Below are 55,940 nucleotides of genomic sequence, written 5' to 3' on the forward strand. Positions count from 1 at the left end.
GTGCAATGGGTTCTCGATGTGCCGATGTATTTTGTCTATCGCGACGGCAAATACATCAACGCTCTGGGCATGTCGTTCCGTGATTTCCTGAAAGGTGAATTGCCTGCCTTGCCCGGTGAAAAGCCGCGCATGTCCGATTGGGCCGATCACCTGACGACCGTTTTCCCCGAAGCACGCATGAAGCAGTATATCGAAATGCGCGGTGCGGATGGCGGCCCGTGGCGGCGGTTGTGCGCGCTGCCTGCATTCTGGACGGGGCTGATGTATGACCAGACCGCGCTCGATGCCGCATGGGACCTGTGCAAGGACTGGACCGCCGAACAGCGCGATGCCTTGCGGGTCGCAGCATCGGTGGACGGCTTGCAGGCAAAGGTCGAAGGGATCGACATGCATGCGCTTGCGCGCGAGGTCGTGGCGATTTCCGAATCTGGCCTGAAAGCCCGCGCCTTGCCCGGCGCCGGTGGTCTGGTCCCCGACGAGACGCATTTCCTGAATGCGGTCAAGGAAACCGTCGAGACCGGCAAGACACCGGCGGATGAATTGCTGGATCATTACCACGGCGACTGGGCCGGAGATCTGGACCGGATTTACGCCGAATACAGCTATTGATTGCGGTGACCGAGAGATTTCACGCAAGGGAGTAGACAGCACCGATTCATGTTGTTAACCAACTGCGATCAAACAACTTTAATGGTGCTAAAATGCGTGATTTCTTTATTCGTTCGCTGGACAGGCTGATTGGTGTGTTCGTCGTCATCAGCATGATCGTCGTGGTGGTTGTCAGCCTCGTGTCCATGGCAGGCGGCATGGCGGGCGGCGGCTTCGGCGCAGGGCTGGTGATGCTGGTCTTGGGGTTGCTTTACGTCGTTTTCGTCGCAGGCTTCATGTATCTGGGCGTGGGCATTTACCATAATACGCGCCGCTCCGCCGAGGCGATGGAACGTATGGCCAACAAGTAAGTCGGGTCATTTCGCCCCGATCTTGCCTTCGGTCTTGTTGCGCAGCCGCTGGATGTTTGTCCAGTGGCGCGCATAGATCAGCAGGCCAAGGCAAGCCGCAAGCGCGGCAGCTGTGCCGTAGCCGGCAAAAGCCATCACAATCGGCATCCAGCCTGCCGCGACCAAGGCGGCCAGCGACGAATAGCGCGTGACCACTGCTACGGCGAGCCAGATACCGCAGGCCGCAAGGCCCATCGGCCATGCCAGCGCCAGCAGGATACCCAGATAGGTCGCAACCCCTTTGCCGCCCTTGAAGCCCAGCCAGACCGGAAAGCAATGGCCGATGAAAGCCATAAGCGCGGTCAATTGCACCGCATCTTCCGGCGCTGCGGCGCGCGCGGCCAGCACAGCGATAGCCCCTTTGCCTGCGTCAAAAACCAGCGTCAGGGCGGCGGCTTTCTTGTTGCCGGTACGCAGGACATTCGTCGCCCCGATATTGCCCGACCCGATCTCGCGCAGATTGCCTAAGCCCATCAGCCGCGCCATGATGACCCCGCCCGGGATCGACCCCAGCAGATAGCCGACAGCACCCCAGAGTGCGAGGACGGCAAGGCCGCTTTCCATGATGGGCATTTATACCTCTCCCCAGATGCGGGTGCCGTCCACCCAGGTGCCGATCACCTTGCCTTGCAGGCGCGCGCCGTCAAAGGGGGTGTTTTTCGATTTGGAATGGAGCGTCGTGCGATCCAGCTGGAACGGTGCGTCGGGATCGAACAGCACCAGATCGGCGGGCGCACCCGCCAGCATGCGACCTGCCGCCAGCCCAAGGATGCGCGCAGGGTTCAGCGAGAGCGCGCGGAACAGGCGCGGCAGGTCGATCTGGCCTGCATGATAAAGCCGCATCGCCGCGGGCAGCAGGGTCTCCAAGCCAACAGCGCCGCTTGCGGCCTCTTCAAACGGTAGGCGCTTGCTTTCCTCGTCCTGCGGCGTGTGCATTGAACAGATCACGTCGATCAGCCCTTCGGCCACGGCCTGCACCACGGCTGTGCGGTCATCCTCGGACCGGAGCGGTGGCGTCAGTTTGAAAAACGTCCGGTAATCCGCGACGTCCATGTCGTTCAGCGTCAGGTGGTGGATGCTGACGCCCGCCGTGATCCGCAACCCGTTGCGCTTGGCGCGTTCCAGCGCTGGCAGGGCGCGGGCGGTGGTGATCTGGTCGATGTGATAGCGCGCGCCGGTCATTTCCAGCAGGCTGATATCGCGGTCGAGCGCCATGCGTTCCGCCATCGGCGACACCCCCGGCAGGCCGCGCAAGGACGCGAATTTGCCGGTCGTGACCACGGCCCCTTCGGACAGGCCGGGGTCCTGCACATGGCCGATCACCAGCGCATCGAGCGAGCGCGCATAGCTGAGCGCGCGGGCCAGCACCTTGGTCTTGCTGACCACATGGTCGCAATCGGTGAAGGCCACGGCGCCTGCATCGGACAAAAGCCCGATCTCGGTCATTTCCTGACCGTCGCGGTTTTTCGTCAGCGCTGCCATCGGCAGCACATGCACGGGCGCATCCAGCTGCGCACGGCGCGCGACGAATTCGAGCTTTTCGGGCGTGTCGATGGCGGGGTTGGTGTCGGGGCGGGTGACGATCGTCGTGACACCCCCCGCCGCCGCCGCACGGCCGGCAGAGCGGAAAGATTCCTTGTGCCGCTCGCCCGGTTCGGAGACTTTCACGCCGATGTCGATGATGCCGGGGGCCAGACACATGCCGCCGCAATCGACGATCTTGGCGCCGACAGGCGGCGTCGCCTCTGCGCCGCTGACCTCATGGATCAGACCGTCCACGACCAGCAGGCAGCCGGGTGCATCGGTCAGTGCGACCGGGTCGATGATGCGCGCATTGGCAAAGAAGGTGGCGGTCATAGGGTGGTTTCCTTGCAAGGGGTCATCCGCCGACCCAGACCATCAGCCCGACCAGCGCGAACATCACCAGCAAGGCGGCGGTGGCGATCATCCCGCTCATCCGTGCGTCGGATTTGCGGGGTTTGACGGGTGGTCCGGGCAGCTCTCCTGCGCCAGAGGCCGAGGTCAGTTTTTCGGGGGCCGCCATGACAGGTGTTTCGCGCAGCACCGTGACCAGCGTGGTGCCAGCAGGCAGGTCGATCTGCTGCGCCTGCCCGCCAAAGGCCCGCGACATGACCAGCAGGACGGTGCCTTGCACATGCCGCAGCATGGCATCCTGCGCAGGCGTAAGCGGCATGTCATAGCCTTGCCGGATCAGGTCAGGCAGCGGCACGGTGGCGCGCCGGTCAGGGGTGATCAGATCGACGAAATCCATGTTGAGCGCGACAGGCCCGATGATCGTCGCTGCCGTCAGCGCGTCAGAGGCGGGGCCGGTATAGGCAAGCACATAAAGGGCACCGTGGTCATTGGCGGGGATGGTCAGGGTCATGCGCTTCTTTCTTGTATGGCGCGGATCAGCGCGAACACCTCTTGCCCGTCGGCAAGGCGCGCGAAGCCCACGTCCTGTGCGATCAGGCCACCCTCGCCATCGCGGATGGCGGTTTTCTTGAACAGCACGCGGTCCAGCGGTCCTTTTTCAAGCGTTACCGCGTCATCTTGTGCGATCACAAAGCTGTCCACACGGGTCGTCCAGAGATGGCGCGCGATATAGGCGCGTTTGTCGCTGATGGCATAGCTGGTGACGCGCGGCCCGATATAAGCGTTGATCCAAGCGCCGATGGTCAAGGCCAGCCCTGACAGGAACGCGACCACCGCCCCCAGACCGTTCAGCAGGTTGCCCATAAAGCCGCTCGCCGCGTCGGGCTGGCGCGCGTCGTCGAACAGGCCCTGAACAAGCGCATAGCCGACAAAAAGCAGCATCGCGCCCACTGCGGAGGGGACGATCAGGCGCGAGGGCGTCTCGAACCCCGACACGGGTGCGCCGTGCCAAAGCAACGTCTCGTCAGAGGCCAGATGGCGCTGCCAGTCGATCCGGGGGGCGGGGTTTGCTTGAGCGTTCATCAGACCATCACGCTTTTGTCGCGACGCGCCTCGCGCAGGTTGCGGGCCAGCAGGTCCATCGCGGCCATGCGCACGGCCACACCCATTTCCACCTGTTTCTGGATGACGGATCGGTTGATGTCATCGGCGATGGTCCCGTCAATCTCGACCCCGCGGTTCATCGGGCCGGGGTGCATGACGATGGCGTCGGGTTTCGCGTGGGACAGCTTGGCCGCGTCCAGACCGTAGCGGTGGAAATATTCCCGCTCGGACGGGATGAAACCGCCGTCCATCCGTTCCTTTTGCAGGCGCAGCATCATCACGACATCGACGTCCTGCAAACCTTTGACCATGTCGTCGTAAACCTCGACCCCGAAATCACCGATGCCTGCAGGCATCAGCGTCGGCGGCCCGATCAGGCGGATGCGGTTTTCCATCTTGCCCAAGAGCATGATGTTGGACCGCGCGACGCGACTATGCGCAATGTCGCCGCAGATCGCGATGTTCAGACGGTGCAACCGGCCTTTGGCGCGGCGGATGGTCAGCGCATCGAGCAGCGCCTGTGTGGGATGTTCGTGCCGCCCGTCGCCTGCGTTCAACACGGCGCAATTCACCTTTTGCGCCAAAAGGTCCACAGCACCCGATTGCGGGTGGCGCACGACCAGCAGGTCAGGGCGCATCGCGTTCAGCGTCAGCGCCGTGTCGATCAGCGTTTCGCCTTTTTTGATGGAGGACGCCTGCATCCCCATGTTCATCACATCCGCCCCGAGCCGTTTGCCCGCCAGCTCGAAACTCGCCTGCGTGCGGGTGGAGTTCTCGAAGAACATGTTGATCTGGGTGAGGCCCGCCAGCACTTCGCGGTGGGCAAGGCCACGGGTGTTGTGGTCGGCATAGGTATCGGCAAGGTCCAGAAGCGTCGTGATCTCTGTCGGATGCAGATGTTCGATCCCCAGAAGATGCCGTGCGCGGAATGTCATGCGGTGATCCTTTGCCGTCGTCCGGTGGGTTATAGGCTGCCCACCCGCAGGCTTCAATGCCGCAGGCCCTGCCCAAATGCCGCGATTGCGCCTAATGTCGGGTCATGGATTCGCAATACACATATTGGCAGGACCGCGCCGCGCTGGAATGGCAGGTCGAACTTGGCGTGACCGATGCGATCCTTGATGCGCCGGTGGACCGCTATGCGCTTGATCCGGTGCCAGTAAAAACAGCGCCTGTGGCCGAGGTGGTGGCCCCCGCGATTGCCCGCGAACTGGACCCTGTCACCGTCGCGCGCGCTGCTGCCGCCGCCGCCACCGATCTGCCCGCGCTGGCCGCCGCGATAGCCGCGTTTGAGCATTGCGAGATCAAGCGCGGCGCGCGAAACGCTGTCTTTGCCGATGGCCAGCCCGGCGCGCGGGTGATGATCGTGGGCGAGGCACCGGGCCGCGAGGAGGATTTTGCAGGCAAGCCATTCGTCGGGCAGGCGGGTCAGATGCTCGACCGGATGCTGGCCGCGATCGACCTTGGGCGCGCGCATGAAAACAAGGACCGTGCGGTCTATATCACCAATGTCATGCCGTGGCGGCCACCGGCGAACCGCACGCCGGACGCGGCCGAAATCGCGATGATGCTGCCGTTTCTGGAACGCCATATCGCGCTTGCCGATCCGCAGATCGTTGTGGTGATGGGCAACACGCCCTGTCAGGCGCTCTTGGGGCAGAAAGGCATCACCACCTTGCGTGGCACGTGGACCACGGCGCTGGGCAAGCCCTGCCTGCCGATGTTCCACCCTGCCTATCTTTTGCGCAACACCGCCGCCAAGCGCGAGGCTTGGGCCGACCTTCTGGCCCTGAATGCAAGGTTGGAGACATGAGCCGGATCGACGAGACAAAAGACTTCATCCCCGTGCGCATCGCCGTGCTGACAGTCAGCGATACGCGGACCTTTGCGGATGACAAATCCGGCCAGACCCTTGTCGACCGGATCGAGGCGGCGGGCCATCATGTCGCCGAACGCATGATCCTGCCCGATGAGCGCGACCAGATCGCGCATCAGTTGCGGGTCTGGTGCATGAACGCGCATGTGGATGTGGTTATCTCGACGGGGGGCACCGGCCTGACAGGGCGCGATGTGACGGTCGAGGCGCACCGCGATGTCTATGAGAAAGAGATCGACGCATTCGGGACGATCTTTACCATCGTCAGCATGCAAAAGATCGGCACCAGCGCCGTGCAAAGCCGTGCCACGGCGGGTGTGGCGCATGGCACCTATCTGTTCGCCTTGCCCGGCAGTCCGGGGGCCTGTCGTGATGCCTGGGATGAAATATTGGGCCGCCAGCTCGATTTCCGGCACCGCCCCTGTAACTTTGTCGAGATCATGCCGCGATTGGACGAACATTTGCGCCGGAAATAGGCCGTTCGGCCGTAAGACTGGACAGAACGCCGCGCGGCACCATTTCTTGTTGCGGTCTGATGGGATTTTGAATGCGATTTTTGCGACGAAGCCTGACGGGTATCTTCCTGCTGTCGATCACGCTGGTGCTTTTGGCGTGGGCGGCAAATACCGTGCGCGGCGCGGTCGAGGCACGGCTGGGTCAAGACCCCCGCAGCTTTCCACAGCGGGAACGGGAATTCAGTGTCAATGTCGTGACGCTGGCGCCCCAGACTATCGTTCCGGAACTTGTCGTCTTTGGGGAATTGCGCAGCCAGCGCACGCTCGACCTGCGGTCGGCGACCGGCGGTACTGTGCTGGAAGCCTCCGATGCGCTGGTCGAAGGCGGCACCGTGACCGCGGGCCAGCTTTTGCTGCGGATCGATCCGGTCGAGGCGCAAGAGGCGCTTTCGCGCATCCGCGCTGACGTGCAGGATGCGCAGGCCGAACTGCGCGACGCCGAACGTGCGCTGGAACTGGGACAGGACGAACTGGCAGCCGCGCGCGCGCAGGCGGCCCTGCGCGATCAGGCGCTCGCGCGGGCACTTGACCTGCAGACGCGCGGTGTCGGGACGACGGCAGCGGTCGAGGATGCCGAACTTGCGGCTTCCAGCGCTGCGGCGGCGGTGCTGACGCGACGGCAGTCGATCGCGACCGCCGAGGCGCGGATTGATCAGGCCACGACCCGTCTTGCCCGCGTGCAGATCGACTTGGCCCAAGCCGAGCGGAACCTTGCAGAGACCGAGATCAGCGCGGCCTTTGACGGGACCCTGACCGATGTAACCGTCAGCCCGGGTGGACGGGTGACCGCGAACGAGCTTTTCGCGCGGCTGGTGGACCCCACCACGCTCGAGGTCGCATTCCGTGTCTCGACCTCGCAATATGCGCGGCTTTTGGACGTGACTGGCGCTCTTACACGCGCGCCCGTGACCGTGGCGCTGGATGCGTCTGGTGTGAACCTCACGGCCACGGGCCAGATCACGCGCGAGGGGGCCAGTGTCGGTGCAGGCCAGACCGGACGGCAACTTTTTGCGCAGCTCGACAGCGCACCGGGCTTTCGCCCCGGCGATTTCGTCACGGTGCGGATCAATGAACCTGCGCTGGATGACGTGGCCTTGTTGCCCGCCACCGCTGTTGGATCTGACGGGATGATCTTGACCGTCGATGCCGACGACCGTCTGCAACCTCAGCCTGTCGATGTGCTGCGTCGGCAAGGGGATGATGTTATCATCGCCGCTGCGGGCCTTGCGGGGCTGACCGTGGTGATGGAACGCTCGCCCTTGCTGGGGGCGGGGATCAAGGTGCGCCCGATCCGCCCCGGCGTGGTGGAGGAAGAAACCGCGCAGATGATCGTGCTAGACCCTGACCGTCGCGCGCGGCTGATCGCCTATGTGGCCGAAGGGCCGATGCCCGACGATGTCAAGGCGCGGATCATCGCGCAACTGGAACAGGACGAGGTATCATCCGAAACCGTGGAACGGCTGGAAAGCCGGATGGGTAGTTGATGGCGACGGGCGGTGACAGGCTGACGGCGGGGGCAGGCGGTATCCTGTCCTATTTCACACGGCACAAGACGGCGGCAAACCTGTTTCTGGTGCTGATGCTGGCGGCGGGTCTGCTGGCGATCCCCAACATGCGTGCGCAGTTCTTTCCCGACGTGGTTGTGGACAACATCACCGTCAATGTCGGCTGGTCCGGCGCAGGGGCCGAGGATGTGGACGCCGCCATCGTGCAGGTGCTGGAACCTGTGCTTCTGGCAGTCGAAGGGGTGGCGTCGTCGTCATCCCGTTCGACCGAGGGCAGCGCGCGTATCACGCTGGAATTCGAGCCGGGCTATGACATCGACCGCGCGGCCGAGGATGTGCAGCTTGCCGTGGATAGCGCCAGCAACCTGCCCGATGACGCCGATGACCCCAGCGTGCGACGTGGCGGCTGGTCGGACCGTGTGACCGATGTGGTCATTTCGGGGCCCGTTGGCGTGGACCAACTTGGGCGTTTTGCCGATGAATTCGCAGCACGGCTGTTTGCCGAAGGCGTGACGCAGGCCGCGGTGCAGGGGGTTGCGGCACCATCGATCTTGGTCGAGGTGCCGTCGCTGTCGCTGATCGAACATGACATCGGCATGGCCGATATCGCCCAGCGCATCGCCGAGGAAACCGCCGCTTCTCCTGCTGGTGACGTATCTGCCAACGCACGCCTGCGCACTGGCGTCGAACGCCGCAGCGCCGAAGAGATCGGCGCCATCGCCCTGCGCGCCAATCCTGACGGGTCGTTTCTGACGATCGCCGATGTGGCCACCTTGCGCGTGGAAGGCATCGACCGCGACCGCGCCTATTTTGTCGGTGCCGATCCCGCAATCACCGTGGTTGTGCAAAGGTCCGCCAGCGGCGACGCCATCGGGTTGCAGCGCACCGTCGAAGAGGTTGCCGCCGAGATGGAGGCCTCATTGCCCCAAGGCGTCACGATGCGGTTGACCAATGCGCGGGCTGAACAGATCACGGGGCGTCTGAATATCCTTTTGACCAACGGTGCGACGGGCTTGGCTCTGGTCGTTGCGCTGTTGTTTTTGTTCCTGAACGCGCGCACCGCCTTCTGGGTGGCGGCCGGTATTCCAGTGGCGATGCTGGCGGCGGTAGCGTTGATGTGGGCGGCGGGGATCACGTTCAACATGATCTCTTTGTTCGCGCTGATCATCACGCTGGGGATCGTCGTGGATGACGCGATTGTCGTGGGTGAACATGCCGATTTCCGCGTCAGGCAGTTGAAAGAACCGCCCGTGGTGGCCGCCGAGAATGCCGCGCGGCGCATGTTCAGCCCGGTGTTTTCCGCCAGCGTGACCACGATCATCGCGTTTTTCGGGCTGGTCGCCATCGGCGGACGGTTCGGCGATCTGATCGCGGATATTCCCTATACCGTGATCGTGGTTCTGATCGCGAGCCTTGTTGAATGCTTCCTGATCCTGCCCAATCACCTGTCACATGCCATCGCCCATTCGGCCAAGGATCACTGGTATGACAGGCCGTCGAAGGCCGTCAATCGCGGCTTTGACTGGTTCCGGTTCACCTTGTTCCGGCCGTTCATGGCGCTGGTGATCCGCGCGCGCTATCCCGTTGTGGCGCTGGCGCTGGTGGCGCTTGCGTCTTCGGCCGCGCTGGTCATTCGCGGCGATGTCGCATGGCGGTTCTTCAATGCGCCCGAACAAAGCCAGGTCACCGGCAATTTTGCGATGCTGCCCGGTGCGACCCGCGCCGATACCCTCGAGATGATGCGCGAGATGCAGCGCGCCACCGAGGCGCTGGGTGCCGAATACGAGGCCGAATACGGCATCAACCCCGTACTGATCGCCATTGCCGAAATCGGCGGTAATTCCGGGCGCGCGATTGCAGGGGCCGAAACCAAGGACGCCGACCAGCTGGGCGCGATCACCATCGAACTGATCGACGCCGACAGCCGCCCCTATGGCAGCAATGCTTTTGTCAGCGCCTTGCAGGAAGCAATCGTGCAGCATCCGATGGCCGAAACCGTCAGTTTCCGCAGTTGGGGGTCGGGGCCAAGTGCGGACGGGCTGGATATCCAGTTGTTCGGCGCGAATAGCGACACGCTCAAGGCGGCGGCCGAGGCGCTGAAAACCGAACTGGCACAATTCGGTGAGGTATCCGCGCTTGAGGATTCGCTGTCCTACGACAAGGAAGAGCTGTTGCTGCAACTGACCCCGCAAGGTCAGGCGCTGGGGCTGAGCATCGAGGCTTTGGGTCGCGTGCTGCGCAACACCCTTGGAGGGATTGAGGCTGCGACCTTCCCCGATGGCAGCCGGTCCGCCGCGATCCGCGTGCAATTGCCCGACGCCGAACTGACGGCCGATTTTCTGGACCGCACGCAGGTGCGCACCGGGGATGGTGTCTATGTGGCGCTTGCCGATGTGGTCACCACACAGACCCGCACAGGATTTTCCACCGTCCGCCGCGAAAATGGCATCCAGCTGATTTCGGTAACAGGCGAACTTGACGGCGACGATGCCGCCCGCGCGACCGAGATCCAGCAGATCATCACCGGCGACATCCTGCCCCGCCTGCAAAGCGATTTCGGGATCGAAACCCAACTGTCCGGTCAAAGCGAACAGGAAAACAGGTTTCTTGCGGATGCGCAGGTTGGGCTGACGCTGGTGCTGCTGGGCATCTATCTTACGCTGGCATGGATTTTCAGCAGCTGGACACGGCCTTTGGTCGTGATGTCGATTATCCCCTTCGCGCTGGTCGGCACGATTTACGGGCATTACATCTGGGGCATCCCGATGAGCCTGTTCACCGTGGTGGGCCTGATCGGGATGGTGGGCATCATCATCAACGACAGTATCGTTCTGGTCACGACGGTCGATGAATACGCGCAGGAGCGCGGTCTGGTGCCGGCCATCATCGACGGCGCGGTGGACCGGTTGCGCGCCGTGCTGCTGACCACGCTGACCACGGTGCTGGGCCTTGCGCCGCTGCTCTACGAAGGATCGACGCAGGCCGAATTCCTCAAACCCACGGTGGTGACGCTGGTGTTCGGGCTGGCCTTCGGGATGCTGCTGGTGCTGTTGGTAGTGCCGTCGATCATGGCGATGCAGGCCGATATCGCGCGGCAGGTGCAATCGGCCAAGCGTGCGCTGCGCGGCAGACGGTGGGCGATGCTGTTGCCTGCGGCTGTGGGGGCTGCCACGGCGAGCGCGCTCTTTGCGGTGCTGGTGCTGCCCTTGCTGCTGACCGGCGCGCCTTGGGTGCCCGTGGTGGCCGTGTTGCCGTTTTTGGCAGGCGGGTTCGGACCTGCATTCGGGGTGTTTGTGCTGGCGCTTTTTGCGGTGCTGCTGGCGGTCTACGCGATCACCTCGGTCGGGTTTGTCGCGCGCCGGATGCGGGCCTAACCCGCAACGCAGCCTTGAATATCGACGGCCTGTCCATCACCCAGCACGGTGATCCGCACTGCCGAGCGATCAAGCGCGAAAGGCTGGCCCGACACATGCACCATATCGACGACCGCGTTCAACGTGGTGCCAACGCGGCTGACGCTGGGTTCGGACACCCAGACCTGCGGATCACCCGCCTCGATCACCACGACCTCTTGCACCGCCTTGCGGGGCATCGTGATCTGCGCTGTCAACTGCAACCCGTCGCTGATCGGTTCCAGCGTGCAGGTCACGGTGCCGACCTGTGCCTCGGCCTTTGTCAGAGGGCGGTCGCGCAGTGCCGCCACGATCGCGGGGTCTGACGATCCACCGGGCGGCAACAGGGCCGAAAAGTCGAGCGTGACCGGAATACAGATTTCATCGCAGACACCGATTTCGATCTGGCCAGCCATGCTGACCACGCTGCCGTCCTCCGGCAAGGTCAGGCGCAGCGGAAAGACCACCGAGTTTTCATAGCCGATAGAGCGGATGCCGAAATCCTCATAGACCTCGGGTACGGGGAAATGCGGCTGCACAGCCGTGATATCCGTGCCGGTAAAGGAAAACGACGGAGGAATGCCGCTATCGCCCGGTGCGCGCCAATAGGTTTTCCAACCCTCGGCCAGATCGATCCGCAAGGCCGTGACATGGGTGCCGTCCGCGTCGCGCCATCCGGGCAGGACGGTCACGGTCGCAAGGTCTTCGACCGATTGGCCAAAGCCGGTCGCAGGCAGGCCACACAGGGCGAGAGGGATCAGCAAGGACTTGCGCATGGCCTTTATCTGGGCGATTCCCCCTGACATGAAAAGTCACGTTTGGGCGAGTGTTTGACATGATGTGACTTGCACGAAACACCGCCCAACCGCATTCTGCGCGCATGGACCAAGCCGTCACCCATCTTGCCGGAAAGCTGCTGATCGCTATGCCCGACATGGCCGACCCGCGCTTTGCCAAAAGCGTGATCTATATCTGCGCGCATTCGGATGAGGGCGGCATGGGCCTGATCGTCAACAAACCCCAGACGCAGATCAGGTTCACCGATTTGCTGGACCAGATGCAGCTGGCCCATGGCGCTGATACGCCTGACATTGGCGTGCATCAGGGTGGCCCGGTCGAAACCGCGCGGGGCTTTGTGCTGCATTCGACCGATTACACATCCGGGCTGGGCACCTTGGTGGTCAGTGACGAAATCGGCATGACCGCGACGATGGACGTGCTGGAAGACATCGCCGCAGGCCGCGGCCCCGCGCAGGCGATGCTGGCTTTGGGCTATGCAGGCTGGGGGCCGGGGCAGCTGGAACGCGAGATCCGCCAGAACGGCTGGCTGACCTGCGATCCGCGCGACGATATCGTCTTTGGCCGCGCGAACGAGCATAAATGGTCCGGCGCGCTGAAACTGCTTGGCATTGACCCGCTGCTGTTGTCGGCGACGGCGGGCCACGCCTAGCTGGGATCATCCAGCAGCGCGGTGATGATCGCGACCGCGCTGTCGCTGGACCAGTCCGCCTCGCCCTGCATACGGGCAATTTCCATGCCTTCGGGGTCAAGGATCAGGGTCACGGGCAGGCCCAGCACCCCCATGCTGCGGGCAAACCGCTGGCGGGCATCGGTGTGCAGCGGCAGGTTGTCGACGCCGATTTCATCGAAAAAGCGTTGCATCGCGGGCAGGGGGTTGGGACCGACGGCGATGGTCACGACCTCGAAGTCATCGCCGCCAAGGTCGCTTTGCAATGCGGACAGATGCGGCATCTCGATCCGGCAGGGCGCGCACCATGTCGCCCAGAAGTTCAGCACGACATAGCGCCCCTGCAGATCGGCCAGCACCATCTCGCTGCCGTCCTCGTGGGTGAAGGCCTCGTCTGTCGTCGCGATGGGGGCTGCATGAAATACCAGCTTGCGCATGTCGCCTTCGCGCAGGTCGGCGATATCGGCGGGTTGGGCCGCGCCAAGGTTTGCAACGCCCAGCAGGGCCGTATAAAGCAGGGCTGACAGTAACTGACGCATGGGCGCATTCCTTCATGACCAAGACCGCTAACACGATGTGGGGTGGCCGTTTCGCCGCCGGACCGGACGCGATCATGGAGGCGATCAACGCCTCGATCGGGTTCGACCGCCGTCTGGCACCGCAAGACATCGCCGGGTCGCGAGCCCATGCCGCCATGTTGGCCGCCTGTGACATCATCTCAGATACAGATGCGGAGGCGATCCGGAAAGGCCTTCTCACTGTATTGTCAGAGATTGAAACGGGCGATTTCCCGTTCTCGACCGCGTTGGAAGATATCCACATGAACGTGGAGTCCCGCCTGCGCGAATTGATCGGCGAACCGGCAGGGCGGTTGCACACCGCAAGGTCGCGCAACGATCAGGTGGCGGTGGATTTCCGGCTTTGGGTTCGCGATCAATGCGATCAGGCGGATGCGGCGCTTGCGGCTTTACAGCAATCCTTGCTCGGTCAGGCAGAGGCGGGGGCGGATTGGGTGATGCCCGGCTTCACCCATTTGCAGACCGCCCAACCGGTGACATGGGGCCATCACATGCTGGCCTATGTTGAAATGCTGGCGCGGGACCGTGGCCGTTTCGCCGATGCGCGCAAACGTATGAACCTGTCGCCTTTGGGCGCGGCGGCGCTGGCGGGCACGTCCTTCCCGATCGACCGGCACATGACAGCCGAAGCCTTGGGCTTTGACGGCCCGATGGCCAATTCGCTCGACGCTGTCAGCGACCGCGATTTCGCGCTGGAGTTTCTGGCGGCTGCCAGCATCTGTGCGATGCATCTCAGCCGTCTGGCCGAAGAACTGGTGATCTGGTCGTCGGCGCAATTCCGGTTCGTGAAGATGTCGGACAAATGGTCCACCGGATCATCCATCATGCCGCAGAAACGCAATCCTGACGCGGCTGAACTGATCCGCGCCAAGATCGGGCGGATTTTCGGGGCCAATGTCGCGCTGATGACGGTGATGAAAGGTCTGCCGCTGACCTACTCCAAGGACATGCAGGAAGACAAGGAACAGACCTTCGACGCCGCCGACAGCCTGATGCTGGCGCTGGCCGCGATGACGGGCATGGTGGCCGACATGACCGCCAACCGCGATGTGCTGAAATCGGCCGCCAGCAGCGGGTTTTCCACCGCCACCGATCTGGCTGACTGGCTGGTGCGCGAACTGGGCCTGCCGTTCCGCGAGGCGCATCACGTCACCGGATCGCTGGTGGCACTGGCCGAATCCAAAGGCTGCGACCTGCCGGACCTGACCCTTGCGGATATGCAGGGCGTGCATGCGGGCATCAGGCAGGACGTGTTCGACGTCTTGGGGGTTGAAAATTCGGTCGCTTCGCGCACAAGCTACGGTGGCACGGCGCCTGCACAGGTCCGCGCACGGATCGCAGCCTGGAAAGAGGTTCTGACATGAAACGCCTTGCCCTGATCGCGGTGATGACCGCACTTGCCGCCTGTGGCGCTGACGCGCCGCCGATGACCCCCAATGCCAATGTCGGCCTTAGCGTCGGGACAGGCGGCGTTTCCACGAACGCCAGTGTCGGGGCCAGCAACGGTACGTTCTCGGTCGGGTTGGGGCTGTAAGATGCGCAATGTCTGGCTGGCGCTCGCGGTCTGGGGCACGATCCACCCGATGTATTATTTCATCTCGTGGTTCCAGGCGAACACATGGGACATCATGGCGATGGTCGATGCATGGCACGCCAATGCCGCGACCAGCGGTCTGGTCTGGGATCTGACTGTCGCGGCGGTGACGCTGACCGTCTGGGTGATCTACGAATCCCTGTCGACCCGCAACTTCCTGAGCCTGTTGGCCATCCCCGCGACCTTCATGATCGGGGTCAGCTGCGGGTTGCCGCTTTACCTCTATCTGCGCAGCCGCGTCGTCTATACGCGCGACAAACACAAGGTGCGCAACTACTGATACTTTTTGCGGGCTTGGTCTTTGGCGCGGCTCTGCTATGTCCCCGACATGACGCTGGATAAGGGCCGCAAGGCATGGATCATTTTCTTTACCGCAACGGCGCGCTTTATGCCGAGGATGTCGCCATCGCCGACATCGCCGCCGCTGTTGGCACGCCGTTTTATGTCTATTCTACCGCGACCCTGACGCGGCATTTCCAGCTGTTCGACGATGCTTTGGGCTTTGCCGACCATCTGGTCTGTTTTGCGATGAAATCGCTGTCCAACATCGCCGTCCTGCGGGTGCTGGCGCAGGCGGGCGCGGGCATGGATGTGGTATCGGGCGGCGAATATCTGCGCGCCAAGGCCGCAGGGGTGCCGGGTGAAAAAATCGTGTTTTCGGGCGTGGGCAAGACGGCGGATGAAATGCGCCTCGCGCTCGAAGGCGGCATCCGCCAGTTCAACGTCGAGAGCGAGCCAGAAATGATCGCACTTGACGCCGTGGCGCGGTCGCTAGGCAAGATTGCCCCCATCACCCTGCGCATCAACCCCGATGTCGATGCCAAGACGCATGCGAAAATCGCCACCGGCAAATCGGAAAACAAATTCGGCATCCCCATTTCGCGTGCGCGCGAGGTTTACGCGCTGGCCGCCACCCTGCCGGGGCTGAAGGTCGTGGGCATCGACGTGCATATCGGGTCACAACTGACCGAGCTTGCCCCGTTCGAGGCCGCCTATGCCAAGGTTGCGGAATTGACCGAAGCCCTGCGCGCCGACGGGCACGAGATCACCCGCCTTGATCTGGGCGGTGGCCTTGGCATCCCTTACACCCGCTCGAATGAGGCGCCGCCGCTGCCGTCCGATTATGGCGCGATGATCGAACGGACCTTGGGCCATCTGGGGTGCGAGATCGAGATCGAACCGGGCCGCCTGATTTCTGGCAATGCGGGGCTGATGGTGTCGCAGGTCATCTATGTCAAATCCGGCGAGGATCGTGATTTCCTGATCCTTGATGGCGCGATGAACGATCTGATCCGCCCTGCGATGTACGATGCATGGCACGATATTGTCCCCGTGGTCGAACCCGCCCCCGGCACGGACCCTGCGCGCTATGATATCGTCGGACCTGTCTGTGAAAGCGGCGACACCTTTGCCAAAGGGCGCGATCTTCCGCCGATGCAGGCGGGCGATCTTGTCGCATTCCGGTCTGCGGGCGCTTATGGTGCGGTCATGGCTTCGGAATACAATTCCCGCCCCTTGATCCCCGAAGTGCTGGTTCATGGCGATCAATTTGCAGTTATCCGCAAGCGTCCTAGCTATGAAGAAATGATCGCACGCGATAGCCTGCCGGAATGGCTGGACTGACCCAACCAAGCGGAGAGTGACGCTGACACAAATTTCCGACCAGATGCGCCACCTGCGCTTGCCTGTCCGCCTCACGCGGGTAGGGATGGCGGCTGAAAACGCGGTACGCTGTTTCTGGCCGGTCTGGACCATCGGGTTTCTCTGCCTCGCGCCGCTGATGATGGGCTGGCAGGATATCCTGCCGCTCGAGGTGGTCGGGGCTTTCGCTGGCGTCGGCGGCGTGGCCTTCGTTGCTGCGCTGGTCTGGGGCGCTCGGCGGTTCCATATGCCCACCACGACCGAGGCGCTGGCCCGCGTCGATGCCGCCATGCCGGGTCGCCCGATTGCGGCTGTGGCGGATGTGCAGGCCATCGGCGCATCAGATCCGGCCTCTGTCGCGGTCTGGCAGGCGCATGTCGCGCGCATGGCCGAGCGTACGAAATCTGCCCGCGCTGTCGAACCCGATCTGCGCATCGCGGACCGCGACCCGTACGGCCTGCGGTTCATCGCGGTCCTGTTCTTTGTCACGGCCCTGTTGTTCGGATCGTTCTTGCGGGTCGCATCGGTCGGTGACATCGTGACGGGACCATCGGCTGCGATGGCTTCGGGCCCGATCTGGGAAGGCTGGGTCGAACCGCCCGCCTATACGGGCCGCCCGTCGCTGTATCTCAACGACATTCCCGAAGGACCGCTGCGGGTGCCTGAGGGCAGCAGGGTCACACTGCGGGTCTATGGCGACAACGGCAGGATCAGCCTGATCGAGGACGTCTCTGGCCGCGGGGAAGAGGTCACGCCACTTTCCGATGGTCAGCAGCAGTTCGACATCGTCTATTCCGGCACGTTCGCGCTGGACGGCGAAAACGGGCGGCGTTGGACCGTGACAGCCGTAGCGGACGAGCCGCCGTTCGTTACGCTGACCGACCCGATTACCTCTGACGCGATGGGCGAGATGTCGCAGCCGTTCCGCGCGACGGATGACTATGGCATCGAAAGCGGGACCGCGACGATCGCGCTGGATTTGGCGGCGGTAGAGCGGGTGCATGGTTTGACCACCGACCCTGATCCGATCGCCCCGCTTGTGCTGGACCTACCGATGCCGTTCACAGGCGACAGGACAGAGTTCGACGCATTTCTTGTCGAAAACCTCAGCGAGCATCCTCTGGCGAACCTGCCGGTGACGCTGCAACTGTCAGTGACTGATGCGGCCGGCCAGACCGCGACGACAGCGCCGGAACCCCTGATCTTGCCGGGGCGCCGGTTTTTCCAACCCTTCGCCCGCGCGGTGATCGAACAGCGTCGTGACCTGATGTGGTCGCGCGACAACGCCCGCCGTGTCGGGCAGATCTTGCGCGCCGTGTCGCACAGGCCCGAGGATATTTTTACCTCTGAAACCATGTATCTGCGCCTGCGCACGATCATCCGGCGGATCGACAACACGATGCTGGTCGGTATGGATGACGAGGCACAGGCCGAGATTGTAACCGCCCTTTGGGACCTTGCCATCCAGCTGGAAGATGGCCGCCTTGCCGATGCCCGCGAGCGTCTGCGCCGCGCGCAGGAACGGCTGGCCGAGGCGATGCGCAACGGGGCGTCCGATGCCGAAATTGCAGAACTGATGCAGGAGTTGCGCGAAGCGACCAACGATTACATGCGCATGCTGGCCGAACAGGCCGAACCTGGCGACGGCACCGATCAGGCCGACAACAGCGAAAACAGCATGGAAATGTCGATGAGCGATCTGCAGGCCATGATGGACCGGATCGAAGAGCTGATGCAGGAAGGCCGGATGGAAGAAGCGCAGGCGCTGATGGAAGAGCTGAACCGCCTGATGGAAAACATGCGCGTCACGCAGGGCGAAGGGGGCGACGGCCCGCCGATGCCGGGCCAGCAGTCGATGCAGGATCTGGCCGAAACATTGCGTGACCAGCAGGACCTGTCCGATGATGCGTTCCGCGAGCTGCAGGAAGGTTTCAATCAGGGTCAGCAGGGTCAGCAACCAGGCCAGCAAGGTCAGGACGGCCAACAAGACGGCCAGCAAGGTCAGGATGGTGACCAACCGGGCCAGCAAGGTCAGAACGGCCAGCAGCAGGGCCAAGGTCAGGGCGGGCAGCAAGGTGAAGACGGCCAAGGTTCGGGCAGCGACCCGCGCAGCCTGAGCGACCGCCAGCAGGCGCTGCGACAGGAATTGCAGCGCCAGCGTGATGGCTTGCCCAACCTGCCCGGTGACGCAGGCGAGGCTGCACGCAATTCTCTCGACCGTGCCGAAGGTGCGATGGAAGGCGCCGAAGAGGCCTTGCGCGGTGGTGATCTGGCTGAAGCGATCGACCGGCAGGCCGAGGCGCTGGATGCTTTGCGCAACGGGATGCGCGAATTGGGTCAGGCTCTGGCCGAAGGGCAGACCGGCGAGCCCGGTCAGCAAGGTGAACAGGGCGAAGCGGCAGGGCGTGCTGTGCCAGGCCAGCGTGACCCGCTGGGTCGCGAAACCGGCAACACTGGCCAGATGGGCACCGATCAGAACCTTTTGGGCGGGCTCGATATCAACCGCCGCGCCGCCGAGCTTTTGGACGAAATCCGCCGCCGGTCAGCCGAACAGGACCGCCCCGAAGTCGAACGCGATTACCTGCGCCGTCTGCTTGGTCAGTTCTGAGCGGGCTGGTCCTCTGCAGCACTGTTTGTGACGCTGTCGGTCAACGACGACACGGCACGGTCGAGCGACAGGCGCAGGTCATCGATTGTGGTTACATAGGCCGTCATCGCGCTTTGCGTTTGCGGGAAACTCTCGGTGATCTGATCCGCGAAGACGTAAGGTGCAAGAAGGATCGCGAAAACCAGAAGCACAAAGGCAAAGCCACGCCGGAACCCGCGCCGCTTGACGACCTCTTCCTGCTCTGTGGATGTCAATTGCGGTTCGGCGGTTTGTGACCGGGCGCGCAGACTGCTGTTGATGTCGTTCATGCTGGGCATGTCGCGCGGGTTGGTGTCTGTGTGTGGTTCTGGTTCTGGTTGAGGCTGCGGGATGATCACGCGGGGCGCGTCCGGTTCCGTGCGGGTCGTGGCGGCGCGCACGGGTTCTGCGGGTTTCGGAGCGGCAGCGACGCGCACGCCACCCTCGGCTTCGGTCATCTGGGCGATCCGGCGGCGTGTTTCATCGGCATCGACAGCGGGCTTGGGCACGGTATCATCTTGTGTCTTGGGCGGGCTGCCGGTCCCGGAGGCGCGCAGCTTTTGTTCGCGCGCGGCCTCTTCGCGCAGGATGTCGCTGATCGAGGGATCGACCGGTTTGCGCGCAGGCGGCGCATCCTGCTGCACTGCAGGGTCGGGCATCTTGGGGCCGGGCAATGCCCCCGATTTCGCGCCGGTCTGGAACCATGTGTAATTGCAGCTGGAGCATTGCACATCCCGTCCGCCAGATGGGATCGCATCGTCGGCGACATCGTATTGTGCGCCGCAGTTGGGACATATCAAACGCATTCTACTCAACCCTCTGATCCGGCGACGTCGATTTGGTGTTGTAACCCGCGCCAATCTAGCGATGACCCTGTCAAACGCAAGGATTAGCGCAAGACCCGGCGAAGGTGTCATTGAATCCCGGCATGGTTTTCGGCAATACAGCGGCGACAGGCAAAGGAAAGATCGTGATAGAACTCGACAACGTGTCTTATGGATATGGGGGAACGGCCTTGTTTACAGGGCTGTCGCTCAAGCTGGCGCCGGGGTCGTTCCATTTTCTGACCGGCCCGTCAGGGGCTGGGAAAACCACCCTGCTGCGCTTGTGCTATGCCGATCTGCGTGCGAACAGCGGCAAGGTGCGCCTGTTTGGGCAGGATGCCGCCGCCCTGACGCGCGACGAGGTGGCAATGGCACGCCGACGGATCGGGGTCGTCCATCAGGACTGCCAGTTTCTTGATCACCTGTCGATTGCGGAAAACATCGCGCTGCCGCTGACCGTCGCCGACCGGATCGCGGATGCGCAGAACAATCTGGCCGAATTGCTGGCATGGGTCAGCCTTGGCCCGCAGGCAGGCCAGCGCCCGCCGCAGCTGTCAGGCGGTGAACGCCAGCGCGCGGCACTGGCGCGCGCCGTCATCATGTCGCCCGATGTGGTGATCGCGGATGAACCCACCGGCAATGTCGATTGGGAAATGTCCCAGCGCCTGCTTGCCCTGTTGGTCGAACTGAACCGCATGGGCAAGACGATCCTGATCGCCACGCATGATCTGGCGATGATCCGGTCGATGAAATCGGACGTGAATGCGCGTGTCCTGCGGCTCAAGGGCGGGCAGCTGGTGCAGGCGGGGGCGGATCTGTGAAGAACGTTCTTGCGCTGATTATGGGCGACCCTCTGGCCGACCGCGCGGTGCCACCTACGGGTATTTCCGCACGTCTGACGGTGTTTGTCGCGGCGGCGATGGCATTTCTGGCGGTCTTTGCGCTGGCGCTGTCGCTGACGGCGGGGCGGCTGGCCAGTGGCTGGGCCGACGATCTGGCGCAATCCGCGACGCTGCGCTTGCCTGCGGATCTGGATGAAACCAACGAGGCGTTGCGCGCCGCCGTGAACGTCTTGCAGACGACAATCGGCGTTGCCTCTGCCCGGGTGCTGGAGGCGGATGAACAGCGCGCCTTGCTCGCCCCGTGGTTCGGGCCGGATATTCCCGTGGAATCCCTGCCCGTGCCGCAGCTCATCGAGATCCTGCCTGATGAGGAGGGTTACGACGCCGAGGGCCTGCGCGCCCGCCTGCAGGCCGAGGTGCCGGGGGCCGTTCTGGACGACCATGGCGCATGGCGTGAACCCTTGCTGGCTGCCGCCCAGCGGTTGCGTCTGGTAGGGTGGAGCGTGCTGGCCTTGATCGGGGCCGTCATGGCCGCGATGATCACGCTGGCGGCACATGCGTCCCTTGCCGCGAATGCGCAGGTGATCCGCGTGTTGCGTCTGGTCGGCGCGCGGGATGCCTATATCGCGCGGGCTTTTGTGCGGCGGTTCACCCTGCGTGCGGGGCTGGGCGCGATCCTGGGTACTGTGCTGGCGCTGGTGGCGCTGCAAGGGTTGCCGCAGGCCGATGTCGCGGGGGGCAGCGGCACGCCTTTCGGATTTGTCGGGCTTGACTGGATTTGGCCGCTGGCGATTCCGCTTTTGTCGGCTATCGTGGCCTTCGCGGCGACACGGGCAGCCGCATTTCGCAGGCTGAAGGAACAGACATGAGTTACGCGATACAATGGCTGCGGTCGTTGGTGTTCAATGCGCAAATGTATGTCGCCATGCTGGTCATCGGCATCCTTTACCTGCCTGCCGCGATCTGGTCGCGCGAAGGGGCCATTGCCGCCTGTCACGCCTATTGCCGCTGGGTGCGCTGGACGGCGGGCTGGATGATCGGGCTGAAAACCGAAATCCGCGGCACGCCGCCCACGGATGAGGTGATGGTCGCGCCCAAGCACCAGTCGTTTCTGGACGTGCTGATGATTTATGGCGCCATGCCGCGCGGCAAGTTCATCTTCAAGGCGATCCTGAAATATGCCCCCGTGATCGGCCAGTTCGGTCTGCGCATCGGCTGCATTCCCGTGGATCGCGGCAAGCGTGGGCAGGCGATCAAGCAGATGGTGGCCGATGTGCAGGCCGGGCGTGCCATGCCGGGGCAGCTCATCATCTATCCGCAAGGCACGCGCATCGCGCCGGGGGTCAAGGCACCTTACAAGATCGGGACCGGTGCGCTCTATCGTGAACTGGGTCAGCCGGTTGTGCCGGTGGCCACCAATGTGGGCGTGTTCTGGCCCAAGCGCGGCGTTTACCGCCACAAAGGCACGGCAGTGTTCGAATTTCTGCCCCGGATCGAACCGGGGCTGGAGATTGCGGATTTCATGGTGCGGCTGGAGACCGAGATCGAAACCGCCTCTGACCGTCTGGCCGCAGAGGCGGGTTTCCCCTTGCGGTCGGCCTAGGCCGCCAGCCCCTTGCTGCCAAGCGCCAGGTATTTGTCGCGGCGGTCCTTGCGCAGTTTGTCGCCGGATTTGCCGGTCAGTTCGGCCAGCATGGATTTCATCGCCTCGCCCACGGCCTTGACGGCCATGGCAGGATCGCGGTGCGCGCCGCCTTTGGGTTCGGCGATGATCTTGTCGCAGACACCCAGTTCGTGCAGGTCTTTGGCGGTCAGGCGCAGGGCTTCGGCGGATTCGCGCATCTTTTCGGAATCCTTCCACAGGATCGAGGCGCAGCCTTCGGGGCTGATGACCGAATAGACCGAATGTTCCAGCATCGCGACACGGTTGGCCGAAGCAAAAGCGACAGCGCCGCCTGATCCGCCTTCACCGATGATGACGCTGATCAGCGGCACCTTCAGCGCCAGACATTTTTCCGTGGACCGGGCAATCGCCTCGGACTGGCCGCGTTCTTCGGCGCCTTTACCGGGATAGGCACCGGGGGTGTCAACCAGCGTGATGACGGGCAGGCCGAAACGGTCGGCCAGATCCATCAGGCGGATCGCCTTACGGTATCCTTCGGGGCGGGCCATGCCGAAATTGCGCGCGATGCGCGATTTGGTGTCATTGCCCTTTTCATGGCCGATGACCATGACCGGCATGTCGTTGAACCGCGCCATGCCGCCCATGACGGAATGGTCGTCGGCGAAATTGCGATCGCCGGCAAGCGGAGTGAATTCGGTGAACAAAGCCTCGATATAGTCGATGCAATGGGGGCGTTCGGGGTGGCGGGCCACCTGGCATTTGCGCCAGGGCGACAGGTTGGCATAAAGCGAGGTCAGCAATTCGCCTGCCTTCTTGTCAAGCGCTGCGGCCTCTTTGGACACATCCATCTCGGGGGTGTCCCGCGCCATCGCGCGCAATTCCTCGGCCTTTCCTTCGATTTCGGCGAGGGGTTTTTCAAAGTCGAGGTACAGGGTCATGGGTGCCGGGCCTTTTTCAACATCTGCATTTATATGGCCCATGCCGCAGGTGAAGGCAATGTGCGACGCGCCACGCTGCGGGGGTGTCGGCAGGCATTGCGAAAAATAGTGAACGTAGTTCAATTTATGGATTGTACATCGTTGGCAATCAGTTATGGATGAGCCGCGTTCAATATCTGCAGGAGAATCAGATGCGTGTTTTGGGACTTGTTGCTTTTGTTGCCTGTCTTGCCGGTGGCCCCGCCATGGCACAGGACATCAATTTTGGCGACGATAGTGGGGAGTGGGCGAATGACGGGGAATGTGATGATCCGCGCTTTATCGGGCCGGGCATGACAGAAACCGTGCTGTTGTCGTCTGATGTGCTGCGCGATGCGTCCGATTGCCGGACTTTCTTTAATGCCGGTCAGCTGACGCTGCGTGGCGTTGCGGCCGACGGGACCATCGACTTTGGCGATGACAGCAGCGAATGGGCGCGTGACGGCGAATGCGACGACATGCGCTTTGCCGGACCCGGCATGACGCTGACCCCGCTGTTGTTCGAGGATGTCATGACTGACGCCACCGATTGCCGGAATGCGTTCGACGCCGGTCTGCTGACACTGGCAGGCCAGTAACCCCTGTGCGTCAGCCCGCGATCATCTCGGACTGGCGCACGATCACCTCGGCCTGCTTGATCGAGGCGATATCGACCAGACGCCCCTTGTAGACGGTCGCCCCTTCGCCGCGCGCCTTGGCCTGTTCCATCGCGGCGAGGATCTCGCGCGCCTCTGTCACGGCGGCCTCGGACGGGGTGAACACCTCGTTGGCCAGCGCGATCTGCTTGGGGTGGATCGCCCATTTGCCGACCATGCCCAATGTGGCCGACCGGCGCGCCTGCGCGCGGTAGCCTTCGTCATCGCTGAAATCGCCAAACGGGCCGTCCACCGGCAGCACCCCATGCGTCCGGCAGGCCGCAACAATCGCGGTCTGCGCCCAGTGCCACGGGTCGGAATAATGCCGCGTGTCACCATGCAGCATATAATAGTTTTCCTGCGTCCCGCCGATGCCGGTGGTCTGCATCCCCATCGAGGCCGCGAAATCCGCAGCGCCCAGCGACATTGCCGCCATGCGCGGAGAGCTGGCGGCGATCTCTTCGACATGGGCAATACCGGCAGCCGATTCGATGATGACCTCGAAACTGATCGGCTTGGTCCGCCCCTTGGCGCGTTCGATGGCCGTCACCAGTGCATCCACAGCGTAAACATCGGCCGCGCAGCCGACCTTGGGAATCATGATCTGGTCCAGCCTGTCGCCCGCCTGTTCCAGCACATCCACGACATCGCGGTACCAATAGGGCGTGTCTAACCCGTTGATCCGCACACTGAGCGTCTTGGTGCCCCAATCGACGGTATTGATCGCCTCGATCACATTGGCCCGCGCGCTGTCTTTATCCGAGGGCGCGACACTATCTTCCAGATCAAGGTTGATGACGTCCGCCGCCGACGCTGCCATTTTCGCAAACAGCTTGGTGTTCGATCCCGGGCCGAACAACTGGCAACGGTTCGGACGGGCAGGGGGGGCAGGCTGCAGGCGGAATGACATGGCGATCCTCTGGGTAGCAAAATTGCGCAACGGGTTTTCCGTTGGGTATTATATTGCGCAGCGGGTCACAAGGGGCGTTTGCAACCGCAGCATTGCGGTTGCGCGCCTGTCATCGGTTCAGGCTCAGACGCCTGCGGTCACAATCGCCTGCGCCAGCACCGGCACGCTTTGCGCGTTCAGCCCTGCCACGTTGAACCGGCTGTCACCCACCATATAGATGCCGTTCTCCGCCCGCATCGCGGCGACCTGTTCCGGCGTCGCGCCAAGGCGGCTGAACATCCCGCGATGATGGGCAAGAAAATCGAAACGGTCGGTGTTGGTCAGGCGCTTCAATTCATCGGCCAGTTGCTGGCGCAGGCCCAGCATGGACAGGCGGGTTTCTTCCAGTTCCGTCTCCCATTCGGCACGCAAGGCGGGGTCGGTCAGGATTGTGGTAACGACCCGTGCGCCATGATCGGGCGGAAAGGAATAGTTCTGCCGGTTCAGAAAGGCGAGGTTCTGTTGCGCCAGTGCCTGCTGGTCGGCGTCCTTGGCAATCGCCATCAGCGCGCCTGTGCGTTCGCGGTAAATGCCGAAGTTCTTGGAACAGCTTGCGGCGATCAGGCAGTTGTCAAACGCAACCGCGATCTGGCGGGTGATCTGGGCGTCAGCCTCCAGCCCGTCGCCAAAGCCTTGGTAGGCGATATCGACAAACGGCACGGCGCCACGGTCCTGCATCAGCGCGATGACCTGCGCCATCTGCTCTGCCGTCAGGTTCGCGCCTGTCGGATTGTGGCAGCAGCCATGCAGCAGCACCACATCGCCTGCCTTCAGTGCGCCCAGATCGGACATCAGCCCGTCAAAATCCACGCCGCGCGTGGCGTTGTCGAAATAGCGGTATTCGGCCATTTTCATGCCAAGATATTTGATGATCGACGGATGGTTCGGCCATGTCGGGTTCGACAGCCAGACAGTGGCATTCGGTGCCGCCATGCGGATCAGTTCCAGCGCCTGCCGGATCGCCCCTGTGCCACCGGGTGTCGCAACACAGGCCACGCGGTCAGCGGACACACTGTCGCCCAGCACCAGATCGCGGATCGCGGCCCCAAAGGCGGGATCACCGGCCAGTCCCGTATAGGCCTTGGTCGTCTGATCCGCCAGAATCCGGCGTTCGGCCTCTTTCACGGCACGCATCACAGGCGTATTGCCGGTTGCATCCTTGTAGACGCCAACGCCAAGGTCGATCTTGTTGCTGCGCGGATCGGCGCGGTATTCGGCCATCAGCATCAGGATCTTGTCGGCGGGTTGCGGGTTCAGGTTGTGCAGCATCAGGCGGCTCCGGTTGCAAGTGGAAGATCGGCATACATGCCCCATTCGGACCATGACCCGTCGTATAGCGCGTGATCGGTCTTGCCGATCCGTTCAAGGGCAAGCGACAGCACAGCCGCAGTGACCCCCGACCCGCAGGTCGTGATCGCGGGCTTGTCCAGATCGACGCCCGCATCGGTGAAAACAGCACGCAGCGCAGCGGTTGGCTTCATCGTGCCATCGGCATTCAGCAAGTCCTGATAAAACACGTTGCGCGATCCCGGAATATGACCCGACCGCATGCCGGGGCGGGGCTCCGGCGTCTCGCCACGGAACCGCCCGGGCGCGCGCGCATCGATGATCGTGTGATCGCCCAGCTTGGCCGCACGCGCCACATCGGTCACATCGCGCACCATCTGCGCACGGCGCTGCACCGTCATGTGGCGGTCGCGGATCACAGGCGGGGCGGTGGTGACGGGCTTGCCTTCGGCCACCCATTTGGGCAGGCCACCATCCAGCACGGCGACGGCATCATGCCCCATCAGCCGGAACAGCCACCAGACGCGTGCGGCCGAAAACAGCCCCGCCCCGTCATAGACCACGACCTGATGACCGTCGCCCACACCCATCGCGCGCATTCGCGACATGAATTTCTCGACCGGCGGCGCCATGTGCGGCAGTTCCGAGCGCAGATCGCTGATCTCGTCGATATCAAAGAACCGCGCACCGGGAATATGGCCCGCCTGATACTCTGCCAGACCCGACCGGCCTGCATCGGGCAGATACCAACTTGCATCCAGAATGCGCAGATCGGGGTCTTTGAGATGCGCGGCCAGCCAGTCAGTGCTGACAAGCGTTTTGGGATCATCTGGCGCCGTTTTGGTCATCGCATTGCCCTTTGGTCACTTCCCCTGTCACTAGCGCGCAGGGCATATGGAAACAAGGCACCACATCTCGCGTCTTAGACCGCATCTTCTTTTTTCCAAAAATACTCCGGGGTGAGGTCCGGACATGTCCGGGCCGAGGGGCAGCGCCCCTTACTCCCCCTGCCGCAAAAGCCTTTGCTTCTGCCGGCCCCAGTCGCGGGCGGCCTCGGTCGCACGTTTGTCGTGGTTCTTCTTGCCCTTGGCCGTCGCGATCTTGAGCTTCACCAGACCGCGGTCGTTGAAATACAAAACCAGCGGCACCAGCGTCATGCCTTCGCGCTTGGTCGCATTCCAAAGCCGCGACAATTCCTTGCGGCTGACCAGCAGCTTGCGCTTGCGGCGTTCCTCATGGCTGAACATCGCGCGCTCGTAAGGCGCGATATAGGCGTTGGTCAGCCACAATTCGCCATTGTCGACCGAGGCATAGCTGTCCGCGATATTGGACTGGCCGACGCGCAGGGATTTCACCTCGGACCCGGTCAGGATGATCCCGACCTCGATATCGTCCTCGATGGCATAGTCATAGCGCGCGCGCCGGTTCTCGGCGACGACCTTGTAGTTTGTCTTTTCGGTTTTCTTGGCCATAGTCGCCTTCAGATAGGCCAAGCCGGTCACACGCACAAGGTGGGCGCGCGCCCGCACCAAGGATGGACGCCCGAAATGCCCCTGTTATCTGCCGTCCAAGCCCCCGTCACCCTGTTATCAGGCAGGTTGGGCCGGTGATCCCCGTGCTTGACAACCGCCGCGCGCGGCATGTGTTTCTGGCGCGGCACGGGCTGGCAGAGCGGCCCTCCGGTGCGGGTACGGGGGACGGTCTTGCCGCGGTGATCGACAGGCTCGGTTTCGTGCAGGTGGACAGCGTCACGACATTCGCCCGCGCGCATGATCTGATCCTGTGGTCGCGCCGCCAGCAATATCGCCCCTCTGCTCTGCAAAACCTGCTGCACCGCGACCGGCGGGTGTTCGAACACTGGACCCATGACGCGGCGGTCATTCCGATAGACAGTTTTGCGCATTGGCGCCTGCGTTTCGCGCGCGACGAGGCGCGGCTGTCGGCGCGGTCGCAGGCCACCCAGCGGGGCGACTTTCATCGCCGCATGGACATTGTGCTGCGCCAGATCGCGGATCACGGTCCTTGCACATCGGGCGATGTCGGGCCGTCCGAGACCCGTGGGTCGGGGGGCTGGTGGGACTGGCACCCGTCCAAGGCCGCGCTGGAATTTCTGTGGCGGACGGGGCGCGTGTCGGTGCTGCGACGCGACGGTTTCACCAAGGTTTACGACCTGACGGAGCGAGTGATCCCCGCCGCGCACCTGCACCACAGGCATGACCCGACCGACACGATCGACTGGTGTTGCACGGGCGCGCTGGACAGGCTGGGGTTTGCGACCAGTGGCGAGATTGCCGCCTTTTGGGCCACCGTCACCCCCGCCGAGGCGCGCGACTGGTGCGCTGCAGCATTGGCGCAAGGGCGCGTGATCGCGGTCGACGTGGCGGGTGTCGATGGCAGCCTGCGGCGCAGCTTTGCTTGGGCTGATCTTCTCGATACACCGCTGGCCGCCCCCGTGCCGCGCCTGCGGATCCTGTCGCCTTTCGATCCCGCCCTGCGCGACCGCAAAAGGGCCGAGCGCCTGTTCGGCTTCCATTACCGGATCGAGATTTTCGTCCCCGCAGCACAGCGCAAATACGGCTATTACGTTTTTCCCGTGCTGGACGGGGACAGGATCATCGGCCGGATCGATATGAAACGCACCGGTGGCGCGCTGGTGGTGCGCGCCTTCTGGCCGGAACCAGAGGTCCGCCTTGGTGCGGGGCGGTTGCGTGCGCTGGATCAGGAATTGCGCCGTGCGGCCGTGTTTGGCGGCTGTCAGGATGTGATCTACGACCCTGACTGGCTCCGACAGCCGCTGGCGTGATGTCCGCTAGCCCAGCAGACCCGCATGCACCATCGCGGCGCGCATCTTGGCCTTGGTCGCATCCGTGAGCGGGGTCAGCGGGCTGCGCACCTCGTCCGAACACAATCCCAGCAGCGACATGCCGTATTTCGCCCCCGCCACACCCGGTTCGGTAAAGATCGCCTCGTGCAATGGCATCAGACAGTCAAGTTGCGTCAGGGCCTTGGCGTAATCGCCTGCCAAGGTGCTTTCCTGAAACGCGGCACAGAGCGCTGGGGCGACGTTGGCCGTGACCGAAATGCACCCCACCCCGCCATGCGCGTTAAAGCCGAGTGCGGTGGCATCCTCGCCCGACAATTGCACGAAATCAGTGCCGCAGCGCAGCCGCTGCTTGGGCACGCGGGCCAGATCGCCGGTCGCGTCCTTGACGCCCACGATCATCGGGTGCCGTGCCAATTCGCCCATCGTGTCGGGGGTCATATCCACGGCGGACCGGCCAGGGATGTTGTAGATGATGACCGGTAGGCCGCAATCGGCGGCGGCGGTGAAATGCGCGATCAATCCGGCCTGTGTCGGCTTATTGTAATAGGGTGTCACCACAAGGGCGGCATCGGCCCCGGCATTCTTGGCGGCCTGCACCAGACGCACGGTTTCGATCGTGTTGTTCGATCCGGCACCTGCGATGACCGGAATACGGCCTGCAGCCTCCTGCACGACGATCTCGACCACCATGTCATGTTCTTCATGGGTCAGGGTCGGGCTCTCGCCGGTTGTGCCGACAGGCACCAAGCCGTGGCTGCCCTGTTCCACATGCCAGTTCACCAGCTTTTTCAGCGTCGCAACATCCACCTGACCGTTTGCGAACGGTGTGACGAGTGCGGGAATGGAACCCTTGAACATGCGACATTTCCTTGTGTGCGGGACGCTGAGTCGTCCGGTCGAAATCGCGCGGACCCTAGACGCCTTTGCGCCTGTTGCCAAGTTTGTCAGTTGCCTTGGCGCGCGGCTGGTTTACCCTGCACCAAAACAAGCAAGAGCGGTGATCCTGATGCGTCTTTCGGCACTCTGCCTTCTGTCTTTCGTTGTTGCTGCGCCCGTTGCGGCGCAGCGGGCCGACCAGACTGCCGTGGCGGCCGTCGCGGTGGCGGGCGACGACTGGGAAGCCGCTTACCTGCTGGCGACAAATGCCGATCCGGTCGCACGCGACGTGCTGACTTGGCTGCGCCTGCGCGCGGGCGAGGCTGAATTCGCCGACTACCTGTCCTTTGTCGCCGCCCGCCCCGACTGGCCGGGGCTGACCCAGCTGCGCCGCGCGGCCGAAGCGGTGATCCCCCCTGAGACTGACCCGCAGACCGTCATTGCGTGGTTCGACGCCGCACCCCCCGCAACAGGCGCAGGTGTCGTCCGGTTGGTCGCGGCCCTGACTGCCGCAGGGCAGGCCGAGGCGGCTGAGACCGCCTTGCGCGAGGCTTGGCTGACGCTGGGGCTGGACGAAGACGGCCATGCCGTGATGATGGCCAGTTTCGCAGACAGGCTCGCCCCTTGGCACGCCGCCCGCGCCGATGCGCTGCTTTGGCGCGGGCGCACCAGCGATGCCGCGCGCCTGCTGCCGGTCCTGCCCGAGGATCAACGCGCCCTGACCGCCGCGCGCATCGGCTATGCCAATGGCACCGACAACATGCTGCCCCTGTTCAATGCCGTGCCAGCGGCGCTGCGCGACAATCCCGGCCTGATTTATGCCCGCTATAGCTGGCTGGCCGCGCGCGGCGACTGGACCGACGCGACCGAGGTACTGCGCGCGCAATCGACCAGTGCGGCAGCCTTGCAGGAGCCGTTCCGCTGGTCGGGCTACCGGCAGGTGCTGGCGCGCTGGCACATGCGCGAAGGCCGTGCCGATCTGGCTTACGCGTTGGCGGCGAACCATTTCCTGACCGAAGGCGAGGCTTTTGCCGATCTCGAATGGCTCGCAGGCTATATCGCGCTGATCTATCAGGGTGATCCGGTGCAGGCGCTGACGCATTTCGAAACGGCGGCGGCGCGTGTGTCGGGCCCGATTTCGGTGGCGCGAATGAATTACTGGATCGGGCGCGCGCAGGATGTGAAGGGCAATACTGACCTTGCCGTTGCTGCCTATGCGCGCGCGGCAGCGCATCAGACGACCTTCTACGGCCTTTTGGCATCAGAACGGATCAACCGGCCGCTGGATGCGGCCCTGATCGGGGAGGATGTCGCGTGGCAAGGCGAGCCCGTGTTCGAGGATGACCTGACCCGCGCCGCGCTGATCCTGCTGGAGGGTGGCGAACGCGGGGCTGCCGTGACCTTCTTTGCCGCCCTCGGCGAACGGCTGGAGCCTGACGCCTTGCGCGCGCTGGGAGCTTATCTTTCGTCCATTGGCGAGGATTATTATACCCTGTTGCTGGGCAAGACCGCTGCGGCGCGTGGCGCTGTTTTGCCGGAAATCTATTACCCTGTGCATGATCTGGCGCGGATGGACCTGCCGGTTGATCCGGCCCTTGCCCTGTCGATTGCGCGGCGCGAAAGCGAATTCAACATCGGGATCGCGAGCCCTGTGGGCGCGCTGGGCCTGATGCAGGTCATGCCCGCCACGGCGGAAGAGGTCGCAGGCTGGCTGAACCTGCCCTACTCGCGCGCACGCCTGACCAGCGACTGGCAGTATAATGCGACGCTGGGCGCGGCCTATCTGGCCTATCTACAGGATGAATTCGGCCCCAGCCCGGTGATGATCGCCGCAGGTTATAACGCAGGCCCAAGCCGCCCGCAGGCCTGGATGCGTGAACGCGGCGACCCGCGCTTGCGGCAGATGGATGTGGTCGACTGGATCGAACATATCCCCTTTGTCGAGACCCGCAATTACGTGCAGCGCGTCACCGAAAGCCTGCCGGTCTATCAGGCGCGGCTGAGCGGGCAAGCGGGGCCGGTGCAGTTTACGGCGCTGCTGATCGGGCAGAAACCGGTCTTGCGTCCGGTGGCGCGGCCGGTGCGGGATTAAACAACTTTCTAGCCTCCGGCGGGGATATTTTTACTCTAACGATGAGGCCTTCTGGCGGGCACGCCACAACGTAAACAGCCCCGCACCCACGACGATGGCGGCACCGATGGCGACGTTGGGACGGATCGTTTCGCCCATCAGGCCGACCCCGATGATGCTGGCGAACACCAGTTGCAGATAGGCAAAAGGCTGGACCGCACTCGCTTCGGCGACCTCGTAGACCTTGATCAGCAGCCAGTGCGCCGCCGCACCCGTAATGCAGAGCGTGATCATCCAGCGCCAGTCGGATGCGCTCATCGGTTCCCAGAACCAGACGCCGACCACGGTCATCACCACCGCCCCCGATGTGCCGGTCCAGAAGAACGAGGTCGTGGTATTGTCCTGCCGCGCCGCATAGCGCGTCAAAAGCCCGTAAAGCGCGAACATGAAGGCCGAAGCCAGCGGGATCGCGGCGGCGGGCGAGAACACGGCAAAGCCCGGTTGCAGGATCACCAGCACGCCAATGAAACCGATCCCGATCGCGGCCCAGCGCCGCCAGCCCACGCTTTCGCCCAGCACGGGGCCGGACAGCGCCGCGATCAGCAGCGGATAGCAGGCAAAGATCGCGTGGCTCTCCACCAGTCCCAGATAGACGAAGGCCGTGACCATCACGCAGATTTCCAGCGCGAGCAGTGTGCCGCGCGCGATTTGCAGGACCGGCTGTTTCGTGCGTGCCGCCGCGCGGATCGACCCCGATTGCCGCCGTGCGATGGCGATGACGAAAGCGGCGAAAAACCAGTAGCGGATCATCACGATCATCACCACATTGTTGTTCGCGGCCAGATGCTGCGAAATCCCGTCCTGGATCGCAAAGATGAAGGTCGTGAGGATCATCAGCATGATCCCGAGCCTCGTATTAGTCTGCATCTGGCATCCTTGCGCGGGTCATGTGCCGCTTGCGCCCATATCCGGGGTGGCGGGTGACGGTGAAGCCTGCCTCGGCCAATGCGCGCCGGATATGACCCGCCGCGCTATAGGTTGCGGCTGTCCCGCCTGCGCGCGTATGCGCCGCGACCGCCTGCAGCAGCGCAGGTTCCCACAATTCGGGGTTCTTGGCGGGGGAAAAGCCGTCGAGATACCAGATATCGGCCAACCCTTGCCAGCCGGGCAGCGTCCGGCGCGCATCGCCGATGATGACCTGCAGCGTCAGCCCGTCCTCCAGCGCTATCCGCCCCGCGTCCGGCGTCCATGCCGCCAGCAAGCGCGCGGCATAGCCGGCAAGTGTCGGGAAATGCGCAAGCGCTGTCGCCATATCCGCCGGTGCCATCGGGAAGGCCTCGAACGAGGTGAAATCCAGCGCACCGGGCCTGCCCGCCTGCACCCATGCGTCCCATGTGACCAGCAGGTTCAGCCCCGTGCCAAAGCCCAGTTCGGCAATCCGCAGATCCCCGCCGAACCGCGCAGGCAGGTCGTTGCCATCCAGAAACACATGCCGCGTTTCCGCCAATCCGTCATCGAGCGAGAAATACGGGTCGTCGAAATCGCGCGCGATCGGCACCCCGCCGCGCCAATCGAGTTTTGCTGTCTGGTCTGTCATGCCGGTCTGCCCTAGGTCAGAGGCATCTTTGGGGCGAAGGGCACGGAATGGCAATTGCTGATATCACGGTGATGGGGGCGGGGGTGTTCGGCCTGTCGGTGGCTTTTGCCTGCGCGCAGCGCGGGGCCAAGGTGCAGGTGATCGACCCTGCCGGTGTGGCGGCGGGGGCCAGCGGGGGACTCGTCGGTGCGCTGGCCCCGCATGTGCCCGAACACTGGAATGACAAGAAGGCGTTTCAATTCGACAGCCTGATCATGGCGGAACAGTTCTGGGCGGATGTCGCAGCATTGACCGGGGCCGAAACCGGCTATGCCCGCACGGGACGCTTGCAGCCCTTGGCGGATGAAAACGCTGTGGCGCTGGCGCGTGCGCGCGCCTTATCTGCCGCGCAACTGTGGCAGGGGCTTGCGACGTGGCAGGTCGAACCTGTCACCGATACGCCTTGGATGCCGCCGTCACCCAGCGGGTATGTCGTGCGCGACACGCTATCCGCGCTGGTGCATCCCCGCCGTGCGACGCGCGCCTTGGCGGATGCCGTCACAGCCTTGGGCGGCAGTATCCGATCCCAAGGCGCACCAGAGGGCAAGGTCGTCTGGGCCACCGGCTGGGCAGGCATGACCGAGATCGGCGGCAATGGTGTCAAAGGGCAGGCGGCCTTGCTGCGCTATGATGCGGCAGGCAGCCCGCAACTCTTCGCCGACGCGCTGCACATTATCCCGCATCTGGATGGCACCGTCGCCATCGGGTCCACCTCGGAGCGTGATTTTACCGATCCCTACAGCACTGATGCCGCGCTTGATGACGTGATCGCGCGCGCAATCGCCGCCTTTCCGGTGCTGCAAGGCGCGCAAATCATCTCCCGCTGGGCCGGTGTGCGCCCCCGCGCCCCCAGCCGCGCGCCGGTTCTGGGCCATCACCCGACGTGGGCGGGGGAGTATATCGCCAATGGCGGTTTCAAGATCGGTTTCGGCATGGCGCCCAAGGTCGGGCAGGTCATGGCCGATCTGCTGCTGGAAGATAGAGACGCGATACCCGACGGATTTCGCCCAACTCCTCCCATCGTTCGAGCCTAAATATCCCCGCCGGAGGCATAAAAGTTTTTCAAAGCGGCATATGCCGGTTTACGTCCTTGTAAAGCAGATACCGGAACGGCCCCGGCCCGCCCGCATAACAGGCCTGCGGACAAAAGGCGCGCAGCCACATGAAATCACCCGCCTCGACCTCGACCCAATCCTGATTGAGCCGGTAAACCGCCTTGCCTTCCAGCACGTAGAGCCCGTGTTCCATCACATGGGTTTCAGCAAAGGGGATCACGCCGCCCGGCTGGAAGGTCACGATATTGACATGCATGTCGTGGCGCATGTCGGCGGGGTCCACGAAACGTGTCGTGGCCCATGCGCCGTTCGTGTCAGGCATGGCGATGGTGGTTGCCTCTGTCTCGTCGGTCACGAAAGCCTCGGGTGCCGCAATGCCATCGACCGCGCGATAGGTCTTTCGCACCCAGTGGAACGTCGCGGGTGCATCGGTGCCGTTGCGCACCTGCCAGTCGCAGCCTGCGGGCAGATAGGCATAGCTGCCGGGGCGCATCGCATGATCGGTGCCAGCGATGGTCAGGGTGAAACCGCCCTTCACGACAAAGATCACGCCTTGCGCGCCCTTGTCAGTTTCAGCCCGCGCGCTGCCGCCACCGGCGGCGACCTCCATGATATACTGACTGAAGGTTTCCGCGAACCCCGACAAAGGCCGCGCCAGCACCCAGGCGCGGGTCTTGTCCCAGAACGGCAGGTTGCTGGTGACGATATCGGTCATTACCCCCTTGGGGATCACTGCATAGGCGGTGGTGAACACGGCTCGACCTGTCAGCAGGTCGGTTTGCGGGGGCAGGCCGCCAGTGGGGGCATAGTAATTGGTCATGGCATGGTCCGTTTCAAAAAGCGGCAAGCGTGATCCCCGCCTGCGTCAGGTGATCGCGCAAGCCGCGCGCGATGGCAACAGCGCCCGGCGTGTCGCCATGCAGGCAGATCGTGTCGATACGGCAGGGCAGGTGCTTGCCGCTCTCCGCAATGATCGCCCCCGCCTGCAACATCGCAAGGATGCGCGGCCCGACCGCTGCCGCATCATGCAGCACCGCCCCCGGCAGACGGCGATCGACCAGCGTGGCATCGTCGTTATAGGCGCGATCAGCGAAAATCTCGCCCGCCCAATGACACCCCAGATCGCGCACGGCACTTTCCTGCGCGGTCGCGGCCAGCACCATGATCACCAGATCGGGATCAACGTCGAGTGCAGCCTGATAACACGCCTTTGCCAGCTCCGCATCGACCGAGGCCATATTGGCCAGCGCCCCGTGCAGTTTCAGATGCCGGATGCGCCCGCCCGCGCGGCGCGCCATCGCCTGTGCTGCACCCAACTGATAGGCGACAGCATTGGCGATTTCCTCGGCGGGGATCGGCAGATTGCGCCGCCCGAAGCCTTTGAGATCGGCAAATCCCGGATGCGCGCCCAGTCCCACGCCGCGCGCGACGGCCTGCCGCATCGTGCGGTCCATCACATCGGGGTCGCCCGCGTGAAACCCGCAAGCCACATTGGCCGAGGTGATGACATCCAGCAAAGCTGCATCATCCCCCATCGTCCAGGGGCCAAAGCTTTCGCCCATGTCGGCGTTCAGATCAACCTTGAGTGTCATCGTCGTCCCGTTCCAGATCGTCGCCCGCGGTCACCCCGCTGACCAGTTGGTAGCCCAAGAGATCGGCGATGTCATGCGGATCGCGGATCAGGGGGCGGCAGGCTTGCCGCAAGGCGCGCAACAATGCGGCATCGGATTGCGCGGTCGCATCGGCCTGCGCAAGTTCCATCATCGTGAATTGCAGCGCGGTGCCGGAGGCGGTCTGCGCCACGCGCGGCAGATCGGCGGGGATGACGGTGCCGATGCGCGGATAGCCTCCGATGGTCTGGCATTCCGCCAGCAGCACATAAGGCACGCCATCGCCGGTCAGTTGCACATCACCCGCCACGATCAGGTCGGATGTGATGCTCAGCCCGCTGGCCGCCCCGAAGGGTGCGCCGTCGTGATCGAGCCGCACGCCTTGCCGGTTGCCGCGCGGATCGCGGCGAAAGGACGTGGACAGGAACCGCGCTACCGTGGCTTTGTCGAACAAGTCTGTCTGCGGGCCGGGCATCAGGCGGATCAGGCCGCCGCTGCACCTGTCGGCGATGTCCAACCGTCGGGGCGGCATGTCCGGCGTAGGATCTGCGCCCAAGGGCAGGCTGTCGCCCGCCACCAGCACGCGGCCCAGCCCAGCGGTCAGATGCGCGGCACGGCTATCCATGACAGGCGGGGTCGCGATGCCGCCGACAAAGCCAAGATAGCCGTAAACCCCCGCCCGCGCGCCGCCGATGGTCAGTCTGGCACCCGCCGCCAACAAGCGGCTGGTGTAGGGCGGCACCGGCACGCCGTCGATGTCGGCCTGCATCAGCGCGCCGGTCAGGGCGATGCGCACCGGCTGGTCGGCGCTGAACACCCCGCCGAACCCCGCCATTTCAAGAACCGCCAGTCCTGTGTCGTGATCCAGCAATGCCGCCGCTTCCAGCAGCGCCAGCCTGTCGGCGGCACCTCCGCGGGACAGGCCCTGCGCGGTCCAGCCGGGGCGGCCAAGGTCCTGCACGGTGACACCGGGACCAGCGCTATGGATGGTCAGCACCGGCATCAGCGCAACACCTCGCAGGTTGCGCCGCCGTTGCTGTCGGCATTGGCCTGCAGGTCACGCAGGGTATCGTCGGACACCGCCACGACCTGCACTGCATCGCCCGGGTCCAGCGCAAAGGGTCTGTCGCTGTCAGGCCGCCAGACTGCAAAGGCGCTTTGCCCGATCTGCCGCCAGCCTGTCGGGGTATCGGCGGCAAAAACGATCAGCTGGCGCACTGCCGTCACCAGCGCGCCGCGCGGCACCTTCGGTGTCAGCTCGGACTGACGCGGGATGTCCCAATGCGGCGGCATCATCCCCAGATAGGGCTGGCCGGGAGCAAAGCCGATCGCCAGAACGCGCAAGCGTTGCGCTGTGATCTCGGCCACCGCCTGATCGGGGGTCAGCCCTGCAAGCTTTGCCGCCTCGGCCAGTTGCGGGGCGTGGTCGGGGCCAAAAGCCACCGGAATACGCCAGAGCCGGCGAGGCGAAGGTTCGGCATCATCCACCCCCGCCAGCAGGTCGCTCAACGCACGGGTCAGGCTTTCGCGGTCGGTTTTGGCCGGATCGAACCCGACCCGCACCGATGTCAGCGATGGGGCCACCTCGGTCACGCCGGACAGACGGGCGTCGATGACCGCATCGCAAAAAGCATGGGCCGCGCCATTGGCCTGCGGTGACAGCACGCGCGAGAACCGCACCAGAACACCATCGACCCCAAGCGGGCAAATGGCCACGTCGCGGGCCGCGTCTATGGTCGCGATGTCAGGCAAATGGCGGCTCCTGTGAATGGCAGCCCATGTTAGCCATGGGGCCTATGCGAATGTCCAGACAGCTGCGTCCGGCCGCTCAGGCATCATTATGCCGTGAAGCCATGGCAGTAACTGGCCTGCCGCATCTGGTAACGCTAACGCAAGCACACTACTTAGACACGACTTGGCCGATGTTCTATGCTGGCCGGACGAAAAAGGAAAACCGATGGCTGGCGCGACCCCACCCGATCAGACGGGTAAACTGCAGTTCGACACGGACAAGGGTGCCGGGCGGTCCAAGTGGGTCGCAGGGCTGATGGCGCTTGCGTTGATCGGCTGGATGGGCAGCGGGGCGGTGATCCCCTCTGCCGACCCTCAGGACAGGGCCGTGGCGGATGCGGCGGACCGCGCCGTGAGCGTCGCTGTGGTCGATTCGGTCGCGCAGGACGTGCCGCTGGTCCTGACCGCCGAAGGCCAGTCGATTCCCGACCGCGCGGCCACCGTGCGCGCCAAGGCTGACGGACAGATTGCCAGCGTTGCGGTATCGCGTGGCGATCTGGTGAGCGCAGGACAGGAAATTGCCCGCATCGACGCAGGCATCGCCGAGGCGCAGCTTGTACAGGCGCAGACGCAATTGGCGCAGGCGCAACGCGATTTCGACAACGCGCTGGCCTTGCAGGATCGTGGTGTCGCGACCGAAGACCGCGTGTCACAGGCGCGCGCCGCCCGCGCCGCCGCCGAGGCTGCGGTGACATCGGCGCAGGACCAGTTGGACAATACCATCGTGACCGCCCCCTTCGCGGGTCGGTTGAATGATCTGACCGTGAACGTGGGCGAATCCGTCGAGAACGGGACCGTCGTGGCCGAAGTGCTCGACAATGATCCCCTGACAGTTGTCGTGCAGGTGCCCCAGCAGGCGCTGTCGCGGCTGCAAACCGGTCAGGATGCACAGGTCTCGTTTATCACCGGCGAAGAAAAGGCAGGCACCGTCGCCTTTATCGGGGCCAATGCCGACCAGCAGACCCGTACCTTTCGGGTCGAGATCATCGTCGATAACCCCGACAGCGTGATGCCCGCGGGGCTGAGCGCGCGGGTGGTCCTGCCGACAGGGCAGGCGCGGGGGCACTTCGTGTCGCCTGCAGTCCTGTCGCTGGGCACGAACGGGGAATTGGGGGTCAAGACCGTCGATGCTGACAACCGCGTGGTGTTTTCGGTCGTGCAGATCGTACGGGCGCAGACAGACGGTATCTGGATCGCGGGCCTGCCCGAAGAGGCGCGGATCATCACGGTCGGCCAAGGCTTCGTCAATCAGGGCGATCCGGTTGAACCGCGCACGCCGACGCAGGACCAGACTGCCTTGGTGCAGCCATGAACGGCCTGATAGATTCCGCCTTTGGGCGTGGCAAGGTCGTCACGCTGGTTTTCGCCTTCCTGCTGATGGTGGGCGCCTTCGCCTATTCGGCGATCCCCAAGGAAAGCAACCCCGAAGTCACGATCCCTGTGGTCTATGTCTCCACCTCGCTGGATGGAATATCGCCGCAGGACGCCGAGGACGTCCTTGTGCGCCCGATGGAAACCGAATTCGCCTCGCTCACCGGCCTGAGCGAGATGATCGCCAAGGCGGGCGAGGGTTTTGCCACGGTGCAGCTGGAATTCGAGCCGGGCTATGACGCGGGGCAGGCGCTGGACGATGTCCGTCAGGCCGCCGACCGCGCCGAAAACGACCTGCCCGACAGCGTGCAACTGACCGTGACCGAGATCAACACGGCGCTGTTCCCGATCCTGACGGTGATCCTGTCCGGCCCCGTGCCCGAACGGACGCTGAACGCCATCGCCGACAACCTGCAGGACGAGATCGAGGCGCTGGGCGGCGTGCTCGAGGTGGATGTGGCGGGCAAGCGCGACGAATTGCTCGAGGTCGTGATCGACCCCACCGTGTTCGAGACCTATAACTTGTCCTTTGACGAACTGATTGGTTCGATCACGCGCAACAACCAGCTCATCGCTGCCGGTGCGATCGAAAGCGAGGCGGGGCGCATCGTTCTCAAGGTCCCGGGCCTGATCGAAAACGTGCAGGACGTGATGGAACTGCCCATCATCACGCGCGGCCAGACTGTCGTGACCTTTGCCGATGTCGCCACGATCCGCCGCACGTTCGAGGACCCCACAGGCTATGCCCGTATCGACGGCCAACCCGCGCTGGCGCTGGAAATCAAGAAACGCGCAGGCGCCAATATCATCGACACGGTGGACGAAGTGCGCAGCGTCATTGACCGCGTGCGCGCCAGCTGGCCCGAGACTGTCGAGATCAGCTATACGCTGGACGAAAGCGAAACCGTCAAGACAATGCTGTCCGACCTCGAGGCGAACGTGATCGCGGCGATCATCCTTGTGATGATCGTCGTCGTTTATGCGCTGGGCCTGCGGTCGTCGCTGCTGGTCGGGCTGGCCATTCCGGGTGCGTTTCTGACAGGTGTCGCGGTGCTTTATTTCATGGGCCTGACCATGAATATCGTCGTGCTTTTCTCGCTGATCCTTGTGGTGGGGATGCTGGTGGACGGGGCGATCGTCACGGTCGAACTGGCCGACCGATACCTGCACGAAGGCAACAGTCCGCGCGTGGCCTATGCGCGCGCCGCCAAACGCATGGCCTGGCCGATCATCGCCTCGACCGCGACCACGCTGTGCGTGTTCTTTCCGCTCTTGTTCTGGTCGGGGGTCGTGGGCGAATTCATGAAATTCCTGCCCATCACCGTGATCGTGACGCTGTCGGCGTCGCTGTTCATGGCGCTGATCTTCATTCCGGTCGTGGGCGGCATGATCGGCAAGCGGCAGGGCCAGACTGCCAAGGCCAAGGCCCAGCTTTACGCCGCCGAAAAAGGCGATCCGCGCCAGATGACCGGGTTCATGGGCGGCTATATCAAGGTTCTGGAATGGTCGATCCTGCGGCCTTGGACAACGCTGAGCCTTGCGATGATCGCACTGGTCGCGTCCTTCGTGGCTTATGGCCAGTTCGGCAACGGCCTGACCTTTTTCCCCGATGTCGAACCCGACTATGCGCAGGTCGAGATTCTTGCCAAGGACAATTTCTCGATCTTCGAGCAGGACGCGCTTGTCCGCGAGGTCGAGGCACGTCTGTCCGCCTATGGCGAGGTCGCAAGCATTTATGCGCGGTCCGGCGGGTCGCGCGAAAGCGGCGACGTGATCGGTGCGCTGCAGCTTGAAATGACCGATTGGGACACCCGCAGGCCTGTCGCCCTGATCGCCGAGGATATCCGCGCCGAGATGGCCGAAATCCCCGGCATCGAGGTGCAGGTCCAGACCAGCGCGGCAGGGCCGGGTGGTGGCAAGCCGATCAATCTCGAGATTTTCAGCGCCAATGATGCCGACCAGACAAGCGCGGTCGAGGCTGTTCTGGCCGAAATGGACCGGCTGGGCGGGTTCATCGACGTGATCGATTCGCGCCCCAGCCCCGGCGTCGAATGGCAGATCAGCGTGGACCGGTCCGAGGCCGCGCGCAGCGGTGCGGATGTCGCGCTTTTGGGGCAGGCCGTCCAGTTGCTGACACGCGGGATCAATGTTGCTACCTACCGCCCTGACGATGGCGACGGCGAGGTCGACATCGTTGTGCGTTTCCCCGCCGAAAGCCGCACGCTGGAAGAACTGGAGGCGCTGCGCGTGCCGACCTCGGTTGGTCTGGTGCCGATCTCCAACTTCGTCTCGTTCAATCCTGCCCCGCGGTCCGGTGTCATTACGCGGATTGATCAGGCGCGCGTGCTGACGATTTCCGCCGATGTCGCCCCCGGCGTGCTGGCCAACGATCAGACACTGGCGCTGCAAGCGGCGCTTGACGCGCTTGACCTGCCCGACAGCGTCACCATCAAATTCGGTGGCGAGGCCGAAGATCAGGCGGAATCCATGATCTTCCTGATCGGGGCTTTCCTGTCTGCCATCGGGCTGATGTTCCTGATCCTGCTCACGCAGTTCAACAGCTTCTGGCAGGCGTTCGTCGTGATGTCGGCGATCGTGTTTTCCGTGGCGGGTGTGCTTTTGGGCCTGATGATTACGGGCCGTCCTTTTGGCGTCGTCATGGGCGGGATCGGCGTGATCGCACTTGCGGGGATCGTGGTGAACAACAACATCGTGCTGATCGACACGTTCAACGAATTGCGCGCCGAAGGGCAATCCTCGCTCGAGGCTGCCTTGCGCACGGGCGCGCAGCGTCTGCGGCCTGTGGTTCTGACCTCGGTAACGACCGCGCTGGGGCTGATGCCGATGGTGATTGGCCTCAACATCAACTTTTTCACGCGCGAGATCGTCTATGGCGCGCCCTCTACGCAATGGTGGACGGAGCTGTCCAGCGCGATTGCTGGCGGGCTGGTCTTTGCCACGGTGCTGACCTTGCTGGTCACTCCCGCGATGCTGATGCTGGGCGAAAAGCGCGCGAAACGGCATTTGCCGAACACGGCGCTGGCACCTGCGGAATAGTCACACAGGCAGGATGAGGCGGGCCGCCCGTTCGGCGGCGGCCAGCGCCCCTTCGATCAGGCCGCCGTTGTCGGTGGTCAGTTCCGCGCAGGCAAAGATAATCCGGTCATCCGCGACCTGCCGCAGGGCGGGTGGCAGCAGATAGGCCGGATGCCCCGCTGGTGGCGTGGCGTCTGTCGTGGTGGCGGTGAAGGCTTCGCGCGACCAGTCCATGATCTGCAACGCGCGCGGCGACGCGGCCTGCGGCCCGAACAGATTGACCAGTTGCGCGATCACGGGTGCGCGCAGGTCGGTCTGCGCTCGCTGGTCTGCTGGCAAACCCACAAAGCCGAACAGGGCCCCCAGAGGGCCTTGCGCGGGGCTCGCATCATGGATTTCCGCCAACGGGCCACGCCTGCTTGCTGCATCGCCGGACAGTCCGTCCTTGCGCCAGAACGGGGTGTCGTAAACCGCGACGCATTTGGCATGGGCGCCCATCCAGACCGGAACGGCCCCTAGCGCCTGCTGTGCTTCGATGGGCAAGGCGGGGGTAAAAGCCAGCCTTGCGGCCAGCCGTGGCGGGAGGGCGATGACGATCCTGTCCGCGCTGATGGTGCGACCGTCCTGCAAGGTGGCCCCGTCGTCCGTCACCCGTTGCGCCACGGCACCCGTCAGCAACCGCGCGGGGTCAAGCCGGGCGACAAGGGCGTCCACCAGCGCGCCAGTGCCGCCTGCGATCCGCAGCGATCCGGCCATCGACATGAATCCTTGGTCGCGGATGACCTGCCCGTCGGTGTGTTCGTAAAGTTGCACGCCTCGGGCATGCTGCTCAAATAGCCGCAGTCCCAGCAGGTCGCACAAGACGGCGACCCGCATCTGTCCGGGCCAGACCCAAGAGGGCCCCAGATCGAACGCTTCGCCGTCCAGATGCAGCGACGTGATCCGCCCCCCGAGACGGTCTCGCGCCTCGACAAGCAGAAAATCCTGCCCCGCCATCTGTAGCTGATGGGCAAGGGCCAGCCCGGTCAGGCCGCCACCGATAATGAGGGTTGAGGTTTTCATCAGCGGCCCCTTTGCCGTGCAATGGCCGCGAAAAAGGGGCGCAGCCGATGAACCGGCTGCGCCCTGTCCTGCTTATTTCAGATCGAAACGGTCCAGTTCCATGACCTTGGTCCATGCCTGCACGAAGCGACCGACAAAGCGCTCTGCCTGATCGTTCTGGGCATAGACCTCGGCGATGGCGCGCAGTTGCGAGTTCGACCCGAACACCAGATCGACCCGCGTGCCGGTCCATTTCACCGCACCAGTCGCGCGGTCACGGCCTTCGAACGCGTTTTCGTCGCCGGCGACAGGGGTCCAGTCATAGGCCATGTCGGTCAGGTTGACGAAAAAGTCGTTGGTCAGCGTGCCGGGTTTGTCGGTCAGCACACCGTGGCTGGTGTTGCCATAGGTCGCCCCCAGAACACGCAGGCCACCGACTAGCGCGGTCATTTCCGGTGCGGACAGACCCAGAAGTTGCGCACGGTCCACCAGCAGTTTTTCGGCGGCCACCGACAGGCCGGGCTTGAGGTAGTTGCGGAAACCATCGGCAATCGGTTCCATCACCTCGAAGCTTTCGGCATCGGTCTGTTCGGCGCTGGCGTCGGTCCGGCCGGGCGTGAACGGCACCGACAGGTCGTGACCGGCAGCTTTGGCCGCCGCCTCGATTGCGGCAGATCCACCCAGCACGATCAGATCGGCCAGCGACACGCGCTTGTTGCCGGTCTGGGCCGCGTTGAACGCGCTTTGCACGCCTTCGAGCGCTGCCAGCACCTTGGACAACTCGGCAGGTTCGTTGACGGTCCAGTCCTTTTGCGGGGCCAGACGGATGCGTGCGCCATTGGCACCGCCACGGTTGTCCGACCCGCGGAAGGTCGAGGCCGAGGCCCAGGCCGTGCGCACCAGTTCCTGCACGCTCAGACCTGTCGCCATGATCTGCGACTTGAGCGCGGTCACATCGGCAGAATCGATCAGGTCGTGATCGACGGCGGGGATCGGGTCCTGCCAGATCAGGTCCTCGGCGGGGACTTCGTTGCCGAGATACAGCACCTTTGGCCCCATGTCGCGGTGGGTCAGCTTGAACCATGCGCGGGCATAGGCATCGGCGAAAATCTCGGGGTTTTCGTGGTAGTGCTTGGAAATCCGCGCATAGGCGGGGTCGAGTTTCAGCGCCATATCGGCGGTGGTCATCATCGGCGCATGGCGGCGTGCGGGGTCATGGGCGTCAAGCACCGCATCCGACATGGCACCATTGGCGGGGCGCCACTGGTTCGCACCGGCGGGGCTTTTCGTCAGTTCCCAATCGTTGCCGAGCAGGGTGTCGAAATAGCTCATGTCCCATGTCGTGGGCGTTGGGGTCCAAGCGCCTTCGATGCCGCTGGTCGTGGTGTGCACACCCTTGCCGGTGCCGAAACCGTTCTTCCAGCCGAACCCCATCTGGTGGATCGGCGCGCCTTCGGGCTCGGGGCCGACAAGAGCTGCGTCACCCGCACCATGCGATTTGCCGAAGGTGTGGCCACCGGCGACCAATGCGACGGTTTCCTCGTCGTTCATCGCCATGCGCGCGAATGTTTCGCGAATGTCACGGGCGGATGCCAGCGGATCGGGGTTGCCGTTCGGGCCTTCGGGGTTGACGTAGATCAGACCCATCTGCACGGCGGCCAGCGGGTTTTCCAGCTCGCGGTCACCTTTGTAGCGGGTGTCGCCGAGCCATGTATCCTCGGTGCCCCAATAGATGTCTTCCTCGGGTTCCCAGATATCGGCACGGCCGCCGCCGAAACCGAAGGTCTTGAAGCCCATCGATTCCATCGCGACGTTGCCCGCAAGGATCATCAGGTCGGCCCAGGAAATCTGGTTGCCGTATTTCTGCTTGAGCGGCCAGAGCAACCGGCGCGCTTTATCGAGGTTGCCGTTGTCGGGCCAACTGTTCAGCGGTGCGAAACGCTGGGTGCCGGACCGCGACCCGCCACGCCCATCAGCGGTGCGGTAGGTGCCGGCGCTGTGCCATGCCATGCGCACAAAGAACGGGCCGTAGTGGCCGTAGTCTGCTGGCCACCAGTCCTGGCTGTCGGTCATCAGCGCGGTCAGGTCCTGCTTCAGCGCCTGCAGGTCGAGTTTCTTGAACTCTTCGGCATAGTTGAAATCCGGGCCGATCGGGTCAAGCGCGGGCGCGTTCTGGTGCAGGATGCGCAGGTTCAACTGGTTGGGCCACCAGTCGCGGTTGCCGCGTGTGCCGGTCGTCGTGTTCAGCCCGACGCCATGCATGACTGGGCATTTTCCAACATCATTTCCGTCCATGATTCTCTCTCCGATCGTGTTGTGGCAAAGCAGGTTCGCGACAAAGCCGCTTGGATGGCTTGTGCGATTAGAACTCTTCTAACATAAGCGCTTCATTTGTTTAAGTTGCAATTTGTAATAGTTTCGATAACTTCAGGTTATGAACATCACACTCAAACAACTCCGCTATTTCGAGGCGCTGGCCCGCCACGGCCATTTCGGGCGTGCGGCGGATGCCTGCGCCATTTCGCAACCCGCCCTGTCGGTGCAGATCAAGGAACTGGAAAGCACGCTTGGCACGGCCCTGTTCGAACGCGGTGCGCGGCAGGTGCGGCTGACCGCCTTTGGCGAAAGCTGGGCGCAACGGGTGCGCGGCATCTTGCAGGCGGTTGACGAATTGGCCGATATGGCGCGCGCGGCGCAATCGGGGCTGGCAGGGCGGTTGCGGATCGGGGTGATCCCGACCATCGCCCCCTACCTTTTGCCGGGGCTGATCGGCGCGCTGGGACGCAGCTTTCCCGATCTTGATGTGCATGTGCGCGAAACCATGACCCAGCGTCTGATCGAGGAATTGCACGACGGGCAGATCGACACCGCCATCGTCGCTTTGCCCGTGGCCGAACCCGCGTTGGAGGAACTGGCACTGTTTGAGGAAAAGCTGCTGCTCGTCCGGTCCGAAAAGGACGGCGCGGCCCCTGTCCCGCAACCCGCCGACCTGCGCGACATGCGGTTGTTGCTGCTGGAAGAAGGCCATTGTTTCCGCGATCAGGCCTTGTCGTTCTGCAACCTGCAATCCGCGATGACCCGCGACGGGCTGGACGGCAGTTCGCTGTCCACGCTGGTGCAGATGGTGGGCGCGGGGATCGGGGTCACGCTGATCCCGCAGATGGCCGTTGCGGTCGAGACCCGGTCAGCACCCGTGCGCATCAGCCGCTTTGCCGACCCGCAACCGGCGCGCACGGTGGGGATGATCTGGCGCAAGACCAATCCGATGGCGGCGCAATTCCGGCAGGTGGCCGAGGTGGTGCGCCAGACGGCGGGTGATTTGACGCAGGATCAGTGAGTTTCGGACAATAGGGCCTTGTGGTTCTGAAGATGCCGTTGCGCCAGCGTGCGGGCGCTGTGTCCGGCCATGACCGGGCGCACCGCATCGCACAGCTCTTCGACAAGGCCGGGAAAGATCAGCGCCAGTTCCTGACGGGCGTCCGGCGACATGCCGCGCAAGGCCTGCGGACCGACCAGCAGCGTTTCCGCCCAGATACCTTCGGCGCGCACCATCTCGTGCCGGTCCAGCCGCAGATGCAGATAGCTGACATCGCGCGGTCGCATGACAGGGCTGATCCCGGGAATGGCGGACAGCTGTTTCACGGCAACCAGCGCCTCGGGCGAACCGGCCATGCGCGCCACGATTTTCGAGCGCACAAGGACGCGGTGCTGCGGCGACAGCCACAGATCGCGCATAGGCAGGCCCGCGCCCATGGCCCCCGCCGCGATACAGACTGGCAGGATATTGCGGTGCAGCACGGTTGTGGCAAGGCTGATGTCGCTGCGCCCGATCCAGCGGATGGGCTGCAATCCGCTGTCCAGCGTCTCGACCAGATCGCCGACCGCCAGTCTCTCGATCGGGACTTGCCCTTTGTCTGTCGCGATCAACGTGCCGGCGCAGAAACAGATCACATTGAACGCAGCGTAGGCGTCGGTGAAATCCAGCTCGCTGTTATTGTTGCCGGCATTGGGGTCACCGTTCTGGGCAGAGCCGGGATAAAAAAGCGTGGTCGGTGTCGTGGGCAGACCGCCATTGATGTTGTAAAGCAGGAAATTCGACCCGCGGCTGAACACGATGTATTCGTCGCCGCCCCCCACACCCGAGACAAGGTCGTTGCGCGGGCCAAGATTGCCGATGCCCGGAATATTTGCCCAGTTTGCGGTATCGGTCGTCGGGTCGCCGGTGCCTGTGTATTGCTCCAACCGCCAGCCTTGGCCGTTCCTGAAAAACGTGTCGGTTGTATTTCTGTTCTGGAACCAGACGAGGCGATACACATCCGTTGGCCCGCCCAATGCGGTGACATTGTTCATGACCATGCCGAAATTCGGATCGCCGGGGTTGCCCTGATTTGTCGGCTGCCCCGAGATCGTGGCCACCTGATCACCCGTCAACAAAATGGGGGTCGTATAGGTCATGGGGCGAAAGTGTCATAACACAAGCGAACAGTCATCAGCATTCACGCCCGATTTGCAGTTTCGTCACAGAGGATCGTGCGGCACGACGTAACGTCCATGCCAAATCATGTGCTTCACAACCAAGATATTCCCGCTAGGGTCAGTGAAACGCTTTTGGGAGGAAGCACTTTGGCAAACGACCGTCCGTGGACGGCCTTTTATGGCCCGTCCGTTCCAAGCTCGATTGACGACATGCCATACCGGAGCCTTGGCGATTTCATCACTTCGACCGCTGCCGTCTATGGCGACCTGCCTGCCTTTACGACAGTTCTGCCCAACGGCATGAACGGCACGCTGTCGTTCCGCCAAGCGGACGAGATGTCCGACGCCTTGGCCGTCTATCTGCGCGATGTTGCTGGATTGCAGGCAGGCGACCGTGTGGCGGTGCAGGTGCCCAATTGCCTGTCCTATCCGGTGGCGGCGATGGCGGTGTTCAAGGCGGGCTGCGTCTTGGTCAACGTCAACCCGCTCTACACCGCCGAGGAGATGGCCAAGCAGTTCAGCGACGCCGAACCCGCCGCCGTCATCGTGGTGGACATGTTCGCCGACAAGCTGGCCGAGGCCGTCAAAACCTATCCGTTGCAGCATGTGATCGTGACGCGCGTGGCCGAATACCTGCCGCGGCTGCCCAAGATGATCGTCGGACTGGTGCAGAAACACTGGGACAAGTCGGTCCTGCCGATCACCATCCCGCATATCCGCCTGCCTGATGCCATCGCGGCAGGGCGTGCGAAACACGACAGCCTGCACAATGCGATCGAGGCTTACCGCAGCACGATCAGCCCCGATGACGTGGCCTGCCTGCAGTATACCGGCGGGACGACAGGCGTGTCCAAGGGCGCGATGCTGTCACATGCCAATATCCTGATGAACATGTCGCAGACCATGTCGCTGATCACCAATCTGGAAAAGGGCAAGGAAACAGCGCTGACCGCGCTGCCGCTCTATCATATCTTTGCCTTTACGGTGAATTTCCTCGGGTTTTATTCCATCGGTGCGCGCAACATCCTGATCCCGAACCCGCGCCCTTTGTCGAACCTCAAACGTGCCTTCGAGAATTACAAGATCACATGGATGAGCGGGGTGAACACCCTGTTCAACGGGCTGAACAACGAAATCTGGTTCCTCGACACGCCGCCCAAACATCTCAAATTCGCCTCGGCGGGCGGGATGGCTTTGCAGACATCGGTGGCCGAACGCTGGGAACAGGTCACAGGCAAGCCTGTGCTCGAAGGTTACGGGCTGACCGAATCCTCGCCTGTGCTGACCTTCAACCCCTTCGGGCAGGTCCGGCACGGCAGTATCGGCGTGCCGATCCCGTCCACCGATGTGCGCTGCGTCGATGAAGACGGGGCCGATGTGCCGCAGGGTCAACCCGGCGAGCTGATCGCCAAGGGGCCGCAGATCATGCTGGGCTACTGGCGCAAACCCGAAGAGACCGCCAAGACGGTCCAGAACGGCTGGCTGTTGACCGGCGATATCGGGATCATGGACGGCGACGGCTATTTCCGCATCGTGGACCGCAAGAAGGATATGATCCTTGTGTCGGGCTTCAACGTCTATCCCAACGAGATTGAAGATATCATCGCCGCCCATCCCGATGTGGTCGAGGTCGCCGTGATCGGCGTGCCGGACGGTGCGGCGGGCGAGGCGGTGAAAGCCTTTGTCGTTGCGCGCAGCGAGGCGCTGAGCAAGGATGACCTGCGCGCCTACTGCAAGGACCACCTGACCGGCTACAAGGTGCCCAAATTCGTGGAGTTCCGCGACGAATTGCCGAAATCCAACGTCGGAAAAATCCTGCGCAAGGATCTGCGCGCGCAGGAAAAGGCGCAGGCGGCGTGATGCGGTTGGTGTTGAAAGGGATGGTGTAACATGGTCGGACCGCTTGAACAGGCCGTACTGGCGCTGATGATTTTCGTGATCATGCTGGGGATGGGCGCGTCCCTGACCCCGCGTGATTTTGCGCTGGCACTGAAACGGCCTTACGGCCTTGGCGTCGGGGTGATTTCGCAATTCGGCTTCATGCCGCTGATCGGCTTCGTGCTGGCCACGACCCTGCCGGTGTCGGACCCGATCAAGATCGGTATCCTGATCATGGCCTGCATGCCGGGCGGGACCACGTCGAATATCTTTACCTATTTTTCCAAAGGCAATCTGGCGCTGTCGGTGCTGATGACGGTCACGTCCACCGTCTTCGGTGTGATCCTGATCCCGATCGTGCTGCTGGTTTATGCCGGTGCGCTTGATCTGGATATCCCGCGCGAGAATATCATCGTGACGCTGATCCTGCTGCTGGTGCCGGTCGCCATCGGGATGGTCCTGCGCAAGTTCAGCGCCAATGTGGGGGCCGTGACCGAGTTTTTCGGCTCGCTGCTGGCGCTTGTCTTTATCCTGTTTCTGATCGTGTCATGGATTCCGCGCAACTGGGAATTCCTTCTCGCGACCACATGGGGCACGTATTTTGCGTCGATCATGCTGGGAGTGTTCGGGTTTGCCATCGGCTACGGTTTCGCAAAGCTGCTGAAGCTGCACCCGCGCAACGCGCGCACCGTCGCGCTGGAAACGGGGATCCAGAACGGCCCGCTTGCGATCGCGATCATCGCTTTCACCTTCAGCGGGACCGAGGCGCAGGGGATCATGGCCGTCCCCGCGCTATATTCGTTGTTCATCGTGATGACCTCGGCAGCACTGACGCTGTGGTTCCGGCGGATCAACACGGCGGGGGAACAGCCGCTGCCGAACGGGTTGTTGTGAGGGTGGTGTCAAAAACTTTGATGCCTCCGCGGCGGGGATATTTGGGCTCGAACGATGAAGGAGCGGGTCACGCGAGCCGCAGGTCGCGCAGCGCGGCATAGCAGACCGGGTCGATGGCGGTGCCGACCATATCATCCATGATGGCGCGGACCTTGTCGGGCGGATAGGCGGGTTTGTAAGGCCGTTCTGCCGAGAGCGCGTCATAGATATCGGCGGTCGTCAGGATGCGCACATCGCGGCAGAGCTGTGCCCCTGTCAGGCCGTGCGGATAGCCTTTGCCGTCCAGCCGTTCGTGGTGGGCGGCAGCCAGATGGGCGACCTGAGCAAAGATCGTGATCTGGTGCAGGATCGTCCGGCCCGTCGTCGTATGCGCCTCGATCAAGGCGCGTTCGGGCGGGTCGAGACGCCCGGGCTTGTCAAGAATGCGGTTCGACACACCAAGTTTGCCGATATCGTGCAACAAGGCGGCCCGGCGCAGCCAGCGGCGGGCGTTGGCGTCAAGGCCCAAGGCGGCTGTCAGGTCATCGACACAGGCCGCGACCCGCCCGGAATGGTTTTGCGTAAACGGGCTTTTCGCGTCGATCACACGCGCGAAACCGCCGATGATCCTGTCAAGGGCGGCATCATCCAGTGCCACCGTTTCGGCGGCCGCCGGATGGGCAAAGACACGCTGCGCAAGGTCAGGCGCGCGCAGGGCCGATCGCAGGACAGGGTCGTCCAGCGCCGCCAGTGCGGCGGCCACGACATCGGGGTCGAACCAGCCGTTGCTGCGCCCCATGATTTCCGTCTGTGCGGCGGCGACGCTGCCGTTGGTCATGAACACATCCGCCACCTGCGCCACCAGCGCGATCCGCGCGCCTAGCGGGATCGCCGTGCCGGTCAGTCGGTCAGGCCTGCCTGATCCGTCCCAATGTTCGTCCAGCGCATGGATGCCGTCCGCGACACGGGCCGAGAATCCCATCATCCGCGCGATCATCGCCCCCTGTTCACAGCGGGTTTCGATCAGGTCGTCAACGATGGGTGCGGCATTGCGGATGACCGAGATCAGGGTCTTGCCGCGCTGGACAAGAGAGCCGCCGCGCGCGGTTTCGCGCAGCAGGAACTGCAGCGCCGATTTTGTCGTGCCATCGACCCGTTTGAACGCGCGCTTGAAATCAAGATCATCGGCCAGATAGAGCTGGCAAATCCGCGCGGCATTGGACGAACAGCCCAGATCCTTGAGCAGCAGGGTGTAATAGAGATCGTGCAGATCCTCGCCCGTCAGTCCCAGACGCGTGCCGATGTCGCAGCCCAGCCAAGTCACGCGGATCGCGTGGCCGATGGGCTGCCCTTCGGTGGCATCCAGCGCATGGCTGAGCGCGCCCAGCAGCTCGGCCAGCCGCAGCGTACCCACGCCGTCGGGCCATGTCTGAACTGCCTGAAATGTGGATAAATGACCCATGCTGACGGACTGCTACCACAGCAGAGATCAACAAAACGTTTCCAGCGGCACCTACTGGTGCTTCGCAATCAAAATTTGTCGGATTTTGGAAATTGGTGGAGCCAAGGGGAATCGAACCCCTGACCTCTTGCATGCCATGCAAGCGCTCTCCCATCTGAGCTATGGCCCCATGTGCAACCTGCGTTGCGTGCCGCTGTTTAGGCAGCAGACCGGGCGAGATCAAGTGCAAATCGCGCCCGGGGATCAGCTTTTAATCGTCGTCGGGTTTGGCGGCGACATCGCCCAGATCGTCGAACGACACGGTGTCTTCGTCGTCGTCGTCTTCGAGCACGTCATCGCCCAGATCGACATCATCTTCTTCTTCGTCGTCGAGGATCAGATCGTCCTCGTCATCCACGTCGCGCATCTTCTTGGACTGCACATCCTCGGCATCCGCGACCATGGTGCGGGTCTTGGATGTGTCGATCGTCACTTCCTTGCCCGTATAGGGGCTGATGATCGGTGTCGCGTTCAGGTCGTAAAAGCGTTTGCCGGTTTCGGGGCAAAGGCGCTTTGTGCCCCATTCTTCCTTAGGCATAGGCTATCCCTTCAAAAACTTGGTCGCCCCTTGCGGGGGATCGCTGCCAACTGCCATAAGCATTGACAGGTGTCAAAGGCTTTGGCGCGGGCGATTACAGAAAGCTGGATATGGGCCGTCACACGTTGCATGGCAACCCCCCGATTGATGTGACACTGCGCAAATCGGCACAGGCGCGGCGGCTGTCCTTGCGGGTGTCGCGGCTGGACGGGCGGGTCACGCTGACAATGCCATCCGGGGTGCCCGACCGCGAGGGAATCGCCTTCTTGCGTGACAAGGAAGACTGGTTGCGCGGGCATCTGGACCTGATCGGTCCGGCGGAACCTGTCCAGATCGGATCGGTCGTGCCGGTGCAGGGCAGGGGGCTGCCGGTGGTGGCGGGCACGCGGGTCAGGTTTCTGGATGACCGGATCGAAGTGCCGGCCCACCGCCCCGCCGCCGCACCCATCCGCGCACGTCTGCGGGCAATGGCGCGGGATGCCTTGGCAGAGGCCTCGGACCGGTATGCCGCAGCGCTGGGGGTCAGTTACAACACACTGGCGATCCGGGACACACGGTCGCGCTGGGGGTCCTGTTCGAGCAAGGGCGTGCTGATGTATTCGTGGCGGCTGATCATGGCCCCGCCTGCCGTACTGGATTACGTCGCCGCCCATGAGGTGGCCCACCTGTGCGAGATGAACCATGCCCCCGCTTTCTGGGCCGTGGTGGCGCGGCTTTGCCCTGATTATGCACCGCACCGGCAATGGCTGCGCGATCATGGCGAAAGCCTGCACCGGCTGCGCTTCGACGATTGACGGGACCCGCATTTGTGATCACATATTCACTATGCTGATCCAGCCCCGCCCTGTCGATTCAACCACCTCTGCCCATGAACGGGTGTACCGCGCCTTGCGCACACAGATCATGCATGGCGAACTGGCACCCGGTGCAGCACTGACCCTGCGCGGCATTGGCAAGACCTACGGCGTGTCCATGACCCCCGCGCGCGAGGCTGTGCGCCGGCTGGTCGCGGAAGGTGCGTTGTTTCTGTCGTCATCGGGTCGCGTGTCGACACCCTTGTTGTCCAACGAACGGATTGAGGAACTGGCGACCCTGCGCGCCATGCTGGAACCGGAACTGGCGTCGCGCGCCCTGCCGCGCGCGCATTTCGCGCTGATCGAGAGGTTGGAGGCGATCAACCAAGGCGTCAGCCAGATGGTCGCGCGGCATGATGCGACGGGTTATATCCGCATGAACCTTGAATTTCACCGGATGCTGTATCTGCGGGCGCAGGCCCCTGCGATGCTGGCGATGACTGAAACAGTCTGGTTGCAGTTGGGGCCGACGATGCGGGCGCTTTACGGGCGGCTGAACCGCAAGGAGCCGCCCTATCATCACAAGCTGATCCTTGGCGCGCTAAAAGCCGGGGACGAGCCGGGGCTGCGCCTTGCGATCCGCACGGATGTGACGCAGGGGCTGCGGATGCTCAAAGGCTAGGTGCCGCGCGCGTTCATATCCGCGATGGCCAGATCCAGCACGCGGCGGAAATCCTCGCCCGGCATGCCCAACCCATGCGCGAGAGTCGTGGCGAATTCATATTCGGCTGGAAAGATCCGACCGCTGGCGATGGCGACAGACAACACGCCACGCATCATCACATCTTTTTCATGGTCGCGCAGACCCTTGCCAAAGGCGATGTAATCCTGCGGCTGCAGGTTGAGGTCGACATGGTCGGCGACGCGCATGATCTCGGATGCGGGAAAGCTGCGGCCTGTCAGTTGCTGGAGCGTATCTCCGATCAGCGCGACTTCGGCCGAGGCGACGATACCGTCGCATTTGCCGACATGGCACATCGCCGACAGAACGCGCGTCGCGGCCTTTTTGCGCATCGGCGCGGTCGGATCGAGCCCCATCAGGGATTTGACCCGCCGGATCACGACCGCCACCAGCGCAAGCCCGACCGCAGCCCAAAGGCCGTAGGTCAGCAGATTGCGGCGCAGGTCGTTGTCGTCAAGCGTTGCAATGTCGCGGTCAATCAGCCCCAAGGACTGCGCGGCCGTCAGTTGTTCGGTGGTGATAAGCCTGTCGGCGACGGCAAGGCAGCCATCCGACGACAGCGCAAAGCCAGTGACCTGACGTGTCAGCGTCAGGCCGAGCACGCGGAAATCATAGGTCGTATGGCACAGCGCCAAAGGAGCTTCGGCAGGGCCGGGGATGCGTGTCTCGCCCAGATAGGCAAGTCCGTTGAAATACCCCGAATCGCCGACGAACGCCTGTGCCGGGGCTGTGAAGCCAATCCAGATCAATCCGGCAAGGAACACCTGCTTCATCGTTAACTCGCGCTTCATCATAATAATGAAGGTGAGATTAACGAAACGAATGTGGCGGGGATGTGGTGGATTGGGTCCACGAAAGCGGCATTTGTCCCGCTGGGTTGCGGCGGAGACCGTTCAGTCACCGCCGCGTTGTATCAATCAGGCGTGGATCGCGCCGTCGCCGCAGGCCAGGGCCGCTTCGCGCACGGCCTCGGAATAGGTCGGATGGGCGTGGCAGGTGCGGGCCAGATCCTCGGCCGCAGCGCCGAATTCCATCGCGACGCAGATTTCGTGGATCAGGTCACCCGCCATCGGGCCGATGATATGCGCGCCCAGAATCCGGTCGGTTTCCTTGTCGGCGAGGATCTTGACGAAACCTTCGGCGGCATGGTTCGCCTTGGCCCGCGCATTGCCCATGAAGGGGAATTTGCCGACCTTGTAGGCGCGCCCTGCCGCCTTCAGCGATTCCTCGGTTTCGCCGACATTGGCGACCTCGGGGTGGGTGTAGATGACGCCGGGGATCACGCCGTAATTCACATGACCATGCTGGCCTGCAAGGATTTCGGCGACAGCCATGCCTTCGTCTTCGGCCTTGTGGGCCAACATCGGGCCGGTGATCGTGTCACCGATCGCATAGATGCCCGCCACATTGGTCGCAAAGCTGTCGTTCGTCTTGATCTGGCCACGCTCGGTCAGCTCCACACCCAGATCGGCCAGCCCCAGCCCGTCGGTATAGGGCTTGCGGCCTGTTGCCACCAG

Annotated in this window: 53 protein-coding genes and 1 tRNA gene (2 of these 54 cut by a window edge); 26 read left to right on the top strand and 28 right to left on the bottom strand. The window is 63.5% G+C overall.

Annotated features, from left to right (window positions below):
* Window positions 1-609 carry the 3' portion of a glutamate--cysteine ligase gene (locus tag VCK47_RS13745; protein ID WP_322890310.1) on the top strand. 762 nt of this gene lie to the left of the window's left edge, so 609 of the gene's 1,371 nt are visible here — the last part of the coding sequence; its start codon lies beyond the left edge, outside the window; its stop codon occupies window positions 607-609.
* A 92-nt stretch (window positions 610-701) separates the two neighbouring features.
* A complete protein-coding gene (locus tag VCK47_RS13750) occupies window positions 702-959 on the top strand; it encodes a hypothetical protein (RefSeq protein WP_322890309.1) in 258 nt (85 codons plus the stop codon).
* Window positions 960-965: 6 nt separating this feature from the next.
* On the opposite strand, the gene plsY is transcribed toward VCK47_RS13750, so the two are convergent.
* The 5 genes from plsY to VCK47_RS13775 are packed head-to-tail and all read right to left on the bottom strand — an operon-like array spanning window position 966 to window position 4,912.
* Window positions 966-1,571, bottom strand: coding sequence for a glycerol-3-phosphate 1-O-acyltransferase PlsY (gene plsY / locus VCK47_RS13755; protein ID WP_322890308.1), 606 nt, complete (start codon window positions 1,569-1,571; stop codon window positions 966-968).
* The gene (pyrC, locus tag VCK47_RS13760) at window positions 1,572-2,855 is read right to left on the bottom strand and encodes a dihydroorotase (protein ID WP_322890307.1); all 1,284 of its coding nucleotides are present in this window, start codon (window positions 2,853-2,855) and stop codon (window positions 1,572-1,574) included. It abuts the gene before it with no gap.
* 22 nt (window positions 2,856-2,877) lie between these two features.
* Window positions 2,878-3,384 carry a hypothetical protein gene (locus VCK47_RS13765; RefSeq protein ID WP_322890306.1) on the bottom strand — a complete coding sequence of 169 codons (507 nt, stop codon included), beginning with the start codon at window positions 3,382-3,384 and terminating at the stop codon, window positions 2,878-2,880.
* On the bottom strand, window positions 3,381-3,956 hold the full coding sequence (locus VCK47_RS13770; protein ID WP_322890305.1) for a hypothetical protein: 576 nt from the start codon (window positions 3,954-3,956) through the stop codon (window positions 3,381-3,383). Before VCK47_RS13770 ends, VCK47_RS13765 begins: the two co-directional genes overlap by 4 nt.
* A complete protein-coding gene (locus VCK47_RS13775; protein ID WP_322890304.1) occupies window positions 3,956-4,912 on the bottom strand; it encodes an aspartate carbamoyltransferase catalytic subunit in 957 nt (318 codons plus the stop codon). The genes VCK47_RS13770 and VCK47_RS13775 overlap by 1 nt, the downstream gene beginning before the upstream one ends.
* A gap of 104 nt (window positions 4,913-5,016) precedes the next feature.
* Between VCK47_RS13775 and VCK47_RS13780 the strand changes: the two genes are divergently transcribed.
* The 4 genes from VCK47_RS13780 (at window position 5,017) to VCK47_RS13795 (ending at window position 11,247) form a co-directional block, all read left to right on the top strand.
* Window positions 5,017-5,790 carry a uracil-DNA glycosylase gene (locus VCK47_RS13780; RefSeq protein ID WP_322890303.1) on the top strand — a complete coding sequence of 258 codons (774 nt, stop codon included), beginning with the start codon at window positions 5,017-5,019 and terminating at the stop codon, window positions 5,788-5,790.
* Window positions 5,787-6,329: a molybdenum cofactor biosynthesis protein B gene (gene moaB / locus VCK47_RS13785; RefSeq protein ID WP_322890302.1), complete on the top strand. Its 543-nt coding sequence runs from the start codon at window positions 5,787-5,789 to the stop codon at window positions 6,327-6,329. The genes VCK47_RS13780 and moaB overlap by 4 nt, the downstream gene beginning before the upstream one ends.
* A gap of 71 nt (window positions 6,330-6,400) precedes the next feature.
* Complete coding sequence (locus tag VCK47_RS13790) at window positions 6,401-7,852, top strand: efflux RND transporter periplasmic adaptor subunit (RefSeq protein ID WP_322890301.1); 1,452 nt, start codon at window positions 6,401-6,403, stop codon at window positions 7,850-7,852.
* Window positions 7,852-11,247: an efflux RND transporter permease subunit gene (locus VCK47_RS13795; protein ID WP_322890300.1), complete on the top strand. Its 3,396-nt coding sequence runs from the start codon at window positions 7,852-7,854 to the stop codon at window positions 11,245-11,247. Before VCK47_RS13790 ends, VCK47_RS13795 begins: the two co-directional genes overlap by 1 nt.
* Here the strand turns inward: VCK47_RS13795 and VCK47_RS13800 are convergent.
* Window positions 11,244-12,041: a protein-disulfide reductase DsbD domain-containing protein gene (locus tag VCK47_RS13800; RefSeq protein WP_322890299.1), complete on the bottom strand. Its 798-nt coding sequence runs from the start codon at window positions 12,039-12,041 to the stop codon at window positions 11,244-11,246. The two genes, VCK47_RS13795 and VCK47_RS13800, sit on opposite strands and share 4 nt — an antisense overlap.
* A gap of 104 nt (window positions 12,042-12,145) precedes the next feature.
* Here VCK47_RS13800 and VCK47_RS13805 point away from each other — a divergent pair, with 104 nt between their 5' ends.
* The gene (locus tag VCK47_RS13805) at window positions 12,146-12,715 is read left to right on the top strand and encodes a YqgE/AlgH family protein (protein ID WP_322890298.1); all 570 of its coding nucleotides are present in this window, start codon (window positions 12,146-12,148) and stop codon (window positions 12,713-12,715) included.
* Here the strand turns inward: VCK47_RS13805 and VCK47_RS13810 are convergent.
* Entirely contained in the window at window positions 12,712-13,272 is a 561-nt protein-coding gene (locus VCK47_RS13810) for a TlpA disulfide reductase family protein (protein ID WP_322890297.1), read from the bottom strand. The two genes, VCK47_RS13805 and VCK47_RS13810, sit on opposite strands and share 4 nt — an antisense overlap.
* Window positions 13,273-13,286: 14 nt before the next feature.
* Here VCK47_RS13810 and argH point away from each other — a divergent pair, with 14 nt between their 5' ends.
* From argH to VCK47_RS13835, 5 genes are all read left to right on the top strand, one after another.
* A complete protein-coding gene (gene argH / locus VCK47_RS13815; RefSeq protein ID WP_322890296.1) occupies window positions 13,287-14,675 on the top strand; it encodes an argininosuccinate lyase in 1,389 nt (462 codons plus the stop codon).
* Entirely contained in the window at window positions 14,672-14,845 is a 174-nt protein-coding gene (locus tag VCK47_RS13820; RefSeq protein WP_322890295.1) for a hypothetical protein, read from the top strand. Before argH ends, VCK47_RS13820 begins: the two co-directional genes overlap by 4 nt.
* Before the next feature lies 1 nt (window position 14,846).
* Window positions 14,847-15,185, top strand: coding sequence for a DUF2834 domain-containing protein (locus tag VCK47_RS13825; protein ID WP_322890294.1), 339 nt, complete (start codon window positions 14,847-14,849; stop codon window positions 15,183-15,185).
* 74 nt (window positions 15,186-15,259) lie between these two features.
* The gene (lysA, locus tag VCK47_RS13830; RefSeq protein WP_322890293.1) at window positions 15,260-16,528 is read left to right on the top strand and encodes a diaminopimelate decarboxylase; all 1,269 of its coding nucleotides are present in this window, start codon (window positions 15,260-15,262) and stop codon (window positions 16,526-16,528) included.
* A 43-nt stretch (window positions 16,529-16,571) separates the two neighbouring features.
* Window positions 16,572-19,154, top strand: a complete 2,583-nt coding sequence (locus tag VCK47_RS13835; RefSeq protein ID WP_322890693.1) for a TIGR02302 family protein — start codon at window positions 16,572-16,574, stop codon at window positions 19,152-19,154.
* Here VCK47_RS13835 and VCK47_RS13840 read toward each other — a convergent pair.
* Window positions 19,145-19,978: a zinc-ribbon domain-containing protein gene (locus VCK47_RS13840; RefSeq protein WP_322890292.1), complete on the bottom strand. Its 834-nt coding sequence runs from the start codon at window positions 19,976-19,978 to the stop codon at window positions 19,145-19,147. The genes VCK47_RS13835 and VCK47_RS13840 overlap by 10 nt on opposite strands.
* Window positions 19,979-20,142: 164 nt before the next feature.
* Here VCK47_RS13840 and VCK47_RS13845 point away from each other — a divergent pair, with 164 nt between their 5' ends.
* The 3 genes from VCK47_RS13845 to VCK47_RS13855 are packed head-to-tail and all read left to right on the top strand — an operon-like array spanning window position 20,143 to window position 22,441.
* Window positions 20,143-20,817 (top strand): cell division ATP-binding protein FtsE, encoded by a 675-nt coding sequence (locus VCK47_RS13845; RefSeq protein ID WP_322890291.1) that lies wholly within the window; start codon window positions 20,143-20,145, stop codon window positions 20,815-20,817.
* On the top strand, window positions 20,814-21,707 hold the full coding sequence (locus tag VCK47_RS13850; RefSeq protein ID WP_322890290.1) for a cell division protein FtsX: 894 nt from the start codon (window positions 20,814-20,816) through the stop codon (window positions 21,705-21,707). Before VCK47_RS13845 ends, VCK47_RS13850 begins: the two co-directional genes overlap by 4 nt.
* Entirely contained in the window at window positions 21,704-22,441 is a 738-nt protein-coding gene (locus tag VCK47_RS13855) for a lysophospholipid acyltransferase family protein (protein WP_322890289.1), read from the top strand. Before VCK47_RS13850 ends, VCK47_RS13855 begins: the two co-directional genes overlap by 4 nt.
* Here the strand turns inward: VCK47_RS13855 and VCK47_RS13860 are convergent.
* Window positions 22,438-23,400 carry an acetyl-CoA carboxylase carboxyltransferase subunit alpha gene (locus VCK47_RS13860; protein ID WP_322890288.1) on the bottom strand — a complete coding sequence of 321 codons (963 nt, stop codon included), beginning with the start codon at window positions 23,398-23,400 and terminating at the stop codon, window positions 22,438-22,440. The genes VCK47_RS13855 and VCK47_RS13860 overlap by 4 nt on opposite strands.
* A 191-nt stretch (window positions 23,401-23,591) precedes the next feature.
* Between VCK47_RS13860 and VCK47_RS13865 the strand changes: the two genes are divergently transcribed.
* Window positions 23,592-24,017 (top strand): hypothetical protein, encoded by a 426-nt coding sequence (locus VCK47_RS13865; RefSeq protein WP_322890287.1) that lies wholly within the window; start codon window positions 23,592-23,594, stop codon window positions 24,015-24,017.
* A 10-nt stretch (window positions 24,018-24,027) separates the two neighbouring features.
* On the opposite strand, the gene VCK47_RS13870 is transcribed toward VCK47_RS13865, so the two are convergent.
* The 4 genes from VCK47_RS13870 to smpB all read right to left on the bottom strand — a co-directional run bounded on the left by VCK47_RS13870 (window position 24,028) and on the right by smpB (window position 27,782).
* Complete coding sequence (locus tag VCK47_RS13870) at window positions 24,028-24,984, bottom strand: L-malyl-CoA/beta-methylmalyl-CoA lyase (RefSeq protein ID WP_322890286.1); 957 nt, start codon at window positions 24,982-24,984, stop codon at window positions 24,028-24,030.
* 123 nt (window positions 24,985-25,107) lie between these two features.
* Window positions 25,108-26,292 carry an amino acid aminotransferase gene (locus tag VCK47_RS13875; RefSeq protein WP_322890285.1) on the bottom strand — a complete coding sequence of 395 codons (1,185 nt, stop codon included), beginning with the start codon at window positions 26,290-26,292 and terminating at the stop codon, window positions 25,108-25,110.
* Complete coding sequence (gene sseA / locus VCK47_RS13880) at window positions 26,292-27,158, bottom strand: 3-mercaptopyruvate sulfurtransferase (RefSeq protein ID WP_322890284.1); 867 nt, start codon at window positions 27,156-27,158, stop codon at window positions 26,292-26,294. The genes VCK47_RS13875 and sseA overlap by 1 nt, the downstream gene beginning before the upstream one ends.
* 150 nt (window positions 27,159-27,308) lie before the next feature.
* Window positions 27,309-27,782 (bottom strand): SsrA-binding protein SmpB, encoded by a 474-nt coding sequence (gene smpB / locus VCK47_RS13885; RefSeq protein WP_322890283.1) that lies wholly within the window; start codon window positions 27,780-27,782, stop codon window positions 27,309-27,311.
* 134 nt (window positions 27,783-27,916) lie between these two features.
* On the opposite strand from smpB, the gene VCK47_RS13890 reads away from it, so the two are divergent.
* The gene (locus tag VCK47_RS13890; protein WP_322890282.1) at window positions 27,917-29,113 is read left to right on the top strand and encodes a winged helix-turn-helix domain-containing protein; all 1,197 of its coding nucleotides are present in this window, start codon (window positions 27,917-27,919) and stop codon (window positions 29,111-29,113) included.
* A gap of 6 nt (window positions 29,114-29,119) precedes the next feature.
* Here the strand turns inward: VCK47_RS13890 and dapA are convergent, their stop codons facing one another.
* Window positions 29,120-29,992, bottom strand: coding sequence for a 4-hydroxy-tetrahydrodipicolinate synthase (gene dapA / locus VCK47_RS13895; RefSeq protein WP_322890281.1), 873 nt, complete (start codon window positions 29,990-29,992; stop codon window positions 29,120-29,122).
* Between dapA and VCK47_RS13900 the strand changes: the two genes are divergently transcribed.
* A complete protein-coding gene (locus VCK47_RS13900; RefSeq protein ID WP_322890280.1) occupies window positions 29,991-32,102 on the top strand; it encodes a lytic transglycosylase domain-containing protein in 2,112 nt (703 codons plus the stop codon). The two genes, dapA and VCK47_RS13900, sit on opposite strands and share 2 nt — an antisense overlap.
* Window positions 32,103-32,132: 30 nt before the next feature.
* Here the strand turns inward: VCK47_RS13900 and VCK47_RS13905 are convergent, their stop codons facing one another.
* On the bottom strand, window positions 32,133-33,008 hold the full coding sequence (locus VCK47_RS13905; RefSeq protein WP_322890279.1) for a DMT family transporter: 876 nt from the start codon (window positions 33,006-33,008) through the stop codon (window positions 32,133-32,135).
* Window positions 32,998-33,678, bottom strand: coding sequence for a tRNA (5-methylaminomethyl-2-thiouridine)(34)-methyltransferase MnmD (mnmD, locus tag VCK47_RS13910; RefSeq protein WP_322890278.1), 681 nt, complete (start codon window positions 33,676-33,678; stop codon window positions 32,998-33,000). Before mnmD ends, VCK47_RS13905 begins: the two co-directional genes overlap by 11 nt.
* Before the next feature lie 47 nt (window positions 33,679-33,725).
* On the opposite strand from mnmD, the gene VCK47_RS13915 reads away from it, so the two are divergent.
* Window positions 33,726-34,751, top strand: coding sequence for an NAD(P)/FAD-dependent oxidoreductase (locus VCK47_RS13915; RefSeq protein ID WP_322890277.1), 1,026 nt, complete (start codon window positions 33,726-33,728; stop codon window positions 34,749-34,751).
* Window positions 34,752-34,779: 28 nt separating this feature from the next.
* Here the strand turns inward: VCK47_RS13915 and VCK47_RS13920 are convergent, their stop codons facing one another.
* From VCK47_RS13920 to VCK47_RS13935, 4 genes are read right to left on the bottom strand one after another with little or no spacing between them, the layout of a single operon-like run.
* Window positions 34,780-35,592 carry a bifunctional allantoicase/(S)-ureidoglycine aminohydrolase gene (locus VCK47_RS13920; protein WP_322890276.1) on the bottom strand — a complete coding sequence of 271 codons (813 nt, stop codon included), beginning with the start codon at window positions 35,590-35,592 and terminating at the stop codon, window positions 34,780-34,782.
* A 13-nt stretch (window positions 35,593-35,605) separates the two neighbouring features.
* On the bottom strand, window positions 35,606-36,364 hold the full coding sequence (locus VCK47_RS13925; RefSeq protein ID WP_322890275.1) for a 5-oxoprolinase subunit PxpA: 759 nt from the start codon (window positions 36,362-36,364) through the stop codon (window positions 35,606-35,608).
* Complete coding sequence (locus VCK47_RS13930) at window positions 36,348-37,385, bottom strand: biotin-dependent carboxyltransferase family protein (protein WP_322890274.1); 1,038 nt, start codon at window positions 37,383-37,385, stop codon at window positions 36,348-36,350. Before VCK47_RS13930 ends, VCK47_RS13925 begins: the two co-directional genes overlap by 17 nt.
* On the bottom strand, window positions 37,385-38,134 hold the full coding sequence (locus VCK47_RS13935) for an allophanate hydrolase subunit 1 (RefSeq protein ID WP_322890273.1): 750 nt from the start codon (window positions 38,132-38,134) through the stop codon (window positions 37,385-37,387). The genes VCK47_RS13930 and VCK47_RS13935 overlap by 1 nt, the downstream gene beginning before the upstream one ends.
* A 205-nt stretch (window positions 38,135-38,339) precedes the next feature.
* Between VCK47_RS13935 and VCK47_RS13940 the strand changes: the two genes are divergently transcribed.
* Both VCK47_RS13940 and VCK47_RS13945 read left to right on the top strand, forming a co-directional pair.
* A complete protein-coding gene (locus tag VCK47_RS13940) occupies window positions 38,340-39,485 on the top strand; it encodes an efflux RND transporter periplasmic adaptor subunit (protein WP_322890272.1) in 1,146 nt (381 codons plus the stop codon).
* Entirely contained in the window at window positions 39,482-42,601 is a 3,120-nt protein-coding gene (locus VCK47_RS13945) for an efflux RND transporter permease subunit (protein WP_322890271.1), read from the top strand. Before VCK47_RS13940 ends, VCK47_RS13945 begins: the two co-directional genes overlap by 4 nt.
* Here the strand turns inward: VCK47_RS13945 and VCK47_RS13950 are convergent, their stop codons facing one another.
* Window positions 42,602-43,642 (bottom strand): flavin monoamine oxidase family protein, encoded by a 1,041-nt coding sequence (locus VCK47_RS13950; protein ID WP_322890270.1) that lies wholly within the window; start codon window positions 43,640-43,642, stop codon window positions 42,602-42,604. It lies immediately after the preceding gene.
* Between the two features lie 72 nt (window positions 43,643-43,714).
* Entirely contained in the window at window positions 43,715-45,916 is a 2,202-nt protein-coding gene (gene katG, locus VCK47_RS13955) for a catalase/peroxidase HPI (protein WP_322890269.1), read from the bottom strand.
* Between the two features lie 139 nt (window positions 45,917-46,055).
* Between katG and VCK47_RS13960 the strand changes: the two genes are divergently transcribed.
* A complete protein-coding gene (locus VCK47_RS13960; RefSeq protein ID WP_322890268.1) occupies window positions 46,056-46,958 on the top strand; it encodes a LysR substrate-binding domain-containing protein in 903 nt (300 codons plus the stop codon).
* On the opposite strand, the gene VCK47_RS13965 is transcribed toward VCK47_RS13960, so the two are convergent.
* The gene (locus VCK47_RS13965) at window positions 46,952-48,076 is read right to left on the bottom strand and encodes a Hint domain-containing protein (protein WP_322890267.1); all 1,125 of its coding nucleotides are present in this window, start codon (window positions 48,074-48,076) and stop codon (window positions 46,952-46,954) included. The two genes, VCK47_RS13960 and VCK47_RS13965, sit on opposite strands and share 7 nt — an antisense overlap.
* Window positions 48,077-48,307: 231 nt before the next feature.
* Between VCK47_RS13965 and VCK47_RS13970 the strand changes: the two genes are divergently transcribed.
* Both VCK47_RS13970 and VCK47_RS13975 read left to right on the top strand, forming a co-directional pair.
* On the top strand, window positions 48,308-49,957 hold the full coding sequence (locus tag VCK47_RS13970) for an AMP-binding protein (RefSeq protein ID WP_322890692.1): 1,650 nt from the start codon (window positions 48,308-48,310) through the stop codon (window positions 49,955-49,957).
* Between the two features lie 30 nt (window positions 49,958-49,987).
* Complete coding sequence (locus tag VCK47_RS13975; RefSeq protein WP_322890266.1) at window positions 49,988-50,869, top strand: bile acid:sodium symporter family protein; 882 nt, start codon at window positions 49,988-49,990, stop codon at window positions 50,867-50,869.
* Window positions 50,870-50,936: 67 nt separating this feature from the next.
* Here the strand turns inward: VCK47_RS13975 and VCK47_RS13980 are convergent, their stop codons facing one another.
* The 3 genes from VCK47_RS13980 to VCK47_RS13990 all read right to left on the bottom strand — a co-directional run bounded on the left by VCK47_RS13980 (window position 50,937) and on the right by VCK47_RS13990 (window position 52,887).
* Window positions 50,937-52,310, bottom strand: coding sequence for an HD-GYP domain-containing protein (locus VCK47_RS13980; RefSeq protein WP_322890265.1), 1,374 nt, complete (start codon window positions 52,308-52,310; stop codon window positions 50,937-50,939).
* 93 nt (window positions 52,311-52,403) lie between these two features.
* Window positions 52,404-52,479 (bottom strand) — tRNA-Ala (locus VCK47_RS13985).
* Between the two features lie 81 nt (window positions 52,480-52,560).
* Window positions 52,561-52,887: a TIGR02300 family protein gene (locus VCK47_RS13990; protein WP_322890264.1), complete on the bottom strand. Its 327-nt coding sequence runs from the start codon at window positions 52,885-52,887 to the stop codon at window positions 52,561-52,563.
* Between the two features lie 62 nt (window positions 52,888-52,949).
* Here VCK47_RS13990 and VCK47_RS13995 point away from each other — a divergent pair, with 62 nt between their 5' ends.
* On the top strand, window positions 52,950-53,681 hold the full coding sequence (locus tag VCK47_RS13995; protein ID WP_322890263.1) for a SprT family zinc-dependent metalloprotease: 732 nt from the start codon (window positions 52,950-52,952) through the stop codon (window positions 53,679-53,681).
* A 31-nt stretch (window positions 53,682-53,712) separates the two neighbouring features.
* A complete protein-coding gene (locus tag VCK47_RS14000) occupies window positions 53,713-54,363 on the top strand; it encodes a GntR family transcriptional regulator (protein ID WP_322890691.1) in 651 nt (216 codons plus the stop codon).
* On the opposite strand, the gene VCK47_RS14005 is transcribed toward VCK47_RS14000, so the two are convergent.
* Window positions 54,360-55,196, bottom strand: a complete 837-nt coding sequence (locus VCK47_RS14005; protein WP_322890262.1) for a TerB family tellurite resistance protein — start codon at window positions 55,194-55,196, stop codon at window positions 54,360-54,362. The two genes, VCK47_RS14000 and VCK47_RS14005, sit on opposite strands and share 4 nt — an antisense overlap.
* Before the next feature lie 144 nt (window positions 55,197-55,340).
* Window positions 55,341-55,940: the final stretch of a dihydrolipoyl dehydrogenase gene (gene lpdA, locus VCK47_RS14010; RefSeq protein ID WP_322890261.1), read on the bottom strand. It continues 789 nt past the right edge of the window; the window shows 600 of its 1,389 coding nt (coding positions 790-1,389); the start codon falls outside the window, past its right edge — the gene reads right to left on this strand; its stop codon occupies window positions 55,341-55,343.

The sequence above is a fragment of the Yoonia sp. 72 genome (assembly GCF_034652275.1).
Taxonomy (GTDB): domain Bacteria; phylum Pseudomonadota; class Alphaproteobacteria; order Rhodobacterales; family Rhodobacteraceae; genus Yoonia.

Coding starts and splice junctions, on each gene's coding strand:
- VCK47_RS13960 (WP_322890268.1), top strand. CDS start 46,056: ATGAACATCACACTCAAACAACTCCGCTATTTCGAGGCGCTGGCCCGC.
- pyrC (WP_322890307.1), bottom strand. CDS start 2,855: ATGACCGCCACCTTCTTTGCCAATGCGCGCATCATCGACCCGGTCGCA.
- VCK47_RS13770 (WP_322890305.1), bottom strand. CDS start 3,956: ATGAACGCTCAAGCAAACCCCGCCCCCCGGATCGACTGGCAGCGCCAT.
- VCK47_RS13875 (WP_322890285.1), bottom strand. CDS start 26,292: ATGCTGCACAACCTGAACCCGCAACCCGCCGACAAGATCCTGATGCTG.
- VCK47_RS13795 (WP_322890300.1), top strand. CDS start 7,852: ATGGCGACGGGCGGTGACAGGCTGACGGCGGGGGCAGGCGGTATCCTG.
- VCK47_RS13780 (WP_322890303.1), top strand. CDS start 5,017: ATGGATTCGCAATACACATATTGGCAGGACCGCGCCGCGCTGGAATGG.
- VCK47_RS13810 (WP_322890297.1), bottom strand. CDS start 13,272: ATGCGTCAGTTACTGTCAGCCCTGCTTTATACGGCCCTGCTGGGCGTT.
- VCK47_RS13820 (WP_322890295.1), top strand. CDS start 14,672: ATGAAACGCCTTGCCCTGATCGCGGTGATGACCGCACTTGCCGCCTGT.
- sseA (WP_322890284.1), bottom strand. CDS start 27,158: ATGACCAAAACGGCGCCAGATGATCCCAAAACGCTTGTCAGCACTGAC.
- VCK47_RS13800 (WP_322890299.1), bottom strand. CDS start 12,041: ATGCGCAAGTCCTTGCTGATCCCTCTCGCCCTGTGTGGCCTGCCTGCG.
- VCK47_RS13915 (WP_322890277.1), top strand. CDS start 33,726: ATGGCAATTGCTGATATCACGGTGATGGGGGCGGGGGTGTTCGGCCTG.
- plsY (WP_322890308.1), bottom strand. CDS start 1,571: ATGCCCATCATGGAAAGCGGCCTTGCCGTCCTCGCACTCTGGGGTGCT.
- VCK47_RS13965 (WP_322890267.1), bottom strand. CDS start 48,076: ATGACCTATACGACCCCCATTTTGTTGACGGGTGATCAGGTGGCCACG.
- mnmD (WP_322890278.1), bottom strand. CDS start 33,678: ATGACAGACCAGACAGCAAAACTCGATTGGCGCGGCGGGGTGCCGATC.
- VCK47_RS13855 (WP_322890289.1), top strand. CDS start 21,704: ATGAGTTACGCGATACAATGGCTGCGGTCGTTGGTGTTCAATGCGCAA.
- VCK47_RS13975 (WP_322890266.1), top strand. CDS start 49,988: ATGGTCGGACCGCTTGAACAGGCCGTACTGGCGCTGATGATTTTCGTG.
- katG (WP_322890269.1), bottom strand. CDS start 45,916: ATGGACGGAAATGATGTTGGAAAATGCCCAGTCATGCATGGCGTCGGG.
- VCK47_RS13750 (WP_322890309.1), top strand. CDS start 702: ATGCGTGATTTCTTTATTCGTTCGCTGGACAGGCTGATTGGTGTGTTC.
- VCK47_RS13990 (WP_322890264.1), bottom strand. CDS start 52,887: ATGCCTAAGGAAGAATGGGGCACAAAGCGCCTTTGCCCCGAAACCGGC.
- VCK47_RS13840 (WP_322890292.1), bottom strand. CDS start 19,978: ATGCGTTTGATATGTCCCAACTGCGGCGCACAATACGATGTCGCCGAC.
- VCK47_RS13870 (WP_322890286.1), bottom strand. CDS start 24,984: ATGTCATTCCGCCTGCAGCCTGCCCCCCCTGCCCGTCCGAACCGTTGC.
- VCK47_RS13920 (WP_322890276.1), bottom strand. CDS start 35,592: ATGACCAATTACTATGCCCCCACTGGCGGCCTGCCCCCGCAAACCGAC.
- dapA (WP_322890281.1), bottom strand. CDS start 29,992: ATGTTCAAGGGTTCCATTCCCGCACTCGTCACACCGTTCGCAAACGGT.
- VCK47_RS13805 (WP_322890298.1), top strand. CDS start 12,146: ATGGACCAAGCCGTCACCCATCTTGCCGGAAAGCTGCTGATCGCTATG.
- lysA (WP_322890293.1), top strand. CDS start 15,260: ATGGATCATTTTCTTTACCGCAACGGCGCGCTTTATGCCGAGGATGTC.
- VCK47_RS13950 (WP_322890270.1), bottom strand. CDS start 43,642: ATGAAAACCTCAACCCTCATTATCGGTGGCGGCCTGACCGGGCTGGCC.
- VCK47_RS13775 (WP_322890304.1), bottom strand. CDS start 4,912: ATGACATTCCGCGCACGGCATCTTCTGGGGATCGAACATCTGCATCCG.
- VCK47_RS13790 (WP_322890301.1), top strand. CDS start 6,401: ATGCGATTTTTGCGACGAAGCCTGACGGGTATCTTCCTGCTGTCGATC.
- VCK47_RS13900 (WP_322890280.1), top strand. CDS start 29,991: ATGCGACATTTCCTTGTGTGCGGGACGCTGAGTCGTCCGGTCGAAATC.
- VCK47_RS13940 (WP_322890272.1), top strand. CDS start 38,340: ATGGCTGGCGCGACCCCACCCGATCAGACGGGTAAACTGCAGTTCGAC.
- VCK47_RS13835 (WP_322890693.1), top strand. CDS start 16,572: ATGCGCCACCTGCGCTTGCCTGTCCGCCTCACGCGGGTAGGGATGGCG.
- VCK47_RS13860 (WP_322890288.1), bottom strand. CDS start 23,400: ATGACCCTGTACCTCGACTTTGAAAAACCCCTCGCCGAAATCGAAGGA.
- VCK47_RS13905 (WP_322890279.1), bottom strand. CDS start 33,008: ATGCAGACTAATACGAGGCTCGGGATCATGCTGATGATCCTCACGACC.
- VCK47_RS14000 (WP_322890691.1), top strand. CDS start 53,713: ATGCTGATCCAGCCCCGCCCTGTCGATTCAACCACCTCTGCCCATGAA.
- VCK47_RS13865 (WP_322890287.1), top strand. CDS start 23,592: ATGCGTGTTTTGGGACTTGTTGCTTTTGTTGCCTGTCTTGCCGGTGGC.
- VCK47_RS13980 (WP_322890265.1), bottom strand. CDS start 52,310: ATGGGTCATTTATCCACATTTCAGGCAGTTCAGACATGGCCCGACGGC.
- VCK47_RS13825 (WP_322890294.1), top strand. CDS start 14,847: ATGCGCAATGTCTGGCTGGCGCTCGCGGTCTGGGGCACGATCCACCCG.
- VCK47_RS13970 (WP_322890692.1), top strand. CDS start 48,308: ATGCCATACCGGAGCCTTGGCGATTTCATCACTTCGACCGCTGCCGTC.
- VCK47_RS14005 (WP_322890262.1), bottom strand. CDS start 55,196: ATGAAGCAGGTGTTCCTTGCCGGATTGATCTGGATTGGCTTCACAGCC.
- VCK47_RS13925 (WP_322890275.1), bottom strand. CDS start 36,364: ATGACACTCAAGGTTGATCTGAACGCCGACATGGGCGAAAGCTTTGGC.
- VCK47_RS13945 (WP_322890271.1), top strand. CDS start 39,482: ATGAACGGCCTGATAGATTCCGCCTTTGGGCGTGGCAAGGTCGTCACG.
- VCK47_RS13765 (WP_322890306.1), bottom strand. CDS start 3,384: ATGACCCTGACCATCCCCGCCAATGACCACGGTGCCCTTTATGTGCTT.
- VCK47_RS13930 (WP_322890274.1), bottom strand. CDS start 37,385: ATGCCGGTGCTGACCATCCATAGCGCTGGTCCCGGTGTCACCGTGCAG.
- argH (WP_322890296.1), top strand. CDS start 13,287: ATGACCAAGACCGCTAACACGATGTGGGGTGGCCGTTTCGCCGCCGGA.
- moaB (WP_322890302.1), top strand. CDS start 5,787: ATGAGCCGGATCGACGAGACAAAAGACTTCATCCCCGTGCGCATCGCC.
- smpB (WP_322890283.1), bottom strand. CDS start 27,782: ATGGCCAAGAAAACCGAAAAGACAAACTACAAGGTCGTCGCCGAGAAC.